The organism is Pseudomonas sp. LBUM1648 (genome assembly GCF_059716145.1).
The window spans coordinates 3187729-3245399 of record NZ_CP166808.1 but is presented as its reverse complement, the minus strand read 5'-3'; the positions used below and the strand labels follow the sequence as shown (position 1 = coordinate 3245399).

At 51.9% G+C, this 57671-nt stretch carries 53 protein-coding genes and 4 pseudogenes (1 of these 57 running past the window's edge); 19 read left to right on the top strand and 38 right to left on the bottom strand.

Features of this window, described 5'->3' with window-relative positions:
- Positions 1–546 precede the first annotated feature (546 nt).
- The 11 genes from ACA043_RS14880 to ACA043_RS14830 form a co-directional block, all read right to left on the bottom strand.
- Positions 547–1032 carry an SUKH-3 domain-containing protein gene (locus ACA043_RS14880; RefSeq protein ID WP_497659604.1) on the bottom strand — a complete coding sequence of 162 codons (486 nt, stop codon included), beginning with the start codon at positions 1030–1032 and terminating at the stop codon, positions 547–549.
- On the bottom strand, positions 1029–1280 hold the full coding sequence (locus ACA043_RS14875; RefSeq protein ID WP_497659603.1) for an Imm32 family immunity protein: 252 nt from the start codon (positions 1278–1280) through the stop codon (positions 1029–1031). The genes ACA043_RS14880 and ACA043_RS14875 overlap by 4 nt, the downstream gene beginning before the upstream one ends.
- Before the next feature lie 310 nt (positions 1281–1590).
- On the bottom strand, positions 1591–1854 hold the full coding sequence (locus tag ACA043_RS14870; protein ID WP_128614860.1) for a PAAR domain-containing protein: 264 nt from the start codon (positions 1852–1854) through the stop codon (positions 1591–1593).
- A gap of 21 nt (positions 1855–1875) precedes the next feature.
- Positions 1876–2217, bottom strand: a complete 342-nt coding sequence (locus ACA043_RS14865) for an immunity protein Imm33 domain-containing protein (RefSeq protein WP_497659602.1) — start codon at positions 2215–2217, stop codon at positions 1876–1878.
- A 52-nt stretch (positions 2218–2269) separates the two neighbouring features.
- Positions 2270–2734, bottom strand: coding sequence for a DUF4265 domain-containing protein (locus tag ACA043_RS14860; protein WP_497659601.1), 465 nt, complete (start codon positions 2732–2734; stop codon positions 2270–2272).
- 5 nt (positions 2735–2739) lie between these two features.
- Positions 2740–3138, bottom strand: coding sequence for a hypothetical protein (locus ACA043_RS14855; RefSeq protein WP_497659600.1), 399 nt, complete (start codon positions 3136–3138; stop codon positions 2740–2742).
- A 10-nt stretch (positions 3139–3148) separates the two neighbouring features.
- On the bottom strand, positions 3149–3763 hold the full coding sequence (locus tag ACA043_RS14850; RefSeq protein WP_497659599.1) for an Imm43 family immunity protein: 615 nt from the start codon (positions 3761–3763) through the stop codon (positions 3149–3151).
- A gap of 180 nt (positions 3764–3943) precedes the next feature.
- Positions 3944–4561, bottom strand: a complete 618-nt coding sequence (locus ACA043_RS14845; protein WP_497659598.1) for an Imm43 family immunity protein — start codon at positions 4559–4561, stop codon at positions 3944–3946.
- 17 nt (positions 4562–4578) lie between these two features.
- The gene (locus ACA043_RS14840; protein WP_497659597.1) at positions 4579–9285 is read right to left on the bottom strand and encodes an RHS repeat-associated core domain-containing protein; all 4707 of its coding nucleotides are present in this window, start codon (positions 9283–9285) and stop codon (positions 4579–4581) included.
- Complete coding sequence (locus tag ACA043_RS14835; protein ID WP_497659596.1) at positions 9282–12188, bottom strand: type VI secretion system Vgr family protein; 2907 nt, start codon at positions 12186–12188, stop codon at positions 9282–9284. The genes ACA043_RS14840 and ACA043_RS14835 overlap by 4 nt, the downstream gene beginning before the upstream one ends.
- Before the next feature lie 127 nt (positions 12189–12315).
- Positions 12316–12831 (bottom strand): Hcp family type VI secretion system effector, encoded by a 516-nt coding sequence (locus tag ACA043_RS14830; protein ID WP_007919523.1) that lies wholly within the window; start codon positions 12829–12831, stop codon positions 12316–12318.
- A gap of 307 nt (positions 12832–13138) precedes the next feature.
- Here ACA043_RS14830 and ACA043_RS14825 point away from each other — a divergent pair.
- The 3 genes and pseudogenes from ACA043_RS14825 to ACA043_RS14815 all read left to right on the top strand — a co-directional run.
- Positions 13139–13383, top strand: a pseudogene (locus tag ACA043_RS14825) (transposase domain-containing protein); the annotation flags it as partial.
- A gap of 510 nt (positions 13384–13893) precedes the next feature.
- A complete protein-coding gene (locus ACA043_RS14820; protein WP_497659595.1) occupies positions 13894–14052 on the top strand; it encodes a DUF2256 domain-containing protein in 159 nt (52 codons plus the stop codon).
- A 30-nt stretch (positions 14053–14082) separates the two neighbouring features.
- On the top strand, positions 14083–14550 hold the full coding sequence (locus tag ACA043_RS14815) for a PAS domain-containing protein (protein WP_497659594.1): 468 nt from the start codon (positions 14083–14085) through the stop codon (positions 14548–14550).
- 365 nt (positions 14551–14915) lie between these two features.
- On the opposite strand, the gene ACA043_RS14810 is transcribed toward ACA043_RS14815, so the two are convergent.
- The 3 genes from ACA043_RS14810 to ACA043_RS14800 all read right to left on the bottom strand — a co-directional run bounded on the left by ACA043_RS14810 (position 14916) and on the right by ACA043_RS14800 (position 17380).
- A complete protein-coding gene (locus ACA043_RS14810) occupies positions 14916–16205 on the bottom strand; it encodes a sensor domain-containing diguanylate cyclase (protein WP_497659593.1) in 1290 nt (429 codons plus the stop codon).
- Positions 16202–16570 (bottom strand): hypothetical protein, encoded by a 369-nt coding sequence (locus ACA043_RS14805; protein ID WP_497659592.1) that lies wholly within the window; start codon positions 16568–16570, stop codon positions 16202–16204. Before ACA043_RS14805 ends, ACA043_RS14810 begins: the two co-directional genes overlap by 4 nt.
- A 477-nt stretch (positions 16571–17047) precedes the next feature.
- On the bottom strand, positions 17048–17380 hold the full coding sequence (locus ACA043_RS14800) for a YuaX family protein (protein ID WP_497659591.1): 333 nt from the start codon (positions 17378–17380) through the stop codon (positions 17048–17050).
- 207 nt (positions 17381–17587) lie between these two features.
- Here ACA043_RS14800 and ACA043_RS14795 point away from each other — a divergent pair, with 207 nt between their 5' ends.
- Positions 17588–18388, top strand: a complete 801-nt coding sequence (locus tag ACA043_RS14795) for a CHAD domain-containing protein (protein WP_497659590.1) — start codon at positions 17588–17590, stop codon at positions 18386–18388.
- Between the two features lie 307 nt (positions 18389–18695).
- On the opposite strand, the gene ACA043_RS14790 is transcribed toward ACA043_RS14795, so the two are convergent.
- On the bottom strand, positions 18696–18905 hold the full coding sequence (locus ACA043_RS14790; RefSeq protein ID WP_497659589.1) for a hypothetical protein: 210 nt from the start codon (positions 18903–18905) through the stop codon (positions 18696–18698).
- Between the two features lie 231 nt (positions 18906–19136).
- Between ACA043_RS14790 and ACA043_RS14785 the strand changes: the two genes are divergently transcribed.
- The 5 genes from ACA043_RS14785 to ACA043_RS14765 all read left to right on the top strand — a co-directional run bounded on the left by ACA043_RS14785 (position 19137) and on the right by ACA043_RS14765 (position 22200).
- Positions 19137–19559, top strand: coding sequence for an arsenate reductase ArsC (locus tag ACA043_RS14785; RefSeq protein WP_497659588.1), 423 nt, complete (start codon positions 19137–19139; stop codon positions 19557–19559).
- A 726-nt stretch (positions 19560–20285) separates the two neighbouring features.
- Complete coding sequence (locus ACA043_RS14780; RefSeq protein WP_497659650.1) at positions 20286–20417, top strand: DUF2256 domain-containing protein; 132 nt, start codon at positions 20286–20288, stop codon at positions 20415–20417.
- 214 nt (positions 20418–20631) lie between these two features.
- Positions 20632–21141 carry a hypothetical protein gene (locus ACA043_RS14775; RefSeq protein ID WP_497659587.1) on the top strand — a complete coding sequence of 170 codons (510 nt, stop codon included), beginning with the start codon at positions 20632–20634 and terminating at the stop codon, positions 21139–21141.
- Positions 21126–21686: an S-type pyocin domain-containing protein gene (locus ACA043_RS14770; protein WP_497659586.1), complete on the top strand. Its 561-nt coding sequence runs from the start codon at positions 21126–21128 to the stop codon at positions 21684–21686. The genes ACA043_RS14775 and ACA043_RS14770 overlap by 16 nt, the downstream gene beginning before the upstream one ends.
- Positions 21687–21855: 169 nt before the next feature.
- Positions 21856–22200 carry a DUF6572 domain-containing protein gene (locus ACA043_RS14765; protein WP_497659585.1) on the top strand — a complete coding sequence of 115 codons (345 nt, stop codon included), beginning with the start codon at positions 21856–21858 and terminating at the stop codon, positions 22198–22200.
- A gap of 123 nt (positions 22201–22323) precedes the next feature.
- On the opposite strand, the gene ACA043_RS14760 is transcribed toward ACA043_RS14765, so the two are convergent.
- Positions 22324–22689 (bottom strand): histone-like nucleoid-structuring protein, MvaT/MvaU family, encoded by a 366-nt coding sequence (locus ACA043_RS14760; RefSeq protein WP_497659584.1) that lies wholly within the window; start codon positions 22687–22689, stop codon positions 22324–22326.
- 197 nt (positions 22690–22886) lie between these two features.
- Entirely contained in the window at positions 22887–23597 is a 711-nt protein-coding gene (locus ACA043_RS14755; RefSeq protein WP_497659583.1) for an SOS response-associated peptidase family protein, read from the bottom strand.
- Positions 23598–23695: 98 nt separating this feature from the next.
- Here ACA043_RS14755 and ACA043_RS14750 point away from each other — a divergent pair, with 98 nt between their 5' ends.
- Positions 23696–24127, top strand: coding sequence for a LexA family protein (locus tag ACA043_RS14750; protein ID WP_497659582.1), 432 nt, complete (start codon positions 23696–23698; stop codon positions 24125–24127).
- Complete coding sequence (gene umuC / locus ACA043_RS14745; RefSeq protein WP_497659581.1) at positions 24114–25394, top strand: translesion error-prone DNA polymerase V subunit UmuC; 1281 nt, start codon at positions 24114–24116, stop codon at positions 25392–25394. The genes ACA043_RS14750 and umuC overlap by 14 nt, the downstream gene beginning before the upstream one ends.
- 136 nt (positions 25395–25530) lie before the next feature.
- On the opposite strand, the gene ACA043_RS14740 is transcribed toward umuC, so the two are convergent.
- Positions 25531–25782, bottom strand: a complete 252-nt coding sequence (locus tag ACA043_RS14740; protein ID WP_497659580.1) for a hypothetical protein — start codon at positions 25780–25782, stop codon at positions 25531–25533.
- A gap of 65 nt (positions 25783–25847) precedes the next feature.
- On the opposite strand from ACA043_RS14740, the gene ACA043_RS14735 reads away from it, so the two are divergent.
- From ACA043_RS14735 to ACA043_RS14725, 3 genes are read left to right on the top strand one after another with little or no spacing between them, the layout of a single operon-like run.
- Positions 25848–28286 carry a tellurite resistance TerB family protein gene (locus ACA043_RS14735; RefSeq protein ID WP_497659649.1) on the top strand — a complete coding sequence of 813 codons (2439 nt, stop codon included), beginning with the start codon at positions 25848–25850 and terminating at the stop codon, positions 28284–28286.
- On the top strand, positions 28283–29578 hold the full coding sequence (locus tag ACA043_RS14730) for an ATP-binding protein (protein ID WP_497659579.1): 1296 nt from the start codon (positions 28283–28285) through the stop codon (positions 29576–29578). Before ACA043_RS14735 ends, ACA043_RS14730 begins: the two co-directional genes overlap by 4 nt.
- A complete protein-coding gene (locus ACA043_RS14725; protein ID WP_497659578.1) occupies positions 29553–31841 on the top strand; it encodes a DEAD/DEAH box helicase in 2289 nt (762 codons plus the stop codon). The genes ACA043_RS14730 and ACA043_RS14725 overlap by 26 nt, the downstream gene beginning before the upstream one ends.
- 804 nt (positions 31842–32645) lie before the next feature.
- On the opposite strand, the gene ACA043_RS14720 is transcribed toward ACA043_RS14725, so the two are convergent.
- The 3 genes from ACA043_RS14720 to ACA043_RS14710 all read right to left on the bottom strand — a co-directional run bounded on the left by ACA043_RS14720 (position 32646) and on the right by ACA043_RS14710 (position 33881).
- Entirely contained in the window at positions 32646–33008 is a 363-nt protein-coding gene (locus tag ACA043_RS14720; RefSeq protein ID WP_497659577.1) for a hypothetical protein, read from the bottom strand.
- Positions 33009–33023: 15 nt separating this feature from the next.
- The gene (locus ACA043_RS14715; protein WP_497659576.1) at positions 33024–33404 is read right to left on the bottom strand and encodes a hypothetical protein; all 381 of its coding nucleotides are present in this window, start codon (positions 33402–33404) and stop codon (positions 33024–33026) included.
- A 72-nt stretch (positions 33405–33476) separates the two neighbouring features.
- Positions 33477–33881 (bottom strand): DUF6957 family protein, encoded by a 405-nt coding sequence (locus ACA043_RS14710; RefSeq protein WP_497659575.1) that lies wholly within the window; start codon positions 33879–33881, stop codon positions 33477–33479.
- Between the two features lie 330 nt (positions 33882–34211).
- On the opposite strand from ACA043_RS14710, the gene ACA043_RS14705 reads away from it, so the two are divergent.
- Positions 34212–34685, top strand: a complete 474-nt coding sequence (locus tag ACA043_RS14705; RefSeq protein WP_497659574.1) for an XRE family transcriptional regulator — start codon at positions 34212–34214, stop codon at positions 34683–34685.
- Between the two features lie 180 nt (positions 34686–34865).
- Here the strand turns inward: ACA043_RS14705 and ACA043_RS14700 are convergent, their stop codons facing one another.
- The 5 genes and pseudogenes from ACA043_RS14700 to ACA043_RS14680 form a co-directional block, all read right to left on the bottom strand.
- Entirely contained in the window at positions 34866–35363 is a 498-nt protein-coding gene (locus ACA043_RS14700) for a hypothetical protein (protein WP_497659689.1), read from the bottom strand.
- A gap of 135 nt (positions 35364–35498) precedes the next feature.
- Positions 35499–35927 (bottom strand): annotated as a pseudogene (locus tag ACA043_RS14695) (hypothetical protein); the annotation flags it as partial.
- A 1-nt stretch (position 35928) separates the two neighbouring features.
- A complete protein-coding gene (locus tag ACA043_RS14690) occupies positions 35929–36660 on the bottom strand; it encodes a P-loop NTPase family protein (protein WP_497659573.1) in 732 nt (243 codons plus the stop codon).
- Entirely contained in the window at positions 36657–37529 is an 873-nt protein-coding gene (locus tag ACA043_RS14685) for a TniB family NTP-binding protein (protein WP_497659572.1), read from the bottom strand. The genes ACA043_RS14690 and ACA043_RS14685 overlap by 4 nt, the downstream gene beginning before the upstream one ends.
- 2 nt (positions 37530–37531) lie before the next feature.
- Positions 37532–39361: a TnsB C-terminal domain-containing protein gene (locus tag ACA043_RS14680; protein ID WP_497659571.1), complete on the bottom strand. Its 1830-nt coding sequence runs from the start codon at positions 39359–39361 to the stop codon at positions 37532–37534.
- Between the two features lie 1424 nt (positions 39362–40785).
- Here ACA043_RS14680 and ACA043_RS14675 point away from each other — a divergent pair.
- Together ACA043_RS14675 and ACA043_RS14670 are read left to right on the top strand one after the other, a co-directional pair.
- The gene (locus ACA043_RS14675; protein ID WP_497659570.1) at positions 40786–41055 is read left to right on the top strand and encodes a hypothetical protein; all 270 of its coding nucleotides are present in this window, start codon (positions 40786–40788) and stop codon (positions 41053–41055) included.
- Between the two features lie 450 nt (positions 41056–41505).
- Positions 41506–42561, top strand: coding sequence for a hypothetical protein (locus ACA043_RS14670; protein WP_497659569.1), 1056 nt, complete (start codon positions 41506–41508; stop codon positions 42559–42561).
- A gap of 131 nt (positions 42562–42692) precedes the next feature.
- On the opposite strand, the gene ACA043_RS14665 is transcribed toward ACA043_RS14670, so the two are convergent.
- The 3 genes from ACA043_RS14665 to ACA043_RS14655 form a co-directional block, all read right to left on the bottom strand.
- The gene (locus ACA043_RS14665) at positions 42693–43073 is read right to left on the bottom strand and encodes a hypothetical protein (RefSeq protein ID WP_497659688.1); all 381 of its coding nucleotides are present in this window, start codon (positions 43071–43073) and stop codon (positions 42693–42695) included.
- A 305-nt stretch (positions 43074–43378) separates the two neighbouring features.
- A protein-coding gene (locus ACA043_RS14660; RefSeq protein ID WP_497659638.1) for an IS3 family transposase occupies positions 43379–44541 on the bottom strand; the annotation gives its coding sequence in 2 pieces (ribosomal slippage) (positions 43379–44286 and positions 44286–44541; 1164 coding nt in all).
- A 100-nt stretch (positions 44542–44641) separates the two neighbouring features.
- Positions 44642–44902: a hypothetical protein gene (locus tag ACA043_RS14655; protein WP_193040903.1), complete on the bottom strand. Its 261-nt coding sequence runs from the start codon at positions 44900–44902 to the stop codon at positions 44642–44644.
- Positions 44903–45334: 432 nt separating this feature from the next.
- On the opposite strand from ACA043_RS14655, the gene ACA043_RS14650 reads away from it, so the two are divergent.
- Complete coding sequence (locus tag ACA043_RS14650) at positions 45335–45952, top strand: hypothetical protein (RefSeq protein WP_497659568.1); 618 nt, start codon at positions 45335–45337, stop codon at positions 45950–45952.
- Between the two features lie 648 nt (positions 45953–46600).
- Here the strand turns inward: ACA043_RS14650 and ACA043_RS14645 are convergent.
- From ACA043_RS14645 to treS, 4 genes and pseudogenes are all read right to left on the bottom strand, one after another.
- Positions 46601–47089, bottom strand: a complete 489-nt coding sequence (locus ACA043_RS14645) for a hypothetical protein (RefSeq protein ID WP_497659567.1) — start codon at positions 47087–47089, stop codon at positions 46601–46603.
- A 309-nt stretch (positions 47090–47398) separates the two neighbouring features.
- Entirely contained in the window at positions 47399–48031 is a 633-nt protein-coding gene (locus ACA043_RS14640; RefSeq protein WP_497659566.1) for an HAD family hydrolase, read from the bottom strand.
- A 59-nt stretch (positions 48032–48090) separates the two neighbouring features.
- Positions 48091–48534 (bottom strand): annotated as a pseudogene (locus ACA043_RS14635) (hypothetical protein); the annotation flags it as partial.
- Positions 48526–50408 (bottom strand): annotated as a pseudogene (gene treS / locus ACA043_RS14630) (maltose alpha-D-glucosyltransferase); the annotation flags it as partial. The pseudogenes ACA043_RS14635 and treS, both read right to left, overlap by 9 nt.
- Positions 50409–50712: 304 nt before the next feature.
- Here treS and ACA043_RS14625 point away from each other — a divergent pair.
- The gene (locus ACA043_RS14625; RefSeq protein ID WP_497659565.1) at positions 50713–50868 is read left to right on the top strand and encodes a chromate resistance protein ChrB domain-containing protein; all 156 of its coding nucleotides are present in this window, start codon (positions 50713–50715) and stop codon (positions 50866–50868) included.
- Between the two features lie 819 nt (positions 50869–51687).
- Here the strand turns inward: ACA043_RS14625 and ACA043_RS14620 are convergent.
- The 5 genes from ACA043_RS14620 to ACA043_RS14600 form a co-directional block, all read right to left on the bottom strand.
- Complete coding sequence (locus ACA043_RS14620) at positions 51688–52557, bottom strand: hypothetical protein (protein ID WP_497659564.1); 870 nt, start codon at positions 52555–52557, stop codon at positions 51688–51690.
- A gap of 966 nt (positions 52558–53523) precedes the next feature.
- Positions 53524–54396, bottom strand: a complete 873-nt coding sequence (locus tag ACA043_RS14615; protein ID WP_497659563.1) for a hypothetical protein — start codon at positions 54394–54396, stop codon at positions 53524–53526.
- A 160-nt stretch (positions 54397–54556) separates the two neighbouring features.
- On the bottom strand, positions 54557–55507 hold the full coding sequence (locus ACA043_RS14610; protein WP_497659562.1) for a hypothetical protein: 951 nt from the start codon (positions 55505–55507) through the stop codon (positions 54557–54559).
- 225 nt (positions 55508–55732) lie between these two features.
- On the bottom strand, positions 55733–57523 hold the full coding sequence (locus tag ACA043_RS14605; protein WP_497659561.1) for a B12-binding domain-containing radical SAM protein: 1791 nt from the start codon (positions 57521–57523) through the stop codon (positions 55733–55735).
- A protein-coding gene (locus ACA043_RS14600) for a hypothetical protein (protein ID WP_497659560.1) crosses the window boundary here: on the bottom strand, positions 57523–57671 show its final stretch. Its footprint extends 1234 nt past the window's final position; 149 of the gene's 1383 nt are visible here — the last part of the coding sequence; the start codon falls outside the window, past its right edge; it ends in the stop codon at positions 57523–57525. The genes ACA043_RS14605 and ACA043_RS14600 overlap by 1 nt, the downstream gene beginning before the upstream one ends.

The following is a 57671-nucleotide window of genomic DNA, read 5'->3' as shown; positions in this document are numbered from 1 at the left end:
CCTTTCCTAGCAGGCTTTCACCTGGAGAGGTTTACCGGATCATTCACAATCATAAGGGAGAGTATTTTCTTTATCTTTACACCAGAGGATCGCCAGGCGTTCTTCAACCATTAAGCAAAGAACGAGCGATGATTTCAGTACGGCTGAATGGATAATGGATCTGCAGTCAGACGCTTTTGACGTGCCGCCTGATGGCGGACGGCTGTCGTGAACCAAGCCTGGGCGTAAACGCCTGCGTCTCGGCCCTTCGGGCTTCCATCCTCACGCCTTCGGCCATGGGCCTGCGCGCTCCGCTTGCTTCTGGACTAACTGAGGCGCGCAGCGCAAATTAGCTTCCGACAAGACAGAGGCACGTCAAGCATACGACGTGTTCGGTAATTTGAAACTCCGCGTAATCGGTATAGGCCTGCGCACCCCGGTCTCGGGTAATAATGTCTACTAAAGTTGAAGCCACAGAGGATCCCTTGAATATTTATTCGACCTTGATGGTTATTTGGATTCGTTCTGACCAAGCATTGCTTCTGTAATAGCAGGTACCGGTGCAACTCAAAAAATCGGTATCGCGCCTAGCGTGGCCAGTTGCACCGGCTCACCGGCCTTACGCCCAAATATTAGGTTTTCCATGGCTTGAACAAAGCCCAGTCCCTGTATCCAAAGCCCGTCGTGGATGAGGCTCAAGACGTAGCAGCAACCGTTTTCGTCCATCAACAGCGCGCCGTGGCCGTGTTGGACTTCGGCGATGCTCACCAAGGTACTGCTTAGGCGTTGCTGCCACTCAAGGAATTCTTCGCTTCCATGCAGATGTTCAAATGTGCCAAAGGCCACATCACTGGTAGCACACTCCTCTCCTCTGCTGCAGATGCCCACCTGCACCCCGACAAGCTGTTCAAGTAAAGCAGCGGCAGGATGTTTGGGTGGAACGTAACGCGGTAGTGGTTCGGTGTAAGTGCTGGGCCAGCCTGCGGCGAGAAACAGTGGGCGCAGACTCTCAGAAAGTTCTATTAGCGGGGGTAGGTTCAGTGTGCTGGTCACGATTTCACCAAGCTGTTATTGAGGACTATAAAATCCACATTCGTTTCATAGTCGAAGTCTTCAACGATACCTTGAAGGTGCATATGTTCAAGACCATGCGTTGACATCTCATATGATGCATTAATGAGAAAAACGCCAAGTTCTCTAATCGTTTGTGGATCAGCAAGAATCGAAACCTCATCCAGCTGAATATTTTTATCACTCCCGACAGCAGTTCCGTGCACACTGAATTTATTCAACTTTCTCATAGATTGAAACCTTGTTCCCGAAGGGATTTTTTCTTTTCGCGTGAGTTCAGAGACGCTACCCCGCGTACCTCTGAGATTCCAACCTTATTCACTACAACTTCAGCCTTCCTTGTCTTGCATTGACAGGGAGCATGAACCTGTTGATTCGTATTTTCCACATGCGGTGGGTCTATTCGAATCCGGCCATTGCCAACCGCCTCCCAACGACCAGATTTTAAAAAGAACGATTTCATTCGCGCTTCAATTGCCACGGATCGGACGATAGGAGCCCGCGCCATGGAGATAGGCAATCAATACAAAAAATATTGATTCAGCTGACAACCGCCCCTTTCGGGCCGCTGGCAATCAGTGCAGCACCACAGGCGGTTTTCATGCCGTCGAGCGCGATGGGCACGCCATCGACGGTGTAGGTGCTACTGCCCTCGGCAATCGGGAAAATCCCCTTACACAACGGGCAGCTGACCTTGTGACCAACCCCGGCAATCGGTTTGCCGTTGAGGTCGGTATGGGAGAAAGCTTCGAGCACCTTGCCACCGTGTGTGGTGGAGTCGCCCAAGCGGATTGCGTCTTTCATGTTGTCACTCCTTTGACCAAGTTACTCAGCCATCAAAACGTCTTCGTACCCTTGGATATCGATGATGAATTTTGCGCCCGTGGGCAAACATAGATACTTCATAACCAGCGGTAGCATTTCGGGTAAATGCTCAATACAAATAGGCTGGTAAAAATCTATCGCTGTCGAATGCGTGCCGCAGTGAATGAACCAGCTGACATTCCCCCCATCCGGCAATCGAATGCGTGTGCCGTAAATGGGTGTATTTCCCAGAGACCCGATGGCGATAGCGACCATGTCCTCTGGTGGTAGCACTGACATCCCGTGTTTTTCGCATATCGCGCTCTGGACAGCGCTGGGATATCTGTGATTTTGTTTGCTCACAGCGACTCCTTGCTTATCGATCCTATACCATTCGATGGGTGGCTCGGGATCGTCAGTTTTCGAGCCACCAGTTCAACAACGTTTCGTCATCATCGTCATCGAGGTTTTTGTAGATATTCGCGTAGTACCATTGTGTCCCTGTTCTATCGCGAAACCGGTCAAAAAACTCATTGATCTTATCCATCCCATTGCCCGCAGGTACGGCCAACGAAAGATTGCCCTCAAACACACCATCCAGCGTGCCACCGAGCTCGCATCTGACATCCCTTTCAAGCTCTAAAATCTCCTCAGCAGGGATATGGTCGGCGTAGATGTGGATGCAGAAATTGCCGCCTCGTTCAAGAACTACCGCATGAGTGTTTCTGTCCTCGATAGAGATGACATCTCCTCGGGCCATATTGAGCGCCAGACCTGGTGAGGACAGCAGCTCATAGGTTGCAGTATCCAACTGACGAGCCGGGAGCTCCTCGAATACTGGATCTTCGTCTCTGGTGCCTGCATATACTTCAATCAGCATAAAGCTTAAGAACCGATGTACTTATAATAAAGAGAAAGCTGCGAATCCGTTTCCGACACCTCCACATGGAGTATCGCTTCGCTGGGTTTTCCGTCAGCAAAAAGGATACATTCCAACCCAAGCGCACCATCGTCTGCTTCGTAAATATCAACAAAAGGCCGTTGCTTTGTACGCGACACAAAGGCCTCCATCTCGGGACACATTGAAATCTTTGTACCTCTATCAAAGTAATGGTCAATGGCTTCGTAAATTTCGTCAGCCACTGCGGTAGAAATCCCGAAATCGCGTTGCAGTGCCTGAGAATCACGCTGGCTGATCGTAATGACGAGCTTCTTGACCTTCACGTAGGCTCGCAGCCCGTAAGCAAGCTGCCCAGGGTTCACTGATGATTGCAAACGCGTCACCCCCTCATGCTCAAATTGGCTTGATGGCCGACCATAGAACGCTTTCCAACGGCGTAAAATTTACTCCTTTAATATCTCTCGCAAGCTCTTTGAATTCACGCGAGCAAATAAACGTATTACTCCCTGAAATCAACCCCTTGAATTTGAACAGATCGCGCTTGAAGTCGGGAGGTAATACCAATTTCTTGAACCTGAAAATCAACCCATCCTCTTCTATGAAAGTAGAAGCAGGATCGGTCTCCGAGCGCGCATCCAGCTCTTCAAAAAGTACAGCATTGTAGCTTTTGGATGATATAGCTTCCCCATCTTTAGAAACCACCTTAATGGGCACAGCGTCAGTCACAACGACGTCCAAGTCGCTGCAAATCGACATAAAATCATCACTGGCAATGTAAAATCGAGCGACACTTCTTATATCAAAGTCATAGAACTTATCTTTAGAAATAAGCACCATCCCTTCTGGGTATGGCGTGTGCGTTTTGTAATGGATTTTCTCCGCATACCACGGAAAAACCCCATACTCGAAACCTTTGGTATCTGAGTAAAATTTGTCGTAAAGATCGGCCTGTAAGAAGCCAGCCGGGCAACCAGACTCTTCCTTCTGAGAGAGCACGTAATGTTCCATGTCGCTCAATACCGTCGATAGTGGTTGATGGATCAGTCGCCTCAGTCTTTAATATCCCAGTTAAACTTTTATCAGCTATCACATTTGCATAAAACACATCGGCGCCTATTGGACAGCTTTTTTATTAATATTTAAAAATGATTGTTTTTTCATCCAATTGGCAACCCGGATTTGTACCTTTCAAATTCGTCGAATCCCAGACCAGACAACTGTTTCCAACGGGGTAAATTCAATGCCCTTGAAATCGGTCGCCAAATCCTTAAACAACTGAGAGCAGATCAGGCTATCACTACCTGAAACAAGTCTCTTATATTTGAAAACATCTAGCTTCCAATCATCAGGGAGAATTAATTTCTTGAATCTTATGGGCCTACCATTTTCTTCGACAAACGTAGAGGCTGGATCGCAATTTGTCCGAACGTCCATCTCATCGAACAATACAGCGTTGTATTTTTTTGAAGAAATACGTTCGCCCGTCTCGGAAACAACCTGGATTGCAACACTGTCAACTATACTGACATCAAGGCTATTACAGGCAGCCAAAAACTCATCACTAACAACGTAAAAAAACCGGGAAACACTACGAATATCAAAATCGTAGTATTTCTCCTTGGAGATCAAAACCAAGCCTTCGGGGAAAGGTGTACGCGGGCCGGGCTTCCCTTTTTGCGCATACCATGGAAAAAAACCAAACTCAACGCCCTTCGTATCGGGGTAAAACTTATCGAAGAGATCCGCATAGATAATCCCTATAGGACAGCCAGAGTCTTCCTTTTGAGAAAGCACATAATAATTCACGGCGCCAAACTCCTTATTCATCGTACTCGACGTTGCTTTGTTCCAGATATAGACAAACTCTTTCTTAATCTGGACTGGATTGCAGAGATCTGAGCACGAGCCTGCGTTTCATTAATGTCGCCAGAATCGTAATCATCACGAACTTTTTCAACCATATTTTCAACCATAGGCGTATATACCTTACCATGCGATCCGCAATGGTAAAAAACGCGCTTGGTTTTCTTGGCCTGATCCGCACTGTCGGGCATCAACAGACCGTTTTCCTTCTTATCCCGCTCACCACCCATCCCGATATCCGAGAAGAAACTGGCTTGCCGTCCCCACACTTCCTCTGGGATGAGGTGATGCGCCTGCATTTTGTCATGGGCTTTGCCACCCAATGCCCGATTGAGCGTGCTACTGCACAGTCCATTCGGATCGACCCACTGGGTCGGGCTGATCACATATCGATAGAAGTTGATACCGCCGGCGTATCCGATCGGGTCGCGAGACACGAAGCGACCGACACCAGGATCGTAGTAGCGATGGCGGTTGTAATGCAGTCCAGTCTCATGATCGTGATACTGGCCCTGGAAGCGGATCGGGTTATTCAGCCCTTGTCGCTGGGCCGAGGATGAGCGTTGTTCAATCGCTTGTCCCCACACCCTGTAATGGGCGCTCCATGCTATTTCACCCTGCTGGTCGGTAAGCTCTTGTGGCGTGCCGAGGTGATCGCACTGATACCACGCAATCGCATCAAACGGTTGAGGAACAGGCGCGTGATTCCACAGCGGATCCTCGTCCGGTGTATAAACATCACCGTAAATAGGTTGAGGCACTAAACGAATAGGCTGGTGACTTAGCGCCTGTACCACTGGATTGAATGTGCCGGGCTCAAATACGTAATGAACAGTGCGTCCGGTATCACCATCCAACTGAGCGGGACTGCTCTCCCACGCCAGGTTGTCACCGTCCCAACCGAACATCGTGAAGCCGCAACCATACTCACGTTGTTTGCGTGCATGTTCATTGCGATTCCACAGAGATCCGGCCTCTGGACGATGCTTATAGTGCGCTCGGGAGTTTTTGTGCAGGCGACGACCGAGTGGGTCGTAGGCATAATCAACTGCCAGACGGTCATCTTCGAAATGCACCAGGCGATCGAACAGATCCCATCGCATCTCGCACACACTGCCATTACTCAAACGCTTGACCTGATTTCCGCGCTCGTCGTACTCATAGTGCGTGCCTGCGTACTCACGTAACAAGTTATCGAGAAGCTTGCTGCGCACGGGCTCCTGATCCAGGGGCCTGCGGATATCAAAGGCTTTTTCGTCCAGAAGGTTGCCGGCTGGATCGAAAGCAAAGGTTTCGACTCCAAGCCGCGTGACAGCACTGATTAAACGACCTACAGGATCATAGCGATAGGACAGTGGGCCTCGACGACTATCATTGATATCCGTCAGTTGACCGGCTGCATCGTATTTGTAGTCGCGCTTGAGCAGCACGGACTTGTCATCGCTATGTACCAGCATCTGCTCTTGCAGTCGTCCGGAGGGATCCCATTTCTGCGTTTGCAGCAGGCGGTTACCCTGGTGACGGGCGACTTCACGATGTAAGTCATCGCGCTCGAAACCGGCCAACTCATGATCGTCCAGACGCAAGCCCAGTAAGTGCCCGCTACCGTAAGTCAGCCAGCTGACACGATGTCCATCGGGGCGAACAGTGGCAACCCTTTGATTGAGTGCATCGTACTCGTGCTGCCATACGGCGACCATCGGGCTTTCCAGGCCCAGATAATGTTGGTGTTCGCGCAGTATGTTGCCCGCCGGATCATGAAACCACTGCAAGCGGCTGTCGGCATTGCAAGCCATGATCAGCTTGCTATTGCCGTCGTAATTGAAAGTTTCGCTCTGCTGCTGTTCACCCAAAATGGCGCGACGTTCAACCAAACGATTCATTGAGTCAAAGCGAACCTCGACGCAATGCTCTCCGTTGTAGATTTTCGCAAGTCGACCGGTTTCGGGTTCATACAAGTAACGCGTTGAGCGCCCATCAAAGGCTGTTTCTTCCAGCAAGCGGCCGACCGGATCATAGTTGAAGTGGGCGCGCCGCTCATTCTCGTTTTCCAGCGCGATCAGACGACCGAGTTTGTCCCAGCGATAACGAACGGCATGCTCCAGCGCATCGACCCGTTCGGCAATCAATCCTGCCGCGCTGTATTTCCATGTCGTGCAACGATCCAGACCATCGACATGAGCCAGCAAACGGCCTTCCGCATCACGCTCAAAACGCTCTTCGGTCTTGTCTGGATGCTTGATCAAGATTAGTTGCCCGGCTTTGTACTCGTACTCGGTGCTCTGACCGGCGGCATCTGTAAAGCAAACCATTTGCCCGCGATAGTTGTACTCCCAGGCACTGGTCTTGCCTGAACAATCGACGTACTCCACCAGTTGGCCGGAAGCGTTATAGGAAAGTTTCTTTTCATTGCCGTTGGCATCTTTGACTGCGGTTGGCATCCCGACCGGGTTGTAAGCGTATTCAGTCTTGTTACCCAGCGGATCTACGCTCTCAACAAGATTGCCTAAATCGTCGTAGGCTCTTGTCCATTGCCCCCCCTCGGCATCGCTGATCTTGATCAGTTGATCATGATCGTCGTAGGCAAAGTGCACTACCGTGTCATCGGTACGGATATGCTCGAGAAGGTTGCTTCGCTCGTCATAGCTGTAACGATCCGAGCGACCATCGGCACGGACGTGACGGATCACGTTTTTGGCGTCATCGCGGAAAAACCAATCTGAGCGATCATCTGCATGTCGGATGCGGTAGGTATAACCAAGGCTGTCAAAATAGTGCCAGGTTTCGTGACCGAGCGCGTCAGTGACGTACACCAGACGAATGTTTTCATCCCACTCCAAACGCGTATCGAAGCTGCCGTCGTCAGCCCATTCGCGAACAGCCTTGGCGTCGACACCGTAGCCCTGCCATTGCAAATTCATACCCCGGCCAGTGCGGTCGGTGTAACGGGTGATCAGGTGATGTTGATACTGATAACTCCAAACCGCACCATTCTCATCTTGTGCCTGTACTAGATCGCCCATCGAATCGTAAGCGTAAGAACACAGCTGACGCAGAGGTTCTCCGTCACGAATTTCCCACAGTCCGGTCAGACGTCCTTGCTCATCAATCATTGTCCCAAGATGCAGATGTACTTTGCTTAGATCCCCCTCGTAAGTAATCAGATCGGACAGAACCGTCCGATCACCATGGCGGTATTCGTAATGCAGCATGATGCCGGCACCGCTTCGCAACTCTACGCCGGCCAGCAAAAACCGCTGCCCACTACGTACGTAGGTTTCCTTGCGTTCAAAACCACGGCAGAGCAACAGTTTGTCGTCACTTACCCGGATAACAGTGAGATTTTCAATGGCGTCATAATGAAACAGATCGACTTTGGGCAACGGAAAGTCGTGGCTGCGGCCGTCCGCATCATGGAACTGCAAGGCACCGTCGACAAGGTCGAATCGTGTTGTGAATGAAGTGATCCATCGTGCCCCCAAGTCGCCTTGGTCATAAGAACCCAAATCGGAGCTGTAGATACGCGTCCATTCGATCGGGAACGGGCCGGCCAAATTGAAGTCCGTGTGAGCAATACTTTCAGAACCAACTGCAAAGCTGATGCTGTCGCAAGTACCTGGACAGGTACCATTTTTTTCGGCATTAGGCTTTTTCTTCGGCGGTACTTCGGTCTTCCTGACTTCAGTTCTACCCTCTCCGGCCCGGTGCTTGGCTTGGCTTGTACCGCCGACCTTCACGTGACCAGCAACACCCCGCCTGTTACGCAGATTCCATGCTTCGACAGCCTTGGCCAACACGATCAGAAGCGCACCGATAGAAAACGGCATATTCGGGTTGCTTAGTTTTTTCAGCTGAGCCCGTAATTCCGGCCCCATGGCGACCAGTTTGGTTGTCTGATCGTGAACCAGTTTCTTGGCTTCGTTAGGCAACAGATGCTTTGCAGCGCTGTTGACTACGCCTTTCCCCGCCGCCTTGTAGACGTCCCAGGCTGCATCGAAAATATTGCTGATGGCCTTGCCGGGATCGTGCAGAAGTTGTCCTCCCACACCGCTCATTCGCTTCTCTGCTCGATTGAGGTCAACACCCGAATCAAGATCAGAATCGACAACAGCGTTCAGTCCCTTGGCGATCTGCGTCAGGAACTCTTCGCCTTTTTGTCCAGCTTTATCCAGCAGATCCGGCAAGGAGGATTGAGCCGTCTTAACGAAGTGATCAATCTCACCAACAATGGTCGCGTTCAAGTGACCGGCAATCACGTTGATCAACGCATCGCCCAAGAGGGCCTTGCCAGCGACCTTCATTTCCTGCCTTACCAGATAAAGCGTCGGTCGAAGGCTCATCCGAGCGGCAGCCATATTCGCGGGTACAGGAATTACACCGATTAGGTCGATGCCAAGGCTGACCCAATCCAGTGGATCACGCTTTTCACTCCGAGATAAAACGGCGATGTCATTCAAGACATCGATCAGCGCCATGATATTGCCGACTACGGGCAGGGCTCCGGCGAAATACTTGATCCGCTCAAGCGTTACATAACCACCACTGACTTCCTGAAGCCATGCATCAAATTTGGCAGCATCGCGTCCGACATCCGCTACTTGAATCTGATTCAACGGTACGATCGCGACTTGTGACTCGCGGTTTTGAGTTGCGCTTGCGGTAGTCATGACAGCATCTCACTTGCAATCAGCCCAGCGGTTTTAAGCGAAGGTTTAGGCAACGTTGGCGCCGGCAAACCCGGCAACTTGCCTGCCTTGCTCGCCGCCCCGAGGATCCCCGACGCACTCGGCATGGCGGCACTCGCCAGTTTCGGCAATCCGGCCACTCCGCCCTGCACTGCGCCTTTGACCTGCTGCGCCGTTTGCATTGCGCCCTGCGCGGTCTGCACCGCACTCATCCCTGTTTGTGCCATTTCCTTGCCCTTCTCCAGCATGTCCCAGTTCTTCGTTGGCAATACCTGCGCGACCATCGCCTGCACCTGACTCGGCACCTCTTCGCCCCCCGGCGGATTCAACGGCCATTCCGGCTTGCCGATATAACTGCCATCGCTCCAGGTGTCCGCCGGATCCTTGCCGAACAACACGCGCGCTGGCCCCGGTGCGGCGCCAGAGACGCTGGCAAAACCCTTGGCGTCGAGCTTGCCCTTTATGCTTTTGCCCAAGGCGTCGATGACTTCGTAATCGCCCTCTTTGATGCCCTGACGCCCGGCGTATTGGTTGAACAGTTCGAGGTTGCCCTTGCCGGGTTTTGGTGGTTCCGGGAATACCCCGGCCAGACTTTTCGCGCCGGTGTAGGCGAAGTTCGCCGCATGCGCGGTGTACGGCCCGCTGGTGGCATGGGTGATGCCGCCGGCGTTGTAGGTCGTGGCGCTGCCACCGCCCTGGATCACCAGTTCGGTCTTGGCGGTGATGGTGATGCGGTCGGCATTGGCGGTTATGTTGAGTTTGGCCAGCAGATTGATGCTGTCCTTGAGCGCACGCACGTCGATGTCACCGGAAGCGGCTACCAGACGCCAGCCCATGCTTTGCACGAACAAGCGCATACCGCGACTGGCGCTGGCCAGCAGGCGTTTGCCGATGGAGAGACTGGTGTGACCAGTGCTGCTCAGCGCCAAGTGTTCGCCGGTGGCGATGTGACTGGAGCGCGGCGTGGTCAGGGCGATGCCGGCCGGGCTGGCCAGTACCAGATGCGGTTCAGTGAATTCCGGGAACTCATTGGCGGTCATGTTCGCCGGGCCACTGCCGAGCACGCCTTGATGCTGTGCGTGCAAGGCCTTGGCCACGTCGTCCTGATCGCCGGCCTCCTGCGCTTGCAGCTCTTTGGCCTGCACCGCGAAGCCGTCCTGCTGGTCGCTGGCAGTGGCGAGGCGTTCGGCGGTTTCCGGCAGATCCTTGTGATGTTTCGACTCGTTCGGACGCGGCTCGGTGGTGATCAGTAGACCGGCACCGGCACGCACTGCGCCGTGGCGGTCGGTGCGCAACTCGAACCCTTCGCCACGCGGCTGACCACCGCTTGGGCGTGGATGCGTCAGGTAGCCGAGGTTGATCGCACTCGCGCCGTGATCACTGCGCAACGCGATGCTGATTTCGCTGGTGGTGTCGTCGATGCGCAGTTCGTTGGCGCGGCTGCCCTTGTATTCCTTGCTCTTGACCGTGGCCAGGGTCTTGAAGTCCGGCAGTTTGTACGGCGGTAGATTAGCGCCGTGGTACAGGCAACCGGTGATCAGCGGCTGGTCGGGATCGCCCTCCAGGAAGCTGATCAGCACTTCCATGCCGACCCGTGGAATATTGATCGAACCGAAGGTCTGCGCCGCCCAGTTTGAAGCCACGCGCATCCAACAGGTGGTCATGTCGTCGTGCTTGCCTTCGCGATCCCAGAAGAACTGCACCTTGACCCGGCCATACTGGTCACAGTAGATCTCTTCGCCTTCGGGGCCGGTGACCACCGCACTTTGTGCGCCCAGCACTTTCGGTTTCGGATGATCGAGCGGCGGACGGTACGGCACGTCCCACGGGATCGCGCTGAAGCGGTTGCGGTAGCCTTGGTTAAAATCGTCCTTCAGGTCAGTGGTGTCGCTGGTGACCGACTCTTCCAGCACCTGCGGCTGCTTGCCTTCGTGAAAGATCTCGGTGAGCAGCCACAGGTCATTCCAGGTCGGGTTGGCGTGCTCGGTCAGGGCGAGAAAATGTCCGCTGACCAGAATCGGCTGATCGCTGTTGCCTTCGGCGAGTCGATAGTCGCTGCGATGACGTTCAAGTGCCCGATTGGCCAGGTGCTTGCCACGGTCGCGATCCACGAAACGGCCCGGGTAGTCGTAGTCCTCAAGATCCGGTTGGGCGCTGCTTTTGGCGTCGCTTTCCAGCTCGATCTTCGGTTTGACGAAGTCGTAATCGCGCCGAGTGGTGCGGCTGGTACGGGTGGCCAGACGCAAACCGAAACGTTTGACCACCGGTCTGTCGGCGACCAGTCCGGAGTCCTGCTGATAGGCTACTGGCGCGAGTTTCGGGAATACCGTCTGGTCATCGCCGAAGGTCAGTTTGTGGCCGCTGGCGGTGTGCTGAAAGTGGTAATGAATCCCCTCCTCTTCGCACAGGCGCTGGATGAAGTCGAGATCCGATTCGTCATACTGCACACAGTAAATGCGCTCGGGGTAAATCGCGCTCAGCTGGAAGTGGTAATCGCTGGCGAGGATGCCGTGTTCTTCCAACACCTTGCTGATGATCTGTTGCACGGTCATCTGCTGGAAGATGCGCTGGTTCACACGATGCGCGAGGTACGCCAGCTGCGGGCGCAGGGAGATTTTATAGCGGGTGAGGCGCTTGCCCGACTCGCCTTGGGCGATGCTATAGACCAGCCCGTGAATGCCACTGCCGCTCGGCGACAGCTGAAGAAACGCCAGTTTATGCAGCACACTTTCAAGATGGATAGAGGCTTTTTCGCTGACCAGTTCCAGCTCGAATTCGAAGGGAGTGTTGAGAGCCTCCCGGCCGGTAAACGACAAGACCTGGAAATCGTTTTCCACGCCATCGACGGTCAGGTTGAAATGAGGCTGGTTGGCCGGTGAGAACATCCCTTGTTCCTCGCACAATGCTGCGACGCGCAACAGCCCGTTGGTGGGCTATTGGTGAAAAATTCTTTATTGGTTGAACGCCTGGGCCAGCTGCGCCAGCCCAGGCAAGTACATCAATCAGCCGTAATTAAACGACTGGAGCACGCCAGTCATCGGAACCCGAAGTACCGGAGACTTCATGAGTCCAGGTGATTTTGCGGTAGGTGAACTGCACTTCTTCCAGGTGGGTGAAGTGCGAGTTGCCTGGATCCTGGCAGTTGTGCATTTTGTTGTTGATGGCGACGATGATCGCGTCTTCCAGTTTGGTGGTGTAGTAGTGCTCTTGAGTACCTTGAGCCGAGGTACGGAACCACTGGATAACGATTTCGCTCATGCGCTCGCCGGAGGTCAGAGCCGCTTGCAGCAGAGGCGAAGCCTTGTCGTAGACCTTGGTGATCACAACTGGCTTGTGAACGCGCTGACCGGTTGGTTGGCCGGATTGCGGGTCACGCGGAATGATCACGTCGTGACTGAACGCCTGAACCATGACCTGGTCTTCGTGACCTTCCTGATAGGTGTTGCCAACGGAGTCGGCGGTGAAAGCGCCGGCAGTGATCAGACCTTGTTTTTCGCCGGTAACCGACATGTACGCTGGTGTAGCCATGGGTGTGCTCCTTGCTGAAAAATTGAGAGTGCCCGGAGGCGAAATCGCCCGATGGGTGGCCAACTGCAGTCAAAGAGCGTGCCAGGTTTTGTTAAGTCCCCGGGAGCCGGTGACTAAACCGCACTGGATCGCGTTTTTGCATGTTTTTCGCTCGGATTCGAGGTTTCAAGTGCGCAACTTCTTGCGCAGTACTGCGCAAGAAATTGCGCACTCGTCTGTACAGAACGAATTACGTGGGCTGTAAGGATGTGTCCACATGGTTATCCACATTTAAGTGCGCAAGAAGTTGCGCACTCCCCCCCAATGCCTACCCATTGACAATAACTGGCCGAGAATCAAATCCGGCCATGGGTTCTTGGACGTAAGAACTGGCTCTTTGCAGGGTCGACACGCGGCGGAAAACGGGCGGCGGCGATCATGAGTTTGATCCAATCTGCGCGGCTCAACGGACACGATCCGTATGCTTACTTGAAGGATGTGCTTACACGCTTGCCGACGCAGCGGGCCAGTGAAATAGGACAGCTACTGCCGCATCAATGGGTGCAGGCCTGACTTTCGCAGAATAAATACGGCAGTCACTTACCCCCTACCATCAGTCTCGACGAGTGACTCTTTTAAAGCATCCTATAGTCATGAAGACACAGCCTGGTATCCAAAAGCCAGGATTTCCAGTGCCCAAGCCTACTGCAACTAGCGCCACTCCTACTGCGAGCATGATGCGTTCTCCATAACCGAAATATCCATTAACGACTAAGCTGAATTTAACATAGCCCCTAGCATTAGCGGCAAAGCGTCGTGATTTTTAGATGAGTCAAATGGCTCTATCGCAAGGTGGGATGCTCGGACGGTTACGTTGATTGCAGGGCGCTGAGCGTCGATGCCGGCGCCTTCACAGCGATCTACCCAGTGTCGGTAATTGCGCCTGGGAGCCAGGCTGTCGGAAGATAAACTTTTACGTTTTTATGTGAGGTCAAGATGCTAATTCAGTGGGCTAATCTTGACCCCACAAGGCAACCCCGCGCGCTGCCGGGACGGCCAGGGCATTGATGAAGGTGAGTCATTTTGAAAAAGAGTGCTCTGCCAGTCAAAACCTGCGTGACCTGTGGCCTTCCCTTCACATGGAGGAAGAAGTGGGCACGCTGCTGGGAGGAAGTGCTCTACTGCTCGGAGCGCTGTCGGCGCAAATCACCTCTAAAAGTCAGATCTGAAAGGTTGGTATAGACTTCCTTGAAACTTACAGGGACTTTGAAAATGATCAATGCAGAATTACTGAAACTGATGATCGAGACGTCCAACGATGGCATCGTTGTGGCAGAGCAGGAAGGCGATGAGAACATCCTTATCTACGCCAACCAAGCCTTCCAGCTCCTGACGGGTTATAGCACTGATGACATCCTGTACCAGGACTGCCGGTTCCTGCAGGGAGATGACCGAGACCAACCTGGCCTTGCCGCTATCCGCGAGGCAATAAAGAATTTTCAGCCTTGCCGCCAAATCATTCGAAACTATCGAAAAGACGGTAGTGCTTTCTGGAATGAGCTGTCGATTACCCCAGTATTCAACGACGCGGATCAACTCACTTATTACATCGGCATCCAGAAAGACGTTAGTATCCAGGTTGAGGCTAGCGAGCGCGTACACGATCTAGAAGCTGAAATCGCAAACTTGAAGGATCAACTAAATCAAACAAAACGAAACGCCCCACAAAATGAGGATTAAATGCCTTGGCCACCCTATTGTTTGTGCTTGCAACAGCTAATTTTTCTAGTTTTCGAGCTGTGGGTAGTAACGCGCCATTCGTCAATTAAACGTGGCATTACACCACCCCCCAACTATGAGCAAGCAATGATCCTGACACTTAAAAACATGAAAAAACCCCATCGCATCACAGGCATATCGGATACTTATTAAAACATGCTCGGCACGCCATAACTCAAAAAGCCTGCAACTGGTTATGAATATTTAAATTAATTCATGCCAGTAGAGATTGACGATCTGACATATTGCGGTGCCCCTCTAGAAGAAACTAAAATGCGTGTGTTTTTCCCGCCTGACTTACGCCAGTCACCCCCAAACACCTTTCACTACACGTCGTCAATATCAACTATGCGATTTCTACCCTTAGACTTTGCGTGATAGAGCGCACTATCTGCGGAGACCAACAATTGCTTAAGAGTGGATCTCGACTCGTTCATTGAAGCATAGCCAATACTGACAGTGACTTTTATTTCCTCACCACCAGCATCCACACTAGACGCTTCAATGCTGCTCCTAAGTCGCTCCGCAATAACTGACGCCTCGACACTATTGATCTTAGGCAACATAACGACAAACTCTTCGCCCCCAAACCTAGCTATAGTATCTCCGGGACGAAGAACTCCCTCAGCAACGTTCACTATAGACTTCAGGACTTCGTCGCCAGCTGGATGCCCCCAGCTATCATTAACACGCTTGAAGTGATCGGCGTCTAGCATGACTATAGATATTGAGTGTTGATATCGATTTGCCCTAGCAAACTCTTTCTCTGCCAAGTTGAAAAAGTGAGCACGATTAACTGCGCCTGTCAGGTGGTCTTTAGTGAGTAAATTAGCCAGATTATCACTCGACACCTTGCGCTCGGTGATATCTCGAAATACAACAGTATAGCCAGAAAACTCGTCATCTTCGTCACGCAGAACGGCGATCATTGTTTGAGCAAAAAAATTGTGTCCTGATTTGTGTTGGCAAAGATAGTCTCGTGAGTGCCAACCTTCTTCGCGGGCGAATGTGAGTTGCTCATCCAAAATATCAACTTCCGAGGCGGACAAATTACAGAAGCGACCCAGCTTCTCACCAATTGCCTCGGATTCTGTGAAACCTGTTAAACGCTCTGCCGAAGGACTCCAGCTATTGATTACCCCCTGCTTAGTCAAACCGAGAACTGCGAAGTCGTTAACAATCGTATAGATCGCGTCTAACCACGAGTCGGTCTGCCTTAATCTCCTTTCTGTTGCGACTTGGCAAGATATATCAGTCAAAACTGTTATCAGGACATCTTCATTGACCTTTACGATTGTACATGCAAGGACAATACCTCCGTCGGCTGCAGACGACACGTGAACTCTATGATTTACACATATTGATCCGCACGACGCTCTAAAGCTCGTTACGAGGTTACGTAGTTCAGGCGCCACAGAAGAAAGCGTCTCAAATAAGTTTTCAAGCCCTATAGACTTAACTAGCGGCATCAACAATTGAGTCGCCATAGGATTAAGCATATCAATCTTACCGCTTGGGTCGGTTCTTACCAAACCCACTGGCGACAGATACATAAATGACAGTAGCGCTTCATACTCTGACTCAATTGAATCATCACTCTGCTCATCACTAATCATTTTGAAATCGCCCGATCAACCAACAGGAAGCGGGTGCTCGAATCACTTTCTTTAAGCAATCTCAACCTAACGGGGATTGGCCGCATTCTAAGTGCGAGGACATAAGAAATGATCTCATCCAACTCAGATTCATTGTCAAATCTTTGAGCGACCATAGCATTATTTAGACATGGAGCAATTTCCAGAAATAAGTTCTTACCTAAAACACGCGCCTGCCTTAAGGCCGCACTTGAGGCTTCATAAGCATTGTACACCACCACTTCTGAGTTACCATTAAAGCCAATAACACCAAAGTCTAGAGTGTCCAGTCGGTCAGGTGCGGCCAACAATGCCTGTATCGATGCTTCCTCGAAGGTAAGATTCATGTCCCTGCTCACTTGTGAAGTAAAAAATTAATTTGAGCACATCCTGGCCTGGCTTTATCCACCTAACCGCACTGTAATGAGCGCCCTCTCTTTTCAGTATTCAATGCTGACATATCAGCAACCGAAAATTTTTTGAGAACGGACGGGTGTTTGCCAATTTAACCTTGAGGCCCTGTTCCACTGTCTCGCATCTCAAGCGCCTCCCTTCGGTACGCTGCAATACAGTGTAGTATCAAATCAAGAATAGCTCCTCATTTTACATTGGGCTGCCCACTCAGTTTTTTAACCCGCTCCCTGGCTATCAATCAGGGGAGCTATCGATCCTTTATGGCGGTTTTTTTGATATTGATACTCAAGCACCTCTGGCTACGGCGCACTTGAGCTTAACAAAGCATTGGCTTCTCGACGCAGGCCTTTGCAATATCGCACTTCGCGTTGCCGTCTACTGGTCAATCATGGCAAGGGCCTAGTTCACTATTACGCTCTGCTGCTTCCCCGAAGAATATTCCAAGCTCTTGCAAGCGGATTGGCCGCCTTAAGCTGAGCGCTCTTGGACGCCACAACCTTGTGCTCGATGTTTTCCAGGTATTGGATCTTTAATTGATCTGCCAGCGGAGCAAGCACCGGGTTGCCCCTAAATCCAGCTAAGTGCGAGTCGATTACCGCCGATGTTTGCTTGGCAGCCGCCGCGACACTGGCGGGAATGGACGGGTCAAAGCGAATCGCCTCTAGCGTTAGATCAAGCTGCTGCAATATGGCCTCTGCATCACGCATCTGTTCACGAACTGCGTCTAGGGATATCTGCATCATCCACTATCCTTAGTGAGGTTAATTGGGTGGGATTGAAAGAGCGCGCTGCGTTCAGTGCGCTGACTTGAAACTGAAATAAAATTGTAGGCTACAGTGAGCAAGGCGTGTGGCGACTGATAGGGATCAATGTCGTTCGTTGCGCGAAATGGAGACGGCACCAATTGCTGCTAGTCTTTTCGAGGTGTGATCACAGGGGAGGCTCACTGCATGTCGTTCGCCGACAAATTTGTAGCTGAAATACTGAGTTTACAAGTGAGACTGTACAACGCACATGCACGTCTTGAGGCGCGCACGGATGGTGAGGCGTTACACGATCTAAGGATAGCCGTGCGACGAATTAGAAGCCTGCTGAGACCTTTCCGCTCAGTGGAGGAGATGCAGGTGCTGAGCGAGGCAGCTGCGGAGGTTGGTCGGCAGACTACGCCAGCGCGCGATCTTGAAGTCCTCATCCAAGAACTAGAAAATAGAAAACTACCCCAGCTGGCACAACCCAGACGTCTCAGGCTGAACAATAGCTATGGGGCCGTCCTCAACGGCTTGCCACTCAAACGGCTAATGGCGGCACTTGATGCTTGGCCTCAAGGTTTCCGTGCGGTTGAGCTCAATGGAGGATGGTCGGGTATTCAGCCGCGTATTGAAAAAACGATCAAAAAGCAGGTCGACCGGCTCCATGTCGCGATAGAAAATAAGGAGTTTGACCGACACGAATTGAGGGTGTTGGTGAAACGCACTCGCTACCTGACGGAGGCCTTTCCGGCGCTGTCCCCGCTGTCGAGTACCGAAAACAAGATATTGAAAAGCTTGCAATCAGCGTTGGGTGATTGGCACGATCACTTCCAGTGGTGCCAGAAGGCGCCGATTGAAAAGGATCTCCTTCCATTACAGGCAGTATGGACGGCCTGCGCAGCAGCAGCCCTTGAAGAGGCTGAGACCCGGTTGTCGGAAGCAGCAGAACAACTCCCAAAATCGCTGAGCAAAAAAAAGCTGCCTAAGTTGGCAGCCAAGTAAAGAGCCCGCGATGAGCATGATGTCTGCCGATAGTATGCTGACTCTTTTGAGTCATCTTCATGACAGCGCCTCGTCAGCCAGATAGATATGCTCTGGCAGGGAGTGCGGTGCATTTATCCGATCTGTCAGCCGAGTAACAAATGCCTCTGCCGCGATATAGGTAGAGAACCTAACACGCCAAGTGTCAATTACAACGAACCATCCGGTGTCCGTGTCTGCCTCTTCAATTTTGATCAACATCCTCGGAGTCCTTTCGCGGGGGGGGGCAACAGGGTGGAAATGAGTTGAGCTCCCTTCAGGGAGAATTTCAGTCTAGCTCCTTCAGCGCATTGATTTGTTCTCTGATGCGTTCCGAATTGATATCGAGTGTCGACACCGCCCCCAGGATGGTGCTGGAAGCTTCCGTTCCGCCTCGTTGATCAATCCACATCCCTATTGACTCGACAGCATCCGCCAGCGCGAGCTGGTTTTCGTGGAGGGACTCCAAAATAGCTGACAGCTGGTTTTGAACTGACATGACGCCACCTCATCAATACAAAATTGAGCTTAGCAGACGCCCTGCGCCGGATTGCGTTACGAAAGCGCCGCGGGTATGCCGTACATCCCCTCTGGAGCGAGGTCGCTTTTAGACGCCTAATACAGAGGCTCGATGCTGTTCGTCGAGAAACTCCGTGAGCCTTCTAAATGCTGCTGTAATCAATGATGATCTGGCCAAAGCTTAACCATCTGCTCTAACTGGGAGATAACCATGTCAGAGAAGTTCCGAGTGCTGTTTGTGTGTGCGAAAAACGACGTTCGCTCATTGTTAGCTGAGGCTTTGTTAAGACACACTGACACCGGCCACTTTGAGGCATTCAGCGCAGGGCTTGCCGTTGGTGACATCGATCAGCGAACGCTGGAAGCGCTTCAGCATATCGGTGTCGATTCAAGTGGGCTGCGGAGTAAATCTATCGATGAGTTTAAGGGGCAGGATTTCCACTACATTGTCACCTTATGTGACAAATCATCTGAGGAGGCATCCCGGATGCCATCTTCGGACGAGGTGATTACTTGGAATTTTGAGGATCCGACTACCAGTGAAAAGCCTGAACCTTTTCGCCATACCCTCCAGGAAATCCATGATCGCATCAAGATGTTCGTCACGGTAAAAACTCGAAATACCTCAGCGTAGGCCTACCCATCGCCTCAGAGCCTAAGGCGGTCAAAAACGATCGTCCAGAATGTTAGCCAATAACCCGTTGACCCATCGTCATCGCTCTACCTTCTAACTGTCACATTCTTCACCTACGTTTCCCTTCGCCAAGATGCTCAAAGGGGGCTTTATGAATAGTGCGTGCTGGCTAAAGACTCGGCGTATAGCTGCCAACCTCAGTTCACGAAGGAGGATCATTAGTGCGCTTTGTAGCCGTAACTCTCCAGTGATCAGAACAGCTGAATACCAGGCTACCCTTTTACAGCGATATCCAATGGATCTCATAAGCAGTGCTGAAGTCGAAGCCTTGTTGGACAGCTGGCTTCCCTCTACCGGGCGCTATCAGAGGTTGGATCTCACCTGACGCCCTATTACTTATACGGCGCTTTGGATTGACCAAAAACAAGTCACGCGAAAAGTTTCCTGATCACACGCTCATGCTTGATCAAAGCATCGTGCGTTTGCTGCGGCCCACGAGAGCCACATCGACCCCGGGAAATCTAGCGCAGGTTTAGGGCGTTAATTGCCGCGCAATCAGTGACGATCTACACAGTGTCGGTGATTACGCCTTGAGCCAGCCTCGCAGCAGATAAACTCTCACTTTTTGAGTGAGGTCATAATGCTAATCAAACGGGCTAATCTTGATGTCATCAAGCAACCCCCGAAATGCAAGCCCCGTCAAGGTATTGGTGAAGGTGGGTCATGTTGAAAAAGAGTGAGCTGCCAGTCAAAGCTTGCGTGACCTGCGGTCTGCCCTTCGCATGGAGGAAGAAATGGGCACGCTGCTGGGATGAGGTGCGCTACTGCTCGGAGCGCTGCCGGCGCAGTAAAAGCTGAACCAGTTGGAAATCAACTACGAGAGCTTCAACGCTATACCTCTCAAATATCCAGTTCACACTCAAAAGAAACCCTTCACATCACCGCTACGGCTTTTTGCCAGCATTCACTCAGGCAAACTTGCTCGATATTCTTTTTAAATGCAATGACAGGGAAAGGTCAGTGCAGTCCAGCTTCTAGGCCAGGACTTTTCAGGGACGAACAAGGATGATTCATGAGCGGTTACGTACTTAACCCGCCAAAGGACTATAGATACGGCGGCGTAGAACCTGTTGATACTCATGCCCTGCATTGGGCTGAATACAAAGAACTCCCACCTAAAACAGCCGTCCTAGCTGAACCTATTGGGTGCGTGTTCGCCAAGAGCTGCAACCTTCCAGACGGCGTAATCGACCACAAGAAATCCGCTGGGTTTGTACCTGTCGAGAAACTGGCTGACTATGGTCTGTGGGCAGTAATGGCTAATGGTGGAGCAATCACAGCGGAAGGTGCATCGCTTCAGTTGGTAGGTGGTTCTACCACTGGCAGTGCGATTGCCAAACGGCTCGGCGGGTCACTTCTACTTACCCTGTTGGAGAGTGCAGGAGCTGCAGCGACAGGTGCTGCTGTGGACACCATCGCACTACTGATGCCTAACACTAGCCTCTCACCCGATAGCGCTTTTACAAAGATGATCAGTACGCGAGTCTTGATGGTGGCCGAACCCGCGTGCGGGTCAATGTAAAAACCTTGCCGGACGGCTCCGTTAATGCCTATGGCTTCTACACGGGTGGCAAGAAGGACTGGGAAAATGTTCCTGTCTTCAAGGCCAAGAAAGACGGCGAGAACTACGTTACAGATATCGGCAACGGAATCGGCCTCACCTCGACGTCGGCAACAAGTCCCGATGGGATACTGGGTATCCCTGCCTTGGAAGATGCCCCGCAGCTAGCCTCCGTATGGGTTTATCCGCCAACAACACAATCTGACACGCTACTGGCGAACCCTACACATCCCCCTGAGTTCCAAGACGCAATCATTTGGTTCCCTGACTCAGGAATTGAGCCAATCTACATCGTGCTCAGCACTCAGTTGGAGGTCAACAAGGCCGCTGGCGATGCATTTGAGGAAGAATCTTACGTCGACTTCTCCGAGGAAATGGAGGAGTCAGGGCAGCAGGTGACAGTCAAAAAAAGTCGGGCACAAAAACTCGGCTCGACATCATTGGCAGAGACAAGGACGGTGAAATCGCATGTGTTGAATGCAAGGCATCTGACACAGCACAGCTAACCCGAAACCAGAAACCAGAAACCAGAAACGAGCGTTCCCATAAATCGAAGAAAGCGGCGGGATCATTGTCGGCAAAGGCAAGCCGGGCTTTCCTGGTGGGGCAGTCATTCCACCTACTCGTGTAGACATCTTGCGTCCGAAGTAAACTAACCGAATTTTAGAAGCCGTGATGTCAGTAACAGACGTCCAATCCATTGATATATCGGGCATCCCCAAGTGGGACAACAACAAGATTGTTCTCGGTATCTCTGACCACCTCGCTTGGGGTGATAAATCCGAGCAAGGCAAGCACCTGCAATTGCTCCAGGACAAGATCAATACTTATGTAGCTTTTATTGAGAGCGGCGAGATTTACACGGAGATTCCGGGGGCGCTGGGTAAGTCTCCCATCATCCGTGTTCAGGGCAAATATGAGCTGCCAGAACAAGGAGAGTTCTTCATTGATCGCGCTGCAGAGGTGCTGAAGGAAGCTGGCATTGGGCTTGAGTTCGTACTCAAGCAAGACGACGTATAAGCGTCCGACTTCCTCCATACGTACTGATGAAATAGCTCAAGGAAGGCGAACGGGGAAAATTTTTTCCTGAACGTTGTACAACAAAAAAGGGCCGTCAAAGACCCCTTCGTATTCAATCAAAAATCACTTGGTCAGCCATGACTCGACGGTGTCGGAACCATGCTTAGCTTTCCATTCTTTTAGACCTTTATGATTGCCACCCTTAGTCTCAATAACCTCGCCAGTATGAGGGTTCTTGTAGACCTTCACCTGGCGAGCTTTCCGGGTGCTGGCTTTCGTCGCTGCTACCGGAGCGCGACGGCCTGCTTGTGGATCTAGCAGGTTGATCACGTCCTTAAGGCTGTAGCCGTATTTTGCGAGCAAATCACGCAGCTTCGTTTCGAATTCGATTTCTTTCTTAAGGCCCGCATCACCTTTGAGCGCTTCGAGCGCTTCGAGCTGTTCGGCGAGGTGTTTTTCGAGTTGGCGGAACTCTGCGAGTTTGGACATGACTGATCTCGTTTTGATAATTAACTAAGAGTGTATTGCAGATCCGGAATTTGTGCTTGGATCGTAGCGCGGCAAAAATTACCCCGCTGATAATTATAAGTAAACTTTAATCTGGAATAGTTCGATAGAGATCGGTTACCCCCCCCAAAGCGGCTGAGTTCGCCAGCCCCAGCAATGTCGCCACATCGAGGTTCAACTCAGTCATCGACATCCGAGGCGAGAGAAATCGGTTCAATCAGATGTGGGCCCTGGTTACGGACGTTACCCACATCCCTGCTCACCTTGTACCAGTGAAGATCGGTAACAGGCCTGCAGTGCTCCATTGCTATTTCTCGAGCTCGGCCCGGAGAGGTGTCGGGATCTATCCATTCGCGCGCGTACTCAGGTGCCAAGACCAAGGGCTTGCGGTCATGGATATCGACCATACCTTGGTCACTCGCAGCGGTAATGATCACAAAGCCGTCTCGATCATCCGGCTCGAGGCCTTCGTGCACCTCAGCCAAACCCGCAAAGAACATCGGAATCTGCTCTTTCAGCGTTATGAAATAGGGCTGTTTTTTCTTTGGATCATCTTCGTCCTTGACCCATTCGAACCACCCGTTCGCCGGCGCGAGTACGCGACCATTTGGCCAGAGCTGATTGAAAAATTTCCCGGTCATGACAGTCTCGACTCTCGCGTTTATTGGGTCAGGCCGCTTTCCTTTCGCCCAGAACGGCGCCCATCCCCACTTAACCTTATCGACACTCAAGCCCTCTCCCGCTGGCCGGAAGATTTCCACTCGCGTCGACGGCGCAACGTTGTACCGCTCGACGGCCCAAAGGTCATAGCCATTGATCACCAGCTGCTTTGGCGCAAGCTCCTTGAGGTAATGATCCATCGATTCGTAGATCGAGTAGCGTCCGCACATGGTGTCACCCGTCGAATTGTCGTACCTATGAGATTGACCGCAAGCGAACCAAATCGTTAACTGTATGCATGTACAGTTAACCTCGAAAGGCTTGCATTATGAGCGTCACCATCCTCGGCCCTCTCGCGTCTGGCGGTAGGAAGCTGCCTCTCTATTCATTTAGGGTGCCGGCGGGCTTCCCCTCCCCTGCGGCTGATCACATTGAAAAACACATTTCCCTCGATGAGCTCTTCGACATCCGCGCGCCGCACGTGTACCTGGTGAGAATTGATGGAGACAGCATGCAGGGCGCCGGCATCTATTCAGGGGATCTGGTGGTCGTTGATCGGAGCGTCGATGCGGTCAGTGGCGATATAGTCATCGCAGCGCTTAATTCCGAGCCATTCTGCAAACGCCTGCTTTTGCAGGAGAACGCCGTGATGCTTTTGTCAGAGAATTCAAAATACCCGGCAAGGCATGTCATGGAGGGCGATGAGCTGGTGATCTGGGGTGTGGTGAAATACAGCGTGCGCGATCATGAAAACACTTGAGCCAGTCTTTGCCCTGATTGACTGCAACAGCTTCTATGCGAGCTGCGAGCGAGTGTTCAGACCCGACCTGGCAAAGACGCCTATCGTGGTGCTGTCCAACAACGACGGCTGTGTGATTGCGCGCAGCTACGACGCCAAGCCTTTCGTGAAAATGGGCCAGCCGTACTTCCAGATTAAAGACCATCTACGCCGGCATGGAATCGTGGCCTTCAGCAGTAATTACGCTCTGTACGGCGATATGAGCGAACGGGTCATGACGATCATCGAATCGATGGTGCCAGCGCTCGAGGTCTACAGCATCGATGAAGCGTTTGCCGATCTCACTGGCCTCCCAGGCGATCTATCTGCTTTTGGGCGACACGTGCGCTCCTCTCTCCTCAAGCGCACGGGAATTCCAGTCGGGGTGGGTATTGCCCGCACCAAGACGCTGGCGAAGCTGGCAAACCATACCGCCAAAAGGCTGTTGGATATCACCGGCGGCGTGGTCGATCTCTGCGACCCGTTCAAACGCGACTGGACGCTGCGTAACACCGATGTTGGAGAAGTTTGGGGAATCGGCAGGCGCATGAAAGCTCACCTAGAAGTGATGGGCATCAAGACGGCCATGGATTTAGCGAAAGCTGATCCGACGATGCTTCGCCAGAAATACAGTGTGGTGATCGAGAAAACTGCTCGCGAGCTTGCCGGCACCTCGTGCTTGGAATTAGGTGATGCTGACTCACCCAAGCGAGAGATTTGCTGTAGCAGGATGTTCGGCACCCGGCTCATGCAGATCGAGCCGATCAAGGAGGCCGTCGCCACCTACACCCAACGCGCGGCGGAGAAGCTCAGAGCGCAAAACTCGCTGTGCAAGAAGATCCGCGTGAGTATCAGGACAGGCATGTTCAATCCCGAAGAAGCGAAGTACGCGAACGGCGCACTGGTCGAACTCCCCTACCCGACAAACGACGTTCGACTCATGACCAAGGCTGCAACCGAAGCGGTCAATCGCCTCTTCCGACCGGGCTTCAAGTACAGCAAGGCGGAGGTTCTGCTGATGGATCTACGACAGCCAGGGGAATTCACAGATGATCTGTTCGCGCACTCGCAGCCGGTGATGGCAGACAAGGTCATGAGCGTTCTGGATGAGATCAATGGCCGCTGGGGAAAGGGAGTTCTACGAGTTGCCAGTGTTCCGGTGGCGCCAAGTTGGGCGATGCGTCGGGAGCGGATGAGTCAGAGCTACACCACGAAGGTGGATCAGCTGTGGACGGTGAAGGCTATGTAGCAGGGCAGTACTATGCGTAAACGGGATATCGTAACCATCTGTTTACGACCCAAAGCAGACCAGCACTCTACGGTTGCTCAGTCCGTGTCCATGGCCCACTAAACGGGCCATAGCGCTATCAACGATTATCCGTATTTCAGCGTTTCAAAAAAAACGACTGCTTCCTCCACAAAGGCTTTGAGGTTGGCAGTTCGTTGTCGGTCAGCCATGTACACAAGACTAAGCGGCATTTAGGCCCTTCAAAGTCATTCAAAATAGGCACCAAAAGCCCAGCGGCGATTGGGTCGGCAAGTGTATCTTCAACGCCGAGGACAATCCCAAAGTTATTTATGCCGGCGGTAATCAGCGGTCGCATATCTTTCACCGATAACCGGACAGCAAGTGCCATGCTTGGCGTCAATCGAAAAAATGCAGATACTGCCAATAAGCCAGCCGAACTTTATGGAGCGCCTGATGGCACGGAAGCAAAAAAGCAGCCTAGGCATGTCGAGCGCGGTGATCTTGATACTGATATTGGTCGTGGCCTTCGCAGCTGCCCCATCTAATATGCGGCTCACAGGCGTATTTTTGGCCGGAATCGCTTGCTTTATCTGGCTGATAAAAAAGTCTCTCACAGAGTCACCGAAGCGCCCTCCTCTCCTTAAAACGAATATCCTAGCCGACTCATTAGGTCAGACCGCCTCCTTGTCAAATCACGAGCAAAAAACTGAAATCAGCGTTGATGTGATCAGCGGAGACCGCGCTGGCTCAGATTTCCATACGATCAGGGTGAGCTCGCCTGAGCAGCAATTCACGATTCCCAAACCTAAAACCCTAACCCCGAAAGCGCGATGGATTGGAAAAGATGAAACCATCATCGTCGGTGGACAGGCTCTTAAGGTTGGCTTGGTGTATTTCATTGAGAGAGCAGATCGGGCGCTCAACCAAGAGCCCTCGCTGATTGACGGCGAGTTGACTGTGCACGCTGCGCGTGTGGATCTCACTGAGAAGCTAACCGGATATTGGCCGAGTTACAGCAGCATTTCTCCTGCAGCACGACGTGGATACCTGCAATGGCTGTCCGAGGGCCGCTGTGCACCCAGTGTGGATATAGGGTATGTCTTCATCTTCTTTTACGGTCTCGAGCGTCGGGCCATCGTTGACTCAATTACAGATGAGGCCGCGCGCTCGGAACTCCCCACCATCGCAGCGGAGATTGAGCGTCTTAAAACCCTCTACGGGGACAACTCATCGTTTCGAAACTACGCGTCGAATCTGCTGAACCACATCCAACTCATGAATGTGGAACCGCAGATGTACTTGAATGCACCGCCTCGATTTGAGTCGAATGGCTTTGAACTGCCGATTGCGCTACGACTGGCATTAGGCCAAATGGCTTTGGACAAACATCCCCTGAACGCGGCGTGGGCAATGGCTTGGGTGCAGTCAGACCCTAACATCAGCCGCCGCACTGCTGTGAGCAGATGCGCGGATCAGTTTGCGCAGCTGTTCGTGGCCCGATATTCCGCCCTTTATCCGAAGGGCCTTGTGCTTACCCAAAATAAGACTCTGCTCAAAATCGCCTATCGATCCGCCTCTTCGCGCTTGAGTGCTCCCGAAATTGCGTTGGGTGATATACCGGATGTTTCCGCTACGTCGGCAACGCGTAACAAGCTGCAGGCTATAGTGGACGAGTGCACGATAGTCCTCGACCCATACAGCAGATACCTAGGTCGTAACCCTGAAGGAGCCTCAAATCTGGAGGGTATCCTGCAACTGCCCGTAGCCCTATGGCCGGCAGCGGCGAAGGATGCAATCGCTGAACTGCAACTCCAAGTCGGGGATGAGCAGTTGGTGATGACTTTTGGGGATCTGGCAGGTCGCTTTGGATCTTCAGGAGCTTTGCCTCGTGGAACAATTGTAGCCTTGGCTAGAGCCCTCGAGTCTTTGAATATCGGCTTTGAGCCAGATGTACTATCCGGTAGCCGTACTCCCAAAAATTCGGACACGATCGTATTGTTCGCGACGAGTGACGATGATGGAAGCCTACGGACAACTTCGGACTATCACGCTGCTGTAGTAACACTGGATTTGGCAAGCGCGGTTGCGGCCGTAGATGGTGAAAGCTCAAGCGATGAGATGACCCAGCTAGGGCGGCATATCGATTCCTGGAGTCATCTTCGCGTATCTCATCAGAAACGGCTCAAAGCCCACCTGCAAATCCAAATTCTTCAGCCGCCTACACTGGCGAGCCTAAAGAAAAAGTTAAGCCCTCTGAGTGCCGACGCCAAACGCACCATAGCTGGGTTCCTAGCTCATCTCGCTCAAGCTGACGGAAACGTTTCGCCTCAGGAAGTCCGGCTGCTGGAACGCGTGTATAAAACACTTGAGCTGGATCCACAGCTGCTTTACGGGGACTTACACGGCGCGGCCATCACCCCTTCTAGGAATTCTTCCGCCGCGTCCGCACTTGGTGCCTACCCTAGTCCCAAACAGGCCGGTGGTACGCCAAGCATTAATGATGCCTCCCAAGGCTTCAATTTGGACATGGACAAAATTGCGCAGCTCCAACGCGAGACGGCAGCGGTTTCAGCATTGCTGGCAGAGGTATTCAATGATGAATCTCCAGAACCGCCTATCGTGAAAGTCAGTATCAGGGATCAGCCGAGTGATCATACGGCGACTGTGCATGGGCTCGACACAGAACACTCAGCGTTTCTGCGAATGATCGTGTCACGCCGAGAATGGAGCCGCCAAGAGCTGGAAGATGTTGCCACTGATATGGAACTCATGCTGGACGGTGCTCTCGAGCACATCAACGACATGGCGTTTGAACGGTTCGACATGCCAGTCTCCGAGGGGGATGACCCCATCGAGATCAACCCAGATATCCTGGAAGAATTAGCCTTATGAGCACGATACGCCCCAAAGATCGCGATGCGGTCATCCAGTCATTGCGAGCCGGTGTAGTTCCTCGTGCGGGCCAACATCTTATTCAGGTGGGTCGAGCAAAAGAGCTGGACGCTCTTCTGAAAGACATAGATCGACTAGCTGACGGCGGCTCCGCTTTTAGGGTCGTTGTAGGCGAATATGGTGCGGGGAAAACCTTCTTTCTCAACCTTGTCAGAGGCATTGCGATGGAGCGAAAGCTGGTCACAATGCACGCCGATTTGAATCCCGACCGTAGGCTTCATGCATCCGGAGGACAAGCACGCTCCCTGTATGCCGAGCTCGCTAAAAACATGTCCACCCGGACGAAACCGGACGGTGGCGCGATGCAGGGTATTGTTGAGAAATTCATTTCCCAAGCCAAATCTGAAGCCAAAACGCGAGGTGTCGAGAGCGAAATAGTCATTCGCGAATTTCTGGCCGAACTCACTGAGATGGTAAACGGCTACGATTTCGCCGACGTAATTGCCAAATACTGCCAAGGGTTTGAACAAGGCGACGAGCAGCTGAAGGCAGATGCCATTCGATGGCTGCGAGGAGAATTCACTACTAGAACAGATGCTCGTGCGGCGCTTGGTGTCCGAACAATCATTGATGACGCATCGGTCTACGATCAGTTGAAGTTGCTGTCGCGGTTCGTCCGGCTTGCAGGGTTTAGCGGCCTCATGATTTGTCTGGACGAGCTTGTGAACCTGTACAAGCTAGCGAACACCCAGGCACGCAACGCCAACTACGAGCAGATCTTGCGGATTTTAAATGATTCCTTACAAGGCTCCACTGAGGGTCTAGGTTTCGTCCTCGGCGGTACACCAGAGTTTTTGATGGACACGCGTCGCGGGCTTTACAGCTACCCTGCCTTGCAGTCACGGCTTGCTGAAAACACGTTTGCCAAATCTGGATTGATCGACCTGTCCGGGCCCGTAATCCGCCTGAGCAGCCTGACTCCGGAAGACTTCTACGTACTGCTTCAAAAGCTGCGTAACGTTTATGCCTACGGCGACCCGGACAAGTATTTGATGCCAGATGAGGCAATTCCTGCATTCATGTCGCACTGCAATCAACGATTGGGGGAAGCCTACTTCCGGACGCCACGTACGACTATTACGGCGTTCATCAACTTGCTCGCCGTACTGGAGCAGAACCCCGGCGCGGACTGGCGTGCATTAGTAGGCTCTGTCCAGATTGCTCAAGACGACGGCGCCATGCAGGATCTAAGCATCGAGGCAGACGATGAGCTCACCAGTTTCAAACTCTGAATCCTCGTCTTTCGAGCGCCTGCATCCAGCCGTCCAACAATGGGTTTGGGCCCAAGGATGGACAGCATTGCGGGACGCCCAGGAATGGGCGATTTCAGCGCTAGTCGATGCTGACCGGGATGTGATCATCGCCGCCTCAACAGCTGCGGGTAAAACTGAGGCCGCGTTCCTGCCCATCCTCACAAACCTGATGAATCACCCCGACCCTGCAGGTGCTGTCCTCTACATCAGCCCACTGAAGGCACTCATCAACGATCAGTGGGACAGACTGAGTCGACTGTGTGAGCAACTGGATCTCCCTGTTGTGGCATGGCACGGCGATGTGTCAGCAAGCAAAAAACACAAGTTTCTCAAGTCTCCTAAAGGCGTTCTGCTGATCACTCCTGAGTCTCTGGAAGCATTGTTCGTAAACAGGGGCTCTAGTTTGGCCGGGCTTTTCCAGAACCTGCGTTACATCGTGGTCGACGAGCTACATGCTTTCATTGGCAGCGAGCGTGGTAAGCAGCTCCAGTCATTGATGCAGCGTGTAGAGCTTGTCGCCGGAAAGGCCCTACCCAGAGTCGGGTTGTCCGCCACGCTGGGGGATATGTCACTCGCGAGTGAGTTTCTCAGGCCCGGGCACCCTCAACGGATTCAGGTGATTGAATCAAAATCATCCGGTCAAAATCTTCAGGTGCAAGTGCGTGGCTACATGATGCCGCCCATGCAAAAGCTCCGCCAAGTACAACTACCAGCCGCTGACGGCGACCAAGACATCGATGGAGACGAAGAGGAAGACGAATCTGGCTCCAGGCATGCCATCGCTGCGCACATGTACAAAGTGCTGCGCGGCAGTAACAACCTGATATTCCCCAACAGCCGGCAAGAGGTGGAGTGGTACGCGGATCGGTTGCGGCGGCTCTGTGAGATCAGCGGGATGCCCAATGAGTTTCTTCCCCATCACGGCAGCCTATCGAAAGACCTGCGAGAAGACACGGAGCGCGCGCTCAAGGCCGGTACGCCTCCAGCATCCGCTGTATGCACCACTACGTTGGAGCTTGGGATAGATATAGGCAACATCAAGACAGTCGTCCAGATAGGCTCTCCGCCATCAGTCGCAAGCCTGCGCCAACGTCTAGGTCGGTCAGGTCGCCGGAACGATGAACCGGCTACGCTCCGGGCGTACTGTCAGGAACGTGAGCTTACAGATCAATCGTTGCTATCTGACCTACTTCGCCAAAACCTCGTCCAAACCATCGCCATGATCAGGCTGCTGACTGGCAACTGGTTTGAGCCGCCTAGAGCTGAGGGATTGCATGCCTCGACATTAGTACAACAAATTCTATCAGTAATCGCACAGCAAGGAGGAGCCAGCGCGGCGCAGCTATGGGGTGGTCTGGTTGAAAGCGGGACATTTAAAAGCATTTCCAAGCCTGACTTCTTTGCTCTACTGAAGGAGCTCGGCGTGAAGAAACTGATCGTGCAGGACAGCTCAGGTCACTTACTACCGGGAGAAGTCGGCGAACGGCTGATCAACCATTACGAGTTCTATAGCGCCTTCACCAGCGATGAAGAATTCAGGCTTATCCGCGAGGGCAAGCCACTTGGGTCAATACCTGTCAGTCGGCCTCTAATGAAGGGACAGCGGATTATCTTTGGTGGCCGGCGTTGGCGCGTACTGGATGTAGATATAGAAAAAAAGGTGATCGTCGTAACCGCCGCTCGGGGCGGTCAGCCACCCCAATTCGACGGGCTTGGTGCGATGGTACATGACCATGTGAGAGAGGAGATGCGGGCCGTACTGACCGAAACTACGCCCTGCCCCTTCATCGATAGCAAAGCGCAGCAGCTAATGAGCGAAGCCCGTAAATCCTTCAGATCTCTCGGGCTAGCAAATGAATTCACCTACGGCTCTGACTCGAAAACTCATTTGTTGACTTGGCGTGGCGACCAAACCAACGACGCTCTAGTGCTCATGTTCAACTATGTAGGACTGTCTTGCGAGAGCTCGGGCCTTGCATTGTCGCTCGGCGGCTCACAAAAAAGTGTCGCTGACGCCCTCGCAAGAATTGCGGAACTGGATCCCGACGATATTGAGGCGTTACTGGATGGAGTCGAGAATCTAATAAAGGAGAAGTGGGACTGGGCTCTCCCCCGCTCCCTGCTCATGAAATCCTATGCGTCATCTCAGTTGAATTTCAAAGGTGCAGTAGAGTTTGCAAAGTTGTTTACTACTCGATGGCTGCACGGTGGAAACGCATTCGAAAGCCCGACCGTCCACTAGCGGTAAGCTGACCTAGCGCAGGTGGTGCACATGCGTAAATCCGGCCGCCTGGCGAGAGCAAAGTCGGAACCTGTCAATCGTGCGAAGGCGTTTGGCTGTTAGCTTCATTTTACGGTTAACAGCTGTCCTTGAGCATGGCGGGATTGTGGTTATTACTTAGCAAGCGGAGCGCTCAGGCCGATTAGGCCGAAGGCGTGAAGGATGGACGCCCGGAGGGCCGGGACATGGCGGGACGCCGGGCCCGGTTCACGACAGCCTGGCCGCTAATAGCGGCTCGCCCCCCCGACAAAAAGTCAGTCAGTCGTCACGGTTACAACTGAGTAATGCCAACGGCATGGGCCGAACACAATGTGCTGAGCCACTGCCCTCTGAAAAGGCTGCCAGGAGCCCCGCACCTCTCACAAGTTTTCAGCGAAAGCCCGGCTGCCAAATCAACTGCTCCACGGCGGTACGCATCCCCACCGTCATAAAATAAATGAAGCTCGCCAAATTTAGATTTGATCTGGGCGACAGTCACCCGCATGACGTCAGGATGCCGCGTTAGATGCGACTGCAAGGTATCGCGAAGAGCCAAGAGAAGACCGCGCCAACCCGGACACAGTAGATCTCATCGACACTAGGATCCGAGATGGTGGGAGCGAGAGTCTTCTGAACTATCTAAAGACGGCAGAACCGCAACCGGAGCAACCGTGCTGAACATGGACATGAACAATATTCCTTCAAACTCGTAATTTCGCGGATCATCAGATAGAAACCACTAGCGGCCAGCAGCCTTCTCGAGCGTCGCACGTAATGAGAGCTCGTCTAGTGAAAACTATATTCAGCTCGTCGTAGAAAGTTTCTAAAACTAGCTCTGCCGTTATCACGCTTGAAAGAGGCGACAACGTATCGGGAATTCTGCGCGGTCAGCACCCAAAATCGTCCTTCCTTTTGCACTTGGCTGATATCGCTGGTGCGCAAAAAGTGACCATCTGCATAGCGTCCGTGAGGCCCTTGATCCACGTGACCAAAAACGATACCCACCGCTGAATTTGCGTATACGAAAACGTCGCTCAGGATGGCAGTGATGGTTTCACCATACAGATGCTTGCTTGCGCGTAGGATTCTGCGCAGATGAAAATCCGTGAGATGCCTGGAGTGAAATTCGATCTCTGTAGCGTTCGACATGGTCTAGATCTCGGTTTAGAAGATTTTCTTCACTTCAACTAAGGAGTCGACACAAAACAGAGGGTCATGAACGTCTGCATACACCTCCCCACTCGCTACCTCCAGAAGGCACACTTGAATGCCGTTTCTATCGAGGCCAATCGACATACCGACCAGCCTTTCCATGCGCCACCCATCAGTCTTGTTCATCCAAGCGGGAGTGATTGCCTGTACCTCCTTGAGGACTACATCCTCACCGCATTTCTCAAGAACCTGCTTAAACCCCAATTCATCTCCGACCATTTCAACCACGGGGGTCATACGGTGTTCGTTTCTAATTTTTAGATCAATGTGGTACCAGTGGGTCGGGAGCAATCGCGAGACCTTAAACCAATGCGCATGTCCTTCGCCGAACATTCCTGCGACTCCGGCCCTATCTGTCACGTTTGTTCCGAACATCTCAACCTCAATCGTTGAACCGATTTCACGCTAGAAAAAAGAGAGAACCGTCTTGAGACTTGCTGACTTTTCGTAACCGGGCCCTTTCAACACGTAGATCGTGTTCCTTGTTTCAAAGAGGAACCCCTCCTCAAACGTGGTTGCAAAAGTGCTACGCACCCAGTCACCCACGTCGAAGCGCCGCTCACTATCAAAGCGAACATTGTGAGCAAACAGAATCATTGGAAGCTGCCCGGCCGCATGGATTTTGTTCAGCTCCTCTTCGCTTACGTCCACGTTGAAAATTGTCCAGTTCTCAACCAAGCAGTACGGCTTGTACGGATACAGTGCTCGGACGAGTTCAATGAGTTGCTCATCTGTGTCCATAGAGCCCTGGAGTGGTTCACCGGGGCCACCGATTAGTTCGTCATCACATTCTTTTTGATCTGTACTCAACTGCTAAATCTCCGTTGATGCATTGTCTGCGTTCACCACGCGCGCCCTCAAAGGCTGTGCAGCTGTAGGCCGGAACCGACCTCAAACAAACGAGGTTGGTTTATCACGATCCTTGGTCGCTCGAGGTCTGTGACTACCTCTAGAGCTGGCGTGCCCCCCATGGACATACCGGTTTTTGAATGCCCCTGCTTATTGGAATTGGCGCCGTCCTGCCCCGCCCTCAAACCACTGCTTACCGACTCTGGTACGCCCAGAAGTACGGATAATACACTATATTGACGTTTATCCGTAAAGCTCAGTTATGGCTATATCCTGACTTTTGAGAAAGTCATGGAACTGAGAACCGCATTTGCAGGTGTGCTTAGGGCGCTCCGTCTCGTCCGGCGCGCCAGGTACGCTGACGTCTCGGATGCGACCCACCGACGTAAAGTCAGTGCCCTTGAGAACGCACAGACCAGCATCACCGTCGAGCAATTTGACGAGCTGGCGCAGTCCCTTGGCCTCGATCCCATAGCGATGCTTACCCTCTGCATTGCCCACCGCCAGGGTGAGCAGCCACTCACGGTAATTGGCCGTGCATTGACCAATGTAGCGGCCTTCGAAGCTGAGGGTGGCATGAAGGTACTCAGCGATCAGTTCGATGCTGACGGTAACCTGATAAAACGTGGACGCGGCAAGCCGCTAAACGCAGATAACGAGAGAGCGGTACTGGCACTCAAAGCGGAAGGTGCGACGCAACAGCAGGCTGCGGCGCACCTGGGGCTGGCGTTGACGTCGGTGAGGGAGTATTGGAGAAAGAGATAGTCGAGGTATCTCCGACCGCAGGCGAAGTAATTTGTCAAGAGCGGCACATGAATGAGGACGATGGCTGAAGTCTTCACTCCAGCGCTGCCTGGATGACGGTGTTTAGCGGCGCTCCGGTATTGGCGGTCTTGAAGATCTCACCGCCTGCGGAATGAGTTGGCCCAGTAACGTGTGGACGATTCAACGTTTTGCCCAGCTTGAACATAAGGAGCGGGATATGGCTTCGTGAAAACCTTCCAAAAAACTCGATATCAGGGTGGACGATGTCTCCCCCAACTTGACCAGTTTCTCTCGAACGACCATCACTTCCTCTGCACTTAAGTTCAGAGTTACCATGCGCCCCAATTGCTGCGGTGAGGGTGGCAGCGTTCTGCGGACGCAATGGTCATGGTGCCCCAAGTAGACGATTTCTGCCGGTGAAACCATACCGCTTAACCATCCGATCAATAGCAAAGCCCCCATCCGCTGGTACGGATCACTGTCATTCAATCCGTACTCGATGCGCTCATGCAGATCCAGATTTAGTCTGCACAAAACATGTTGGGCGCGAGAAAACCCCACTGACGCTATCCCACCAGGTGCAAACGCCGTTCGCTTCGCAAGCAACAGTCCATACAGCGCTTCCACTCCCTCGGTGAGCTCCTGCCCTGGTATCAACGATTCAATCCAATTCTGCATGCGTATTGCGATTCCCGCAATTCGCCGGTCAAAGAGAGAGCTCTGCCCTGTTCGCTCACCTGCTGAATAGAGGTACGCATCCCAGATACGTCTTTCAGGTGTAAAAGTATCCCGCGGTCTCATCAATGGGCGTCGGTGTTCAACGCAATATACGCTGGTCGTGTAGCACCAAGATTGACGCCAGACTGGAAAACCAGTCGTCACCATACTTTCGAGAAGACAAGCAGAGCAGTATGTGTGCCGGAAATGGATGTCAAGCAACCCTGACTGGCGCGCAGCAAACTGCTTTCTTAAGACATTCGCTCCGGTACCATAAGTGTCATGCACAACTTTAAATAGCATGGTATCAAGATCAAACTCGATGTCCTCAAAGACTGGAGGTGGCCAAGACTTCACGACACCGGGCACCACTCGTTTTGGGGGAGCGAGGCACTGGTTAATTGTACTCCGAAATAAATGAGGGTTTCGGAGCTTGTTCTGGCCCAAGCACCGCATCACCCAAGAAAGAAGTGTCTCTCCCAGGATGAAACGGGGCGGTCTCCCTGATGAAAATTCGTCGAACAACTCAAAATTTCCACATATTACGTAGGCTCTCAACGGGCAACGATGGGCAAGTTTTGTACAAGGGGTTTCGCGCTAATATCTGTAGAATTTGTATGAGGGCGCCGCTGGCACCATGAGCTTTATCCAGAAGATTTTTTGTGAAGTCGTCATTGGCCATTTGCGAGCGCTTGAAGCCACATGCCTTCCCAACTTGGTTAATGAATGCAAGATACTGTTGGTCATACTGCCATACACCGATGTCGACATAGCGTATCTCTTTACCTATGATCTCTTTCAGAGCACCGTCTAAAATATTGGGCCCAGAAACTAACAATAACTTGATGTTCGGAAAACGTCTCTGGAGGGTCTGCACCAATCCAAGAGAAGCGTTCCGTTGCTCTTTACCACCGCCAAAGTGGACGCTGGCATCGTCAAACACTAGACGGAATTCCCGACCGCCAATCATATCTTCAAGTGAGCATTCGATATTTCGAAATGACATGAACTGGCTAGTCAGAGGTAGGCCTAGCGCTGACGCAAATGCCAAACCCACGTTGCGATATACCTTGGTGAAACTCCCAGGCACGTAAGCAGTATAAACGTTTGCCCGATCGGCATTTTTAAGCAACCGCTTGGCAACAGTGGTTTTACCTGTCCAGGTCTCTCCTCCTAAAATAGTTGGTATGTTAGCGGAAAAGCCTGCCAAGGCGTTCTGCTCAGCTTGATACTGTTTTGGGCACGATAAATATTTCACTCGACAATACCCTTTGGTCGCACACGGGTATTCCACTTCGAACGAGTAGCAGCCTGCAAGCTTTCAAGTGTAATTTTCTCATCGCCCCATATTACTGCCAAGCAAGCGGCCGCTCGGAGCAACGTGCAAATATTTCCTATAATCCCCAAAGTATTAGCATAGATATAGTCAGACATTGCCTGAGAAGAAAGATGTGACCTCTTTGCAAGTGGAACGATCTCCTCCCAAGTATCCAAAAAGTTAAGATACTCTGCATCGTTTTTCGACCAGGGAGTGAGCTCGTAGAGCTCAAATCGGCGGACGTACTGTGAGTCAATTGCGAGAGCATTGAGGGCCTCATCGATACCGAAAACAAAAAAGCTTAGGTAAGCAGGCGCCCCACATAAGCCCCTCAGCAAGGAGAGAAACGTATCCTGCTCGCCCTTAGAAAGCCCCTTGATAGAGTCGTGAAACTCATCCATAAACACACCGCGAATATCGTTAGCGATACAGTATTCGGCCACCATGCTAATGGGGATTCCAGCTTTCCCAGGTTCCATGCCCAAAGCCGACAAGAGCTTCACCATAGGCTTTGTCTTCCCAGTATCCTTAACAAAGGTCACATACCTGATTTTATGACGCCAAGATTCATCTTTCCCCCTGACCGCATTGCAAATTGTAGTCTTCCCATGGTTAGATCCGGCAGATACGACTAGACACGGAGCCTCCATACTGCCGCGTTCGATGCTAAGCATGTTGTCGACAATGTTAGACACGGTAAGCAAGTGTTCGGTGTTGACCTTAATATCCTGCCGAATAATCTTACAGCGTTCCTCATCTGACAGAATCAAAGCGTAACGCCGGCTCTCATGCAAATGTTCCCCGTCCATTCTCAGTTTTCCCACTTAAGTTTTTTTCGAGTTTGATCAGAGCTTGGTTCTTTGGTGTTCACCTGAAGCAAATTCCCCTCCCCGCCGTAGGAAAGAAAAGACATAGTTTCCGCAGCCGTAACTTTCTTGGCTACGTTTTGCCGGAGACGCTTGGTCGTAGCCTTAGAGTTTTCCACTAAATCATGATTATCCAAGCGAACTTGGTGCAACTCCTCGTCCACCAGTGTTCCCGGGCGACGGTCGCGAGGTCGCGAAAACGCCCAGTACTCGCTGTACGAGACCGGGGTTTTCGTCAAATCAGAATAAGGAATTTCATGATACCTGCCATCTTGACGCAACCATATTTTTGAAAGGTTCAACGGGTTGTACTTAAACGAAAGTCTTGAACCAACGAACCTACTGAGTATTGCCGAAGAGTAAAACGACCTACTAAACTCGACTCCCTTTGGTTGCACGGTTCGGGTCACACTTGGAAAAAAGTCAAGAGCAAATGTTTGGAAGTTCCCCGGCATAGGGGGTACATAATCCGGCCCCTTCTTGGCCATCTCTGCATCCCAAACCTCGAACGGTGCAAGTCTGTTCAACCCTTCATGAGCACGGCCATGATAAATCGCCACTTCATTTGCGAACCACTCACAAAATGCTGAAAAGGTCATAGCTGAATGCTTGGCAGAGTCGTAGTCTGCTTTTTTCAGCACATTCGAGTAGGTAGTACCTGGCAGAAGATGCACCTTCCCCATCAGCGTACCGATAATTCGCTCAACGTGCCCTCCGTAATGCTTTTTCCCAACAGGTCTCAGCATGGGGACGATTTTGTAATATTGCAGGGTGGCTTCAAGTTCTGGGCTAGTAAATTCCGCGGCGTTATCCATTCCAATTGCACCAGGCACTCCCCAGTACCTGTGGCGAGTATTCTGACCACCACCGAGAGCGATTGGAAAGGTTTGCTTAGGAAAACAAGCAGAAAGCATCGCCATGGCAACGCTTAGTGAGCTAGGCGGATGGAGTGCAAGATAGTAACCAAGAATAACGCGACTCTTAAGTTCGATAACTACCGTCAACCAAGGCCGCATGAGTGGTCGACCATACTCGTCGCAGATAATTACATCCACCCGTGTGTGGTCGATTTGCACCATATTAAGGATGGTGTCTACATGAATCATCCCTGGTTTCAGATCAAACTTTTGAAGCATCGGCTCTCTGCCGTGCATAAGGGAGTAAACGGCTTTCTGCCCGAACGATTCAAGCCTTCGCTTCAGAGAATTAAGACTCGGGGTTTTAACCCCCACGGAGTGACATAAAGAGTCGACATGTTCCCAAAGAGAAGTAAACGCTTCTAACTTTTTAGTCTTATCTTTAAGGCGTTTTGAAATTGCGTTTTCCATGATTCTCTCTTGAATATCAGAAAGCAATCGCGAATTTTTTTTTCGCCCTCTGACACTTCTAACAAGAGAAACTGCACCGAGTTCTGGGTCATATCTTTTCAATAGGCGTCGAATCGTTGTTTCTGCTGAGCCAAGTTTTTCGGCAAGCTCTGTCCGCGAAACTTTTCCCATCAAGAAGTCGTTAATGTTTTTTGCTCGTTCCGAAGCAATAGCCAACTCCTTGGGATTGACTTCTGTTTGTTCCATCCAAATCAAACGGCGATCATTGTATAGCTCATGTTTTTCTTTATCCACCTCAACCAGATTTACCTGAGTAAAGAGCACATCAAAGGTTTGCTCACTTTCCAGGCTTTTTAGGGTAATGGCACCGTCAGAGCCACACCCTATCACTCGATATACTTTTTCCTCAAAGCTAACAAAATTTCCTTCGACGATGGGTTGCAACATAAGGACTCGGCACCGACTGTTTTAAATTCTAGGTGCGCAAGAATAGCTCCATTACTACCGAGCTTGTCAACGGTCATTAAATTGGCGTTAGGCAGAAACTAATCTTGCTTTAGGCACTGAACTAAATTGCATATATTGACGAAACACTTGAACTAATATTGTATTAATTGACGCCAAATTTAAACTAATTTAATCAATTGACACGCCCATACTCAGCAATAACCGAGCCAGGCACCTGTGATCCCCGAATTCACGACTCATGGATTGTTATTTTCCACTCGCCGCTTGAGGTGTCAATTATTCAATATATACAAATAAAATGAATAAAATTTAATTCAAACTTTAAATGTATGAGCCGAATTCACGTTGTAGGGGGTATTTCATGAGCCAGCCCCGAGCCCATTAACACCTTTGAAGTGCTTCTCGACTTGGAATAACCGCCAAGATAATGACACGACTCTTTATACGGCAGTCTGAGACGCCGCATCCGACGGAAAAAAGGGTAATTATGGAGTCAAAAAAGCTGCTTTATTTATATTGCAGCGGGCCAGTTCAGTCTATCGAGGCGACTGTTATCTTAGCCTGTGAGCCGCACTCCACGTTCAATGGCATAGCAAGGGATAATCTAGCCCCTTCGTAGCCACCGGAGGTTAAAACGTAATGTGCCCTTCAACACCCTATGGGGCTTGCAGGAGGCTTTACAGCGCGCTGACCATCCTTAGCCTGGCATGTATCCAACTTCGTTTCAGCGCATAAGGCTGCAGCTGAGAGTATTCGCTGCCGGTTGGAGTTCCCCCTGATACACCGTATTAGTAAACGCTCCTTGACCAGCAGCCTTACGAGGGGAGCAGGAAGCGATCTTTCTAGACTTTTAGAACTGGCATATTTCTCAAAGCCGCACGAGCTTAAACTTTTTAAAAAACCCGATACAAATCAACGGGTTGGATTCCATTGTCAAAACCAGGATAAACAGGTTATTTCAGCCCCCCCCTGAATTTGCGGGCTAAGACCGCACTCCTTTAAAAATGAACAAATCCACTAATGCATCCAAGCTTTCGGTCATTTTTAAAAGCCAGAATCGCTAGAAGCCACGGATCCTATGGGCTTGAGCGTTTAGCCACTTTTAAAGGAGGGCCACATCTGTGGCTTTCAGCATGGTGTTGGTGCACCGATTTCAACTGCTGCCATGCGTGGTAAAGACAAGCGCCGGCTGATTTACATGCAGATGCTGCAGGTTTGGCGGTTCCACCTTGCGATTGAAAGCTGCGGAGCTTTCCTCCCACCAAATACTCTGGAAGCTTCACCAGAATTTGGTTCAGTGTAATACCGTTGTAAACCTCAATTTTGGCTTGTTAACTGCGGTGGTTAACAGGTCAAAAAACAAGTTTACAGAGTAATACTGAACCACAATCGTTGGCGAAGCCGTGCGTGCACTGGGTGGGAAATTCGATTTGAGCGGCCTCGACGGCGTAACGCCTGCCGTCGACTACAACCAAGCTTTGCTTGATCTGGATCGCGGGTACGAAACGCACTACAAGCTGACCGCTACTAATTCGCACATTGTAGGAGTTGCCATGACGCCTGGCGTTTTGCGTAACGGTGCTTTATTTCGCCTATTATTGACCTGGAAGACGCCCAAGGTCGAAATCATGCAATCCATATTTTGGCCCATGAGTGCGGGCATGTTGAAGTGACCAATGCGTTCGACCGCTACTTTGTTGATAGAACCCATGGAGGATCATCGTTTCTGGGTTGATATTCCCTATACTCCTGAAACAGATCCCCTCCTCTGCAAATAACCTATGAGGATAGCTAAACTAAACATCTATTTAGTTGAGTTAAGTTTGATTTTTCAGTGGCATGCTCCACGCCAGATACCCCGCCCTTCGTCGTTCTAACTCCATCAGGCTTCGGCTAATTCTTCAGGGGTGAAGCAACCAGTCGTATCTCGACCGACTATACCGCTCCTCTTTTCAAAAAGAGCCTTTCAGGAGGCCTCGCCAACGTTTGAGCTATCGACCATTTTCAAGGAGGAGTCTGGGCAGCCACGCGACAAGGGTACGTCCATCAGGCCCTCTCGGCATGTGTCCGTCATGCAGTGATGATGCATACTCATCTGTATTACGTATCCAGCGGTCGACGCTATGAAAAGAACCCTCGCCGTACTTGAGCTCTTCGCCTTTGGTATGGACTCCATGCTGGCTGAGGCCCTTCAGGCCGATGGCTGGACACCTCACAAACTGCGCCAACGAAGCGATTGGGAACTGATGCACCTCGGCCTCAGCCTCGAAATCAGGCAGTCCTTGCAGGACATCCAGTCCCCATCGATCCCTATTAAGGAGCTGATTGAGGTATTGGATGTCAACCACAGCATGTGCTGCATTTGCAGGGTGCCAGATCAACCCATCGTCGCTCACAGCATCAACCCGTTGGCTGCCGGCGAGCTTCCTTCTGCAAAAAACCTTGCGATTCTCTGCATATATCATCAGATCGAGGCGCAGAGCACGCGACTTACCACACACGCCAGTAGAAGCCTACCGGCACCTGAGTGGCTAGTTGCTGCAAAAAAAGCCTGGGAGGTGTACTACGACGAACCGGATTTGATCTCAATCAAGCAGGCTGAGAGAAAGCCTGGCGAGGTCAACTGGTGGTACTTCAACCTGACGGGCCTTTGTGAAGTCGTGAAACCTAGTGTTGATCTACAGCAACTGCCAAGCTTCCACTCTGTCTTCTCGAAAGACCTTTGTGACAACGAGGGGTTTCCAGTCTGGGCCTGTGGCGCCCCCTCCCCCTACCAAGGCCTTGGTGGCTTGGCTCTGCACTCATACATGTTCGAAATTCTATTCGAGCTCTTGGGGTTGCGTTCTTTGAGGATTATCTATCCAACCGATCGGCAAGCCTCAGTGATTGGAACTGTGCATTCGGGAGATCTGATCTGCTTTCATGGTGACCATGTGTTCGATGACGTCCTACCCAGAAAAACCGACCAAAACCTCATGCAGAGCACATGCAAGTTTAGGGCAATCGGAATCAGTTTTGTATTTGACTTAAGGGAGGCGACATCCAAGTTGGCACGATCCACTTTGCTTTGTGATCAAAGTAGATTGGCTAGCATTCTATTGGTTAGCAAGGTCGGTTGGGTTGAAGATAAGTACTGTATTCTTGGAACTGTGATGGCGATACGGAGTGCTAATGTTTAGGGCAGGTTTTGGGCGGAATCATGAATCCGAAGACGCCGCTCCTCGATATCAGCGTTGCTCCATTCAACAGCCCTCCTTTCACGCATGGACTTGAACTCTCTTTTTCCGTGTAACCAGACGTTGCCGGTGTTTCAGCTTGCTGAACCGAGTTTTTCCTTGATCATATCGAGGCTCAGTCCATAGCCCAGCAGGTAGGAGCGCGATTTCTGGGCCGGGTTGATACCGAGATCGTCCCCGTAGAGCCGCCTGGAGAGCTCTGCGTAGCTTGGGCATTTCATAGCTACACGGATCACGAAGTCCAGCTGATTTTGCTCGAACAAGTTAAGGTTATGGTCAGGTAGAAGTATGGCAACGTAATTATCCGTAGCGCCAGTGACTGGGCTCGGTGATCCCTTCCGTCCGTGGCGTACGTGATCATTGAAGCCCAGCGAAGACCATTTGGCTCGAAGCGTTGTGATCTCTGCGCCAACAACCTCTTCTGAGATGATTTCGCTAACGGAGCGCGTAATCATTCGCTCCACGGAGGCGGAAAGGTCTCGAAAATTCGCCAGCCAAGGAGCCTCGTTTGACAATGCGAATGCAAGGTACTGCCTTAGGGCCTTTGCTGAAAACCGCTGTATATGAGGAAGTGTGTTTGTCGATCTCTTTAGCTCGTACACGAGGTTTGGCTCTATATCTTCCGGTCGCTCCTGCAGAGACGGAAGCCTGAATTCCCAGGTTGAGAGCCGAGCCAGAAGGTCGGCTCGAAACTGACCGTTCCTGACCATCCCCTCATGATCCTTATTGGTCGCAGCAATCAGCTGGAAGTCTGTAGTGGTCAACTAATCCCGGACACGACGTTAAGTTTTTCCTCGGCCCGCGCTGGTGCCAACCCCTCGTTGAACTGGTGAGGCCGAATCCAGTTGTAGCGATGCATCAAAAAGTTGCTGATATCGCGCTGTGCTTCCTGCGCAGTTCGATAGCCCACGGTCGGTATCCATTCTGTTTTCAAGCTACGAAATACGCGCTCCATCGGTGCGTTATCCCAGCAGTTTCCTCGTCGACTCATGCTCTGACGCATGCGGTATCGCCACAACCGCTGGCGAAAGAGTCGGCTTGCATATTGCGATCCCTGGTCCGAGTGGAATAGCAGATCCGAAGGCCTGCCACGCTGCTCGTAAGCCATATCCAGCGCTTTGATCACCAGCTCAGCGTCTGGCTTTTCCGACAGCGCCCAGCCCACGATCCGACGCGTACAAAGATCCAGGACGACAGCCAGGTAATGCCACTTTCCTTGTGCCCAAATGTAGGTGATATCGCCGCACCAGACTTGATTGGGCGCAGGCACGTCGAACTCGCGGTTCAATGTGTTCGGGATATCCAGTCTTTCTACTGTTGCTCGTTTGTAGGCATGGGAGCCGGGTTGTTTGCTGACTAAATCAAGCTCGCGCATCAAGCTACGCACTTTGAATCGACCGAGTTGCTCACCGTCTTCACGCATCAGTGACAGGATGCTGCGACTGCCCGCAGAGCTGCGACTTTGCGAGAACAGCTCACTTACGCGACTACGCAATCGAAGCCGTTCGACATCCGGCGTGCGGCGCCGCGGGCGCTGGGCGTAGTAACACGAGCGAGTGACGTCAAACACCTTGCACAGCCAATCAACCGGCTCATGTGCCCTCAACTGGTCAATCAGCGCGAACGCTCGTGATCTTCCGACATCAAGAGCGCGGTAGCCTTTTTTAGTATTGATTTCTCTCGCTCAAGCCGAGCAATCCGGGCTTCCAGCTCCTGAATTTTTTGCTGTTCCGGAGTCAGTGCCTTGCTCTGCGGAGTGACGCCTTTATGTTCTTTCTGAATCTGGTCAACCCAGCGGCGCAATGCCGACTCACCAATGCCGAGCGAACGGCTGGCTTCGATGTAGCTGTAGTTTTGTTTGAGCACAAGGTCAGCAGCCTCGCGCTTGAATTCAGGAGTAAAGGAGCGGCGTTGTTTAGTCATCTGACACCTCGATCTGGCGAGCATTCTCGCCTAAATGGGTGTCCGGTTTCATTAGACCACTACAGTTTCGATCCTGCTCTCAGACGACCTGATTTGCGTCTCAGAAGAGCTTGTGCTCTCGACGCAACTGGATCGAAATCATCTTGGCGCAGCCCGTTAGGGCGAAGACCACAGCGCAGCTTGCTACGTACGGGAATGACTCCCACAGCGTCATGCATTGTGTGACCTCAATCGTCGCCCAAGCGAGATCCCACATTCCTTTGATTGCCATCGAGAGTGCTCCGGGAATGAGCAACCATGCACCGATAACCTTGGCTTGTGGGGATTGGGTGCACTCATACAGCTTGCGAAGCATTTTCACATCAGCATCCTCTGGTGGTAAGAAGATCCCACTCTAGGGAGGTGCCAATCGAATTTCCTCTCAACTGGATGCATTTACTCAATGACGGTGCTGATGACGCACCGCCCGATGGCATCTCTCAGCCGCAACGAGTCCTTGTGAGCCGCCGCCGTCTCAAGCCCGTGTTCCTGAGCGATTGCTGAAGCTATTTCGCGCCTTGTGTCCGCTCTTGCCCCGTTGATACATTCTGGGATCGGGGATGAAGTTAAAGGATACCGACCCCTCCACTGCCGCGCTAGCAGATCGAACGCTAGGCGCTAAAGCGTCCGGCTTTGAAGTAATCGACCTCTGACTTAATGCTCATCGTCAGTGTAATGGGCAGTGACCGCGACCACTCAACCAACTCCCGCGGCCGGCCTTTAACAAAATGAGGCGTTACCAGGAGGTACATCTATGGGCATCAAGATGAGCCAGGCACGAGACCAAAATGGCCATTTTTGGGATGCGGAGACCTATCAGAAAGGGCTAGGTGCAGAACCGCTGCTGTGCATATATTGCGAGACAAACGTGGCTCACAACCCTCCTTACACCAGGGAAATGTACGACAAGTCAGTATTCGTACCTGGTTACTTCCGCTTGAAGCCCAAGGGGGCTCATGCCGCGCACTGCGATTACGGCGTCGATGAAGAAATCGAAAAGATTGCGAAATCCTCAGAGGATCTCATCGAGAGCATTCAGCGCGACAAATATCGCCTGCGCTTGGTCATGATCCAGGAGGCATTGGCTGGCAATGCAGGTAAGCCTAGGCAGGGCGATGGAGAAAGACGCCAGGGCGGCCGTACTTACACCTCAAATCCGGGGCTTCTGCCGGCGTATGTCAACTCGGCTAACAGAGTCCTGAAGCTGCGCGCACTGTGCGCAAGCAATGAGGAGATGGAACAGCATCTTGAGCTGGTCTTCGAGGGCAACACCACCGTCTCGTGGGATCAGTTCTACTTTGAGCAAGAGCGCCATAGACACGCCTACCAGGCCGTGTCACAAAACACCGTGTCGCACCCTATTGCAATCTAGGGCCGTATCAAGAGCGTGCGATACGCTGTTAAAGACAAGCCTTCGAGCAATGTGATCAACTTGGTAATGAACAAGGTGCAAGCCGATCCAAATGATCCATCCAATGGCATTGGTTTGGAGGTGAGCATCTGGTCGAACCAGCCCGAATGGTTCAAAGGCTTCGAGCAAGACGACGAGGTGGTAGTGCTTGGGATCTGGCGCCACTCAGTTTCTGAACCACGGCCAGCACCGATGCAAGGTGGAAGGTATGAAACCCTGACCAATCGTAGGCTCTCCTTAACTCTCGCACTAAAGGCTCAAATTAGCCTTGTCGAGCCCCTCAAGGTCGCAGGTAAGCGAGCCAGTGTGGAGCCCTCTGCTGCAGAGTAGAGTGCCCCCACCAAATCAGTGGGGGACACGCTATCAGTGCTTGAACAGTCCGAGGATCAAGTTGGCCAGGCCAATCACGATTTTCAGGATGTCCAGCAATCGGGTGACCCACTTCCGCTCAGGCTTCTGGGGCTTCTCAGGGGCGGGATTCGAAGGCGACACGGGTACCGGACGCCCCTGTTTGCCCGTATGCGGGCATTTGGAGCAGGCACAGCGCTTTTTTTCAGGCACAAGCAAATCTCCCAATCGAACAAGGAAATGACCAATTCGAAGGAAGAGTTAGCGAAGGCGGTGCTTGTAGCCGTTGAGCTCAGGGCCGTCAGCGAACAGCGGAACCTCCAGGAAGGAGTACCGAGAATAGGCAAAGAGGATAAGGAGCTTCGCCACAGTGGCCCGGGCGAACGCCAAGACTTCGAGCCAGTACTTGACCTCCCGTTGAAGAGAGGGTGTGAGTCCGATAAAACGACAGTACGAGGCAATGAAATCCAATGCCTTGCGCGCCTGCTCAGCCTCATCCAATGCTTTGGTTAAAGCACTCTTCCAGACAGAACTCAAAATCGTTTTCCCCGACCCAAAGGCAGCGTGGATTGGGGTTTCGCTATCTACGGGCAGGCTATTTTCGATCCCATGCTCAGCATCGTCTCTGAAGTCAGAGTCCCGCACGATGCTCTGCAGCTCAGCCGTGAACATGCTGAGCAGGATTTCAGCAATCTGCACCTTCATCCTGATCGTCACGTTTGTGTGCTTCGTTGAAGACTGATCGTCCATATGGATTCTCGTATTTGCCACTCAATCAACATAGCCACGTTGCTGAACACCAGCAACCCCCTAAGTACCGCTGTTAGGGTCGGACGCCTGAATTGAAGCACCTTAGAGAGTGTCAATTACTCCGCTCATCAGTCCGGGTACTGACTCTAAATGGCCTATTCGCGTTTAGCGAAAGCGCAGCGGGATAAGTCGGGAATGATCTGTTGGTTACCTCGCATACACTTGAGTAAAAATGTACTCCTGTCGAGATCGGGCACACATCTCCTACAGCCGCTTCCAAGGTCGAACGCGAAGGGCTGGCTGTGGGCATCAACCTCTGCTGGTGTTGATACCTGTAACAAACTCAATCAGGTCACAAAAGCGACCCGCTCCACTACGATCCAGATGGTAACCTTCGATGCCGGCCACTCGGGGGCCATCAGCATCACATCGCCGGGAGTCTCCGATCATCAAGACCTGAGGCGCGTTCGATCCTGGGAGTTGGCTGGGTGCAACCTCGAGCTGGGTGCAGATGTGTTGGTACATGGCCACATCAGGCTTCATCAGCCCAACCTCGGCACTGAGCGCATAGCCATCGAGCCCCGGCAGCAAATTCCGGGCTACCGGGCAATACGGGCCACCCAAGTTCGAGCAAACGCCAATTTTTATTTGGTGGTGTCGCAGCAGAGCGAGCGCCGGCAGCGCATCCTCAAAGAGTGTGATCGATTCAAGTTCGAGCTCTAGGCAGCTCTGGAGCTCAGTGAGTTGAGTGGAGGAAAGTTTGATTCCAAAAAAATCAGCAGCCTCCTGCAACCCACAGGCGTTGGTCATAATCCAGCGCAGATCTCCAGGGGAAGCGGCGCGTCCCTGCTGTGAGCCTAGGCGGAGGAGCCGTCGAAAGGGGTTCTGTCGGTTTCGAATCTCCAAAAGCGTACCGAAGAGATCCAAAATTACTGCTGTCATTTATTGCTCCTCATCGACACGCGGCCTTTGCTCTGCATCGCAGCAGTCCAGCTTGACAGCTACTGTACAATCACTCCATGCGCGGCGAGCTCGTTTAGCAGCGTATCCCGGCGCAGCATCCGGGGGATCTTAAAGAGACTTCTGTATGCATAGAAGAGGCACATAGGCGTAAACAGCAGCCCGATACCAAAAGTCGCTGTTGCGATGATCAAACCCGCAGGAATTGCCGCTACCGCGAAAACAATCCCTTTAAGAATGCTGGATTTAGCAACCTGTCGCAGGTGATCAAGGTCATACTCAACCTTTCCATCTGCCTTTTGGAACGCCACTAGAACGATGGTTTTCTTGTTCAAATGCTTGTAGTACCACGTACGAGGCTTGTCAGTAACAATCGCCCCGTGCCTTTTCAAGTAGTCCAACATGCAAACTTCTTTGAAATAGAAAGTTTTTCCTTCACTGTCTTCGCACCGAACTTGGCTATAGAGCGTATCAATGTCAGCAGAGTTTTTAACTTCGCCATCGGCGGTCAGGTCGCCTTCAACCCGCTCATTGATTATGTCGACCACTGGGCCAGGAGCAATGTTTGGGAGCTGCAACGTTTCCGTGATGGGCTGCGCACTAAAATTCAAAGCGGTAATTTGTGTGCCCTTCCCCGCTGGTAGCTCATGAACCATGATCAGCAGGCCGGGGTGTTGAACATCGGGAATCAATATTTGACGACTGGCAGCGATGTCGTAAGAACGTCGAACCGCGAAAATTTTCTTAAGCTGGGAAGCGAAGGAGTCAGGGTTCTTCAACTGACTGGGCAAGCTTCCGTAAAGCGTTTTCGCGCGTGGTATCTGACACATCATCGCATGAGGGTTGAGATCGACCAGATCGTAGGCGCCGCGATGGATCCAGCGGTATCGCCATCAAGCATCAAATGCGCAACCTCCTCCGCCGCACCCACCATGTCCCAGCCTGATAAGGCAAACACTCCAAGCTGCATGGCGTTGTACATGACCAATAACAAATGCACTTGGCGAATCTGCTGGATGTCGGCTGGAGTAAGCAGATCGAGCTCACGGATTCCCAACGCAGCCGTGATGGTGCTGACGGTGGTACTTGACACGCCATTGGTGACAAATTTCAGGTTGTAGGGCGCATGCTCCCCGGCGAGGCGCTCGTACATCTGCTCGCGTATATGCTCGCGCAATATGTTTCCGGGGAACGTCTGGCCCTGATAAAGAAACGTGTCATGAGCGTGCAGAGTCCAGAAGTGCACCAGCTCCAACATCAATTCGTCATGGTTTTGCAAAGTGTGAATCAATGAGGCCGGATCGATGTTATGAAGATGTACTTGACGCAGCATCAAGCGCAAAAATTCAGTATCGCCCATCAGCAAGGCGTGGTGATACGCCGGCCGGGTGATGAAGTCGTAAGACAGGTCCGCTCCGCCATGTGACATCGAGGCGATATCGTCGATGGTCAGGTTCAATTCCTGAAAGCTGAAACCGCCGGCCTTGCGAATCGCCCCGCCCAATATCTGATTGCCGGTAATCGACAGCGGATGACTTTCAGACCATGCAGTACCATCCATTTTACGTTCCACACCCAGAAAACCGTTGGCATCCAGGCGAAGAATTTTCGCGTCCATCACGTCGATCGCGTGCAGGGCGTCACCAATGATCATCTGCTGAGCGGCGAAACTGGGGTCGAGCCAGCTCAACGAAGGTTGCCCCTCTTTGAAGTAATGCAGATACACCCAACGCCGTGGTTTGCCATCAATACCAATCACCACCGGTGTAGCACTCCAGTCGGTTTCCTTCACGCCTGGCTCGAAGAAAATTACCCGCTGTAACTGACCGACAATGTAGTGTTTGTCTCTCAGAGCGTCGACCTGCAACGGACTGAGGTTCTGTGCATCACGTCCCGGTGCAATATCAGGAAGCAATGGCCAGTCCTCTTCGCGAATTTCCACCATGTGGTAAAGACCCGAATAGTCCTCGTAGGCCATTTCGGCGAGGCGAAAGTCGGCACCTTTACCCCTGTGGGACGGAATCACGTCATCGATGATCACTGCGTTGTGTGCAGCAGCCATTCTACTCAGGCTCTGGAATTGCGCCTCTGTCCCCAGTTCCGGATCAACGCCAAAGCTGATGCGATCGAAATTACCATCGATGGTGGGTGTATGCTCGCGCCCTTGCAATCCACCGGAAGTTTTTAACGGGCCGTTGTGAATGCCTTGAATGCCGATTTCCGACAGTGCGTGCCACAGGGCCTCAGATCCCAAGGCCTGCAAGACCGATTCACCTTCAGCGGGGATGATCGAAGCGGGATTAGCGGTAAACCACACCGAGGCCAACGCGGACGCATCCCTCGGCCGGGTATGTGCGTAAATAACGTTTTTTAATACCATGATTATTATCTCCCACTAAGGGAGCTCTACAAACCTTGCTAGATGGTTCTAACAACTGTCTTCAGTTGTTCAGGATATATGAGAATCCTACGGCCTAAATGGCTCTATCACTAGATCCACTTTAACGTTATTTGGTAGGTCCATTAAAATTAACTGGACTCCCTCAATAGGTGTCGGTTTGGCAGTACATCTAATGCTGTAGACCGAACGAGTGGATTAACAATCTGGCGGGCACTGAGCCCTCCAAATCACCCAGTCTACCCAGCTAGGCAGGAGGTCTTCTATGAGGTGGATTCCCCATGAACGGCCCAAGATTGACCGCATCGCTCGCCCCTGGCGGACCACTCGTTTTATCGACCCCAGCCCAAGTTTTTACACATCCCCAGCGGAGAGTGCTTCAGTTAGCGGCGAGAAAGATGGTGCGCCCTTCCCGGCGTAGAGCTGACACATGAGGCGAGTTGTGCAGTTTCGATACATTTCTGAAAAAGTACCAGTCCAGTGAGCCCGTCAGATGCCCAGCTCACGTTGGGCGTTGCCGTTTGGTGATAGAGACACTCGTTCTTTTATGGTCACGATGGCAACTTCTATCTAGCACTCAACGCATCATTAGCCGACTCTAGATGTATTGGCCGCTCTCTTTTCACTCTGTACTTCAAAAACTGTAAGCGCGCGCCGCAACGACCAACAGGAAAATCGCTCCCAGATTTCTAGACTCCTAAGCGGCAGCTATGACATCTCAATGTGGCAGCTATCGCATTAGCCAACAAAACTGCACGTATGGTTCGAGCGATACTGCGCAGCGGATTGATTATAAGTCGGATAGGGCAGCGGCCTGCCCCTATAACCCTCGGAGGAATATCACCACACCACGATTACGAAGCAACCCGAACGGCGGCAAACTGGTCGAACCGGCGTCAGCAAACCCTCCAATTCCCAGTTGCGCATTGCACGTAGAAGCAATTGGGAGCCAATACGCAAATAGCCCATCATGGCCCTCCACCGAAACGGTGTCACAGTCAGAGGCCAAATATACGTTTGCAGTCGACGCGGGCGCCAAAGCGAAGGGGGCTTGCAATTAGAAGAAGTCCAATATATGGACCGTTATCTCTGATGAGGAATGCCAGCTTGAGGCCATACAACACTAGAATGGCCACAATAGTTCTAATAATAACAGTTGCACCCTCTTGCCTGATAGCGGAGTGGGATTAGTGTAGGGTCAACGGGCAAATAGAGAAATCATATCGACTGATCAAAAGCCTTAGACAAATTTCTGATTGTCGAGGTTCTGCATCGCATCTCCGCACATGGCTTGGTTTCCGACCTGTAGCTGATCGAAAATTTTGCGAGCTCGCGCACGAAACTCATAGAAGCCAATTTTCTGGGCAGCCGCAGCGTAGGCAAGAGCAACGCCTTCGCTGGCATAGAAGAGTTCATCTAACGTAGCACCGTGTAGCTCACAAATTGATAAGCACTCTTCAGCGGATTTGACGGCATCCTCTCCACGGCCAAGCGCAGCATGGCATTTGCTGATCAGGTAATGGGCTCGCTCGACCTCTATCCAGCCACCGGCAACACTCCAGGCACACAGGCTCAATTGAGCCAGATCAAGGGAGTCCGAGAGGTCCCCACTTTCTAGAAGCTTCCAAGCCAAATTATTGGACGACATTGCAACAGCAAGCGCAGTACTGCGATCAGAATCAGGCAGCAACTCGAGATCTATTTCGCGCAATAGGTCCTTCGCCTCAGAGCATCGGTCTTGCTCTGCCAGCAAATCTGCTGCTTCTGCACGGGCTTGGATGTATGCGTCATCTGGAGTGTTAGCCGCCTCTCCTTCTCTTCCGGCAGCGAGTCCGGAAGCAAGAGCAATGGCCTGCCTCTTAATCTCAATTGCCCGAATAAGCTGTTGACTGCTCCCCAGTTGATGCTGCGCCAACTTGTTTACCCACGATCCGGCTTCTTCCCATCGACCTTGATGCCCACCTATAACATGCACAGAAAGCTCAAGAAAAGCGATGGCCTCATCTTCACTGTTCAGAATTTCGAACAGATCTTTCAAAGTCTGCGCTACCTGATCGGGCGCCTCGGCATGCAGACTCCAAGCTTGGTCCAGCCGTTCTGAGAAATCCATTTTGCTCCTTCTTTTGGCATATTAGGTGCAAGATGTAATCGGCAACTGCCGCAGCCCCCAGCGCTGACAAGTGATGGTCATTCATCTGATATGCGGTCGCGGCAAGGCGCTGAAGTCGGTCCACCACCTCAGCCTGCATAGGCAAGCTAGTTTGACCATAGTAGCGTAGCTGGCTTATATTTGGGCTGTAGCGAGTAGCCGCTTGTCGGTCCAATAGGCCCTCCCACGGGATTGTTAAAAAAAGCGTTGGTCCACTCCGTTCGCGCGCAACTTTTTCTATCCGAGCTGTTGCGCGATAGATCGCCAAGTTGCAAGCAACCTGAAGATATGGGTTATAGCAAAGAGGCAGCGGGGTGACTTCCGATACAACTGCTTGCAGCCCATCGATGAATAGTCCATAAGTTTGAGCGTGCAGTAACCAACATGGGGTATGTTGGGAGATTCCATCAGGAATGACGATAAATCCACAATGTTCCTTTGCAATTGGGAGGGGTGAGTAGGAGTCTTGTAAATCGTTGGTCTCTGTATACACCACCACGGCAAGCTCCGATTCCGGAATCTCTTGTAGTTGCCTCAGGTAGTAGAAGGGACCAGCCCCTGGCATACCTCGGTTCTCGACACGAACGGACGCTCCCATCTTCGCCTGTAATCTAGCGGCAATGGTCTCATTATCATTCAGCCCCCAGCCGAAAACCTGCGAATCACCTATCAAGTGTATGTAGGGGCCCGCAAGGATTGAAGACGTTCTTCTGTGACCTTCTCCGTCGATGGAGACACCCACTCTTTTGCCTTGGTGTAGGTATGTCTGTACTGCATTTCGCCTTAGGGCATACGTCTCAAGTCCCGTAGGCGTTATCGCTTTGGTGAAGAAAGATGGAAGGCGATCAGGCCAACCTGCTTGCATTACCGCTTCTAGTGCACATAGCGCTGTGATCGTTAGACAGGCGCTCAAAACCTGGACGCGCGTCAAAGGGATGACCTTAGGTGCGAGCAAATACTCTCTGCTGCCAGCTCGTTACTGGTTGCGGTAAGGTGATGACTCGTGCGCGCATAAACCGACGATGCGCCAAGGGCTACGAACTTGTTATGTAAATCAATGACATCAACCTCTGCAGACTGCAACCTGCTTATGAGCAACCGACGAATAGCTGCCAACTGATTAGAAAAGACCTCCGACCTTTCTAACCAACTGCTGAACGCATCGTCGGTGGAGTAAACCGCGTATTTCTTCAATTCGTCTTGGTCGACGTCAACGTCACTGGGAATTATTACCACCAGCACATGCTTTAGTGGCAGAGCGTTCAAACCATTTACGAGCCGTGTCGCAAACGAGTCTGTTAATACCACCCTTTCGTCCGCCGACAATTCATAAAGTATTCGGTTAACCCCAGGCACCGAATTCTCGCGTAGTTCCTCTTCTTGCATAAACAGAAGCGCCTTTTGGTAGAAACGACTGTTCTCGAGGAGCCATTTTGGAAGGCGCTTGGTGGAGGTGCCGCGTAACCATTGCCCAGTGGAATAGACCTCGTCTAAATCATTACCGAGATTCAGAAAAAGGATTATTCGTCTCAGTCCGTTGCGTTTTTTCACTTCGAGCTCCATACGAAGGAGATAGTCTTCAAGGTCAGACGCAGGAGCAGCCGAAATCGCTGTTCCACCCGCCGACACGCAATCTCCAATGCGCGCGGCGGCGGTTTGTTGGAACAGAAGGTTATAACCAAGAGCCTGACTATCCCCTACGATAAGTAGCTCGGGAGCTAACGTAGTATTAGCGGTACCGACTCGAGCTCCAAAGCTGTCAGTGATGTATTCAACTTGATTCCCGGGCGTCAGTGCCACGTTTATTCGCGAAGACATTTCGAGGGAGGAGTAACCATTCCCCACAGAGTACGGCAAGAGAGGAGCAGTTGGAGAAATAAATCTAGCGGCTCCCTCACAGAGCCCTAAGATAAAAAGCAGCAGGGCTGCCGTGCGCCGCAAGATCCGCAAGACAACCTCCTTACTTTCTCGTTAAGTAGGCCCTGAGATAGTCTGCGTCATTCTGCAATTTCTCGTTCTGCTCGGATAAGGCTTTGGAATCCTTCTCCAGGACATAGGGATGTATATCGCCTAAGGCCGGCTGCCCAAAGGTGATATTAACTGGCTTACCTAATAGCAAAAGTGACTCAGAGCGTAGTTGACTTGCAAGACTAGGGTTCTTTTGTGCATCGGCGACGTCTGAAAGATAGGCTAGAGAAAATGCTTTTAATGTTGAATCGCCTAGCTTGTCTGATGTATTTTTGGCGGTTGTTAGAACGGTCATCGCCTGCTGAAGATCGCCCGATTTAGTGAGTTGCAGGCCAACCAATAGCTCCGCACGAAGTGTGTCCGTCGGATCACCAAGCTGCGTGCGTAACCTGAGTTCTTCTTTCGCCGCCTCTAGTCCAATCGCGAGTGAATCAGTTGTAGGATGGCCAATGTCGGGAATAGTGAATGAGCCGATGTTGTGAAGCAGCGATGCCGCCTTCGTCTGAATATTTTTCCGATCCGTAGGGTTTTCGTGCTTGGCCACTGAATTCTGTAACCGTTCCACATAGGCCTGTGCGCTTCTCGATAGCGTCACCACCGCGTCTAAATCTGTATCAGTGGTGAGCAATCCTTTGTCCTTTCGTCTGGCAATGTCTAAAAGACTCCAGTTGTATCCATCAAGCACATCGTCGACGTTGCCACTGCCCTCGAGTAATGCCGCTACTCCTGCGGAGTCACCTCTTTTAGATAGGTTGAACGCCTCTGCACTAAGAGGCGTCAGTCTCAGCTTATCTTCCAAGGATTTTATCTGATCTTTGATTTGCTGCCGTTGCGCAGCATCGCCCGGCGTGGCCCCAGGACGGCTGATGCTATCAAGCTTTGTATATAGGTTGCGCAATGACTGTGTGTCAGGGTTTTGGGGCGCCTCAAGTTCTTGACGCATCAAAATGTAACGATCTGGGGCCCATGAGAAACCAGTAGCACTCTTATGGCTTGACCGGTTACCGTGAGCCATTGCGTCCCAACTCGACAACGTCAGCACGACGGACGTCGCAAGTACCGATACTGTAATCCTTCGTTGTATATCGCGGCTGAGTGCTGGGGCCTCTGGCTCCTGGGAGGATGGTTCGCACTCGTTTGACTTGTCCATAACGATCCCCTACTAAGGTTACGCCAGAAGGATGGATGTAGCACTTACAGTGATTCCAGACTGAAAAACAACAATCCGCCAGTGACGTCCATCCGGTTCTTGAACCTTTGAAGGGTTATTACCTAAGTCAAGGTCATTGACGAAAGAGACCACATCACAAGCAGATGTGTACTCAAGAGTGTGATCACTCGTTGCAAATTCGAGTAATGTATCCCCTCTTGATTGTCCGTTGTGATTGGACAGATAGCGCACAGCGTCACGAAACCTCGCGTACTCGCTGAGTAAATATTCATCGCCTATGTAGTCAGCAGCACGCCGATAGCAGGTCTCAACCATACCAATCCGCAAGTCCTCTACGGTCCAATCACTGTGAGGCGCTAATTTTGTCACTAGACCCTCAAAAAGAAGCGCAAGTGAGCCTGCTGTTTGGCGAACTAACCATGCTGTGAAGCTATAGCCGATGGTCGGCAGTACTAGCATGATAAAAACGGATGCCCGCACATGGCATGCTCGGCCCACACTCGAATCAAGATAAAAGTGATTCGCAAAAAGGCGGGGGTTGGAGGTTACCAATTCGGGGCGTGCGATAGGTTGCAAGTCGGAGCCAATACCGTCGAAACGAAGCGCATCTACGTGATGCCGTCCCAACTCGGAGCCCGGCTCCGGGGCGAGTAAATGAAGCTGAACGATCAGCTTACTTGTAGATATTTGCAGGAGCCGTCCGACCACGTTTAGCGTGCACTCGAGATCCCACTGCGTTTCGTCCGGGAAGCCAGTGATAAAAGAACAGGTCACCCCCATGCCACCATCTAACAGACGTTTTACCGCTTCCTCAGAATGAGTAAGGTCTAGGCGCTTTTTGATACTCGACTGCAGAATAGCGGAGCCCGTCTCGAAACCTAGATAAACATCTGTGCAGCCACTGCTTGCGAGCAAGTCCACGGTATCCTGCGCAAGTTGATCTGGGCGCATCGAGCACTGCCAACTAACTTCTAGGGGGCGCACCCTATCGCAGAACTCTCGCACGAACTGTTTGCGTAAGCCAAAAATGTCATGGGTTAGCTCGAAGTTGGTGATCCCGAAACGATTCTGCAGTGCTCGGATATCGTCTACCAACTCCTCTGCGGAACGTACACGGTAGCGCCGACCAAAGTACTCAGATGTGGAGCAGAAGGTGCATTCGTAAGGACAGCCTCGTCCGGCTTCCAAGGGAAACGTGAGTCGCTCCATATCCAGATGGGGTGCATTTACGTAAAAGGAAAGCTCAGGCAGCTTACACTCCACCATGTCGCGCTGCCGCCCCGCTTCGGATACAAGCGTGCGGTTGCGAATGCGCGCGAGCCCATCATGAGGCAACCGCCCCTCAAGGCAAGCGTTCACTGCTTCTACAATCCGCTCCTCACATTCGCCGACGACAATGAGATCAACCTCCGGTAGGAAGTCGATAATCGGGTCGACCAGCATGGATACATGAGGTCCACCTAAAGCTATTTTCACTTCTGGTGCTTGGCTTCGAAGCCTGCGTACCCACGCAGTGACATGGTGAAAATTGACGCCGTATGCCGTGAATCCAACTAGCCTGGGTTTATAACTTAGGATAGTGTTGATAAGAGTCGTATCAAAATCGTATGTGGTGCCACCCTCAATGAATGCGCAATATTCCATTTTCGGATCGAGTATCCCGACAGAAAGCTCGGTGCCAGCTAATTGTGCTGCGACACTGAGCAACCCAAGGTGCGGGTAGAATGTGGCACTGGGCCCCATTTGGCCATATTCTAAGAATAGGTTATCAATCAATAAGACATCCATCATGCCTCTCGTGCGACACAGCCTGCCGCGAGAAAATGGTCGAGAATCAGCAATAAATCCTGAATATCCAATCCACCGGCACCAATATCTGGCACGTCCAAAAGCAAGGACGCGGCAGTAAACGTTTCAGACCGTTGGTCTAGTTCAG

What these genes read in the sequence shown, in the direction of transcription:
- ACA043_RS14800 (WP_497659591.1), bottom strand. Translation starts at nt 17,380, where the DNA reads ATGATGCAGATATCCCTAGACGCAGTTCGTGAACAGATGCGTGATGCA.
- ACA043_RS14685 (WP_497659572.1), bottom strand. Translation starts at nt 37,529, where the DNA reads ATGGACGGGGAACATTTGCATGAGAGCCGGCGTTACGCTTTGATTCTG.
- ACA043_RS14740 (WP_497659580.1), bottom strand. Translation starts at nt 25,782, where the DNA reads ATGGCACTTGCTGTCCGGTTATCGGTGAAAGATATGCGACCGCTGATT.
- ACA043_RS14625 (WP_497659565.1), top strand. Translation starts at nt 50,713, where the DNA reads ATGAGGTGGATTCCCCATGAACGGCCCAAGATTGACCGCATCGCTCGC.
- ACA043_RS14720 (WP_497659577.1), bottom strand. Translation starts at nt 33,008, where the DNA reads ATGTCGAACGCTACAGAGATCGAATTTCACTCCAGGCATCTCACGGAT.
- ACA043_RS14735 (WP_497659649.1), top strand. Translation starts at nt 25,848, where the DNA reads ATGGCACGGAAGCAAAAAAGCAGCCTAGGCATGTCGAGCGCGGTGATC.
- umuC (WP_497659581.1), top strand. Translation starts at nt 24,114, where the DNA reads ATGAAAACACTTGAGCCAGTCTTTGCCCTGATTGACTGCAACAGCTTC.
- ACA043_RS14670 (WP_497659569.1), top strand. Translation starts at nt 41,506, where the DNA reads ATGAAAAGAACCCTCGCCGTACTTGAGCTCTTCGCCTTTGGTATGGAC.
- ACA043_RS14790 (WP_497659589.1), bottom strand. Translation starts at nt 18,905, where the DNA reads ATGTCAGTTCAAAACCAGCTGTCAGCTATTTTGGAGTCCCTCCACGAA.
- ACA043_RS14700 (WP_497659689.1), bottom strand. Translation starts at nt 35,363, where the DNA reads ATGCAGAATTGGATTGAATCGTTGATACCAGGGCAGGAGCTCACCGAG.
- ACA043_RS14775 (WP_497659587.1), top strand. Translation starts at nt 20,632, where the DNA reads ATGAGCGGTTACGTACTTAACCCGCCAAAGGACTATAGATACGGCGGC.
- ACA043_RS14835 (WP_497659596.1), bottom strand. Translation starts at nt 12,188, where the DNA reads ATGTTCTCACCGGCCAACCAGCCTCATTTCAACCTGACCGTCGATGGC.
- ACA043_RS14620 (WP_497659564.1), bottom strand. Translation starts at nt 52,557, where the DNA reads ATGGATTTCTCAGAACGGCTGGACCAAGCTTGGAGTCTGCATGCCGAG.
- ACA043_RS14830 (WP_007919523.1), bottom strand. Translation starts at nt 12,831, where the DNA reads ATGGCTACACCAGCGTACATGTCGGTTACCGGCGAAAAACAAGGTCTG.
- ACA043_RS14645 (WP_497659567.1), bottom strand. Translation starts at nt 47,089, where the DNA reads ATGGACGATCAGTCTTCAACGAAGCACACAAACGTGACGATCAGGATG.
- ACA043_RS14840 (WP_497659597.1), bottom strand. Translation starts at nt 9,285, where the DNA reads ATGACTACCGCAAGCGCAACTCAAAACCGCGAGTCACAAGTCGCGATC.
- ACA043_RS14785 (WP_497659588.1), top strand. Translation starts at nt 19,137, where the DNA reads ATGTCAGAGAAGTTCCGAGTGCTGTTTGTGTGTGCGAAAAACGACGTT.
- ACA043_RS14680 (WP_497659571.1), bottom strand. Translation starts at nt 39,361, where the DNA reads ATGTTGCAACCCATCGTCGAAGGAAATTTTGTTAGCTTTGAGGAAAAA.
- ACA043_RS14810 (WP_497659593.1), bottom strand. Translation starts at nt 16,205, where the DNA reads ATGATTAGTGATGAGCAGAGTGATGATTCAATTGAGTCAGAGTATGAA.
- ACA043_RS14850 (WP_497659599.1), bottom strand. Translation starts at nt 3,763, where the DNA reads ATGGAACATTACGTGCTCTCTCAGAAGGAAGAGTCTGGTTGCCCGGCT.
- ACA043_RS14750 (WP_497659582.1), top strand. Translation starts at nt 23,696, where the DNA reads ATGAGCGTCACCATCCTCGGCCCTCTCGCGTCTGGCGGTAGGAAGCTG.
- ACA043_RS14640 (WP_497659566.1), bottom strand. Translation starts at nt 48,031, where the DNA reads ATGACAGCAGTAATTTTGGATCTCTTCGGTACGCTTTTGGAGATTCGA.
- ACA043_RS14730 (WP_497659579.1), top strand. Translation starts at nt 28,283, where the DNA reads ATGAGCACGATACGCCCCAAAGATCGCGATGCGGTCATCCAGTCATTG.
- ACA043_RS14805 (WP_497659592.1), bottom strand. Translation starts at nt 16,570, where the DNA reads ATGAATCTTACCTTCGAGGAAGCATCGATACAGGCATTGTTGGCCGCA.
- ACA043_RS14795 (WP_497659590.1), top strand. Translation starts at nt 17,588, where the DNA reads ATGTCGTTCGCCGACAAATTTGTAGCTGAAATACTGAGTTTACAAGTG.
- ACA043_RS14860 (WP_497659601.1), bottom strand. Translation starts at nt 2,734, where the DNA reads ATGCTGATTGAAGTATATGCAGGCACCAGAGACGAAGATCCAGTATTC.
- ACA043_RS14815 (WP_497659594.1), top strand. Translation starts at nt 14,083, where the DNA reads ATGATCAATGCAGAATTACTGAAACTGATGATCGAGACGTCCAACGAT.
- ACA043_RS14760 (WP_497659584.1), bottom strand. Translation starts at nt 22,689, where the DNA reads ATGTCCAAACTCGCAGAGTTCCGCCAACTCGAAAAACACCTCGCCGAA.
- ACA043_RS14725 (WP_497659578.1), top strand. Translation starts at nt 29,553, where the DNA reads ATGAGCTCACCAGTTTCAAACTCTGAATCCTCGTCTTTCGAGCGCCTG.
- ACA043_RS14650 (WP_497659568.1), top strand. Translation starts at nt 45,335, where the DNA reads ATGGGCATCAAGATGAGCCAGGCACGAGACCAAAATGGCCATTTTTGG.
- ACA043_RS14715 (WP_497659576.1), bottom strand. Translation starts at nt 33,404, where the DNA reads ATGTTCGGCGAAGGACATGCGCATTGGTTTAAGGTCTCGCGATTGCTC.
- ACA043_RS14870 (WP_128614860.1), bottom strand. Translation starts at nt 1,854, where the DNA reads ATGAAAGACGCAATCCGCTTGGGCGACTCCACCACACACGGTGGCAAG.
- ACA043_RS14875 (WP_497659603.1), bottom strand. Translation starts at nt 1,280, where the DNA reads ATGAGAAAGTTGAATAAATTCAGTGTGCACGGAACTGCTGTCGGGAGT.
- ACA043_RS14705 (WP_497659574.1), top strand. Translation starts at nt 34,212, where the DNA reads ATGGAACTGAGAACCGCATTTGCAGGTGTGCTTAGGGCGCTCCGTCTC.
- ACA043_RS14755 (WP_497659583.1), bottom strand. Translation starts at nt 23,597, where the DNA reads ATGTGCGGACGCTACTCGATCTACGAATCGATGGATCATTACCTCAAG.
- ACA043_RS14665 (WP_497659688.1), bottom strand. Translation starts at nt 43,073, where the DNA reads ATGATTACGCGCTCCGTTAGCGAAATCATCTCAGAAGAGGTTGTTGGC.
- ACA043_RS14605 (WP_497659561.1), bottom strand. Translation starts at nt 57,523, where the DNA reads ATGGATGTCTTATTGATTGATAACCTATTCTTAGAATATGGCCAAATG.
- ACA043_RS14610 (WP_497659562.1), bottom strand. Translation starts at nt 55,507, where the DNA reads ATGCGTCAAGAACTTGAGGCGCCCCAAAACCCTGACACACAGTCATTG.
- ACA043_RS14765 (WP_497659585.1), top strand. Translation starts at nt 21,856, where the DNA reads ATGTCAGTAACAGACGTCCAATCCATTGATATATCGGGCATCCCCAAG.